The sequence below is a fragment of the Corallibacter sp. genome (assembly GCF_048381695.1).
Classification (GTDB): Bacteria; Bacteroidota; Bacteroidia; order Flavobacteriales; family Flavobacteriaceae; genus Corallibacter; species Corallibacter vietnamensis.
In genome coordinates, this window is record NZ_JBLXHI010000013.1 from 1 (window position 1) to 49,347 (window position 49,347).

General features: G+C 32.3%; 51 protein-coding genes and 1 other RNA gene. 27 read left to right on the forward strand and 25 right to left on the reverse strand.

What is annotated here, in order from left to right:
- Positions 1-229: 229 nt before the first annotated feature.
- From ACN5J3_RS13080 to ACN5J3_RS13095, 4 genes are read right to left on the reverse strand one after another with little or no spacing between them, the layout of a single operon-like run.
- Positions 230-781 carry a DUF4833 domain-containing protein gene (locus ACN5J3_RS13080; RefSeq protein WP_418512033.1) on the reverse strand — a complete coding sequence of 184 codons (552 nt, stop codon included), beginning with the start codon at positions 779-781 and terminating at the stop codon, positions 230-232.
- A 39-nt stretch (positions 782-820) separates the two neighbouring features.
- Positions 821-1,249 carry a DUF4268 domain-containing protein gene (locus ACN5J3_RS13085; RefSeq protein ID WP_418512034.1) on the reverse strand — a complete coding sequence of 143 codons (429 nt, stop codon included), beginning with the start codon at positions 1,247-1,249 and terminating at the stop codon, positions 821-823.
- A 5-nt stretch (positions 1,250-1,254) separates the two neighbouring features.
- Entirely contained in the window at positions 1,255-1,926 is a 672-nt protein-coding gene (locus ACN5J3_RS13090) for a ZIP family metal transporter (RefSeq protein ID WP_344731013.1), read from the reverse strand.
- Positions 1,927-2,658, reverse strand: coding sequence for a class I SAM-dependent methyltransferase (locus ACN5J3_RS13095; protein WP_418512035.1), 732 nt, complete (start codon positions 2,656-2,658; stop codon positions 1,927-1,929).
- 206 nt (positions 2,659-2,864) lie between these two features.
- Between ACN5J3_RS13095 and ACN5J3_RS13100 the strand changes: the two genes are divergently transcribed.
- Positions 2,865-4,022, forward strand: coding sequence for a THUMP domain-containing class I SAM-dependent RNA methyltransferase (locus ACN5J3_RS13100; protein WP_418512036.1), 1,158 nt, complete (start codon positions 2,865-2,867; stop codon positions 4,020-4,022).
- Positions 4,023-4,031: 9 nt separating this feature from the next.
- Here ACN5J3_RS13100 and ACN5J3_RS13105 read toward each other — a convergent pair whose 3' ends face one another.
- The 3 genes from ACN5J3_RS13105 to rlmD are packed head-to-tail and all read right to left on the reverse strand — an operon-like array spanning position 4,032 to position 6,745.
- The gene (locus ACN5J3_RS13105; RefSeq protein WP_418512037.1) at positions 4,032-4,760 is read right to left on the reverse strand and encodes a DUF6048 family protein; all 729 of its coding nucleotides are present in this window, start codon (positions 4,758-4,760) and stop codon (positions 4,032-4,034) included.
- On the reverse strand, positions 4,726-5,286 hold the full coding sequence (locus tag ACN5J3_RS13110; RefSeq protein ID WP_418512038.1) for a DUF6452 family protein: 561 nt from the start codon (positions 5,284-5,286) through the stop codon (positions 4,726-4,728). The genes ACN5J3_RS13105 and ACN5J3_RS13110 overlap by 35 nt, the downstream gene beginning before the upstream one ends.
- Before the next feature lie 4 nt (positions 5,287-5,290).
- Positions 5,291-6,745, reverse strand: a complete 1,455-nt coding sequence (gene rlmD, locus ACN5J3_RS13115; protein WP_418512039.1) for a 23S rRNA (uracil(1939)-C(5))-methyltransferase RlmD — start codon at positions 6,743-6,745, stop codon at positions 5,291-5,293.
- 227 nt (positions 6,746-6,972) lie between these two features.
- Between rlmD and rocD the strand changes: the two genes are divergently transcribed.
- Positions 6,973-8,217 (forward strand): ornithine--oxo-acid transaminase, encoded by a 1,245-nt coding sequence (gene rocD, locus ACN5J3_RS13120; protein WP_418512040.1) that lies wholly within the window; start codon positions 6,973-6,975, stop codon positions 8,215-8,217.
- Between the two features lie 65 nt (positions 8,218-8,282).
- Here the strand turns inward: rocD and ACN5J3_RS13125 are convergent, their stop codons facing one another.
- The 3 genes from ACN5J3_RS13125 to ACN5J3_RS13135 form a co-directional block, all read right to left on the reverse strand.
- Entirely contained in the window at positions 8,283-8,621 is a 339-nt protein-coding gene (locus ACN5J3_RS13125; RefSeq protein ID WP_344731020.1) for a CCC motif membrane protein, read from the reverse strand.
- 16 nt (positions 8,622-8,637) lie between these two features.
- Entirely contained in the window at positions 8,638-8,913 is a 276-nt protein-coding gene (locus ACN5J3_RS13130) for a DUF2752 domain-containing protein (RefSeq protein WP_418510238.1), read from the reverse strand.
- 66 nt (positions 8,914-8,979) lie between these two features.
- Positions 8,980-10,866 (reverse strand): T9SS type A sorting domain-containing protein, encoded by a 1,887-nt coding sequence (locus tag ACN5J3_RS13135; protein WP_418512041.1) that lies wholly within the window; start codon positions 10,864-10,866, stop codon positions 8,980-8,982.
- A gap of 150 nt (positions 10,867-11,016) precedes the next feature.
- On the opposite strand from ACN5J3_RS13135, the gene ACN5J3_RS13140 reads away from it, so the two are divergent.
- A complete protein-coding gene (locus tag ACN5J3_RS13140; RefSeq protein ID WP_417291581.1) occupies positions 11,017-11,220 on the forward strand; it encodes a hypothetical protein in 204 nt (67 codons plus the stop codon).
- Positions 11,213-11,758: a Smr/MutS family protein gene (locus ACN5J3_RS13145; protein WP_418512042.1), complete on the forward strand. Its 546-nt coding sequence runs from the start codon at positions 11,213-11,215 to the stop codon at positions 11,756-11,758. Before ACN5J3_RS13140 ends, ACN5J3_RS13145 begins: the two co-directional genes overlap by 8 nt.
- Here ACN5J3_RS13145 and ACN5J3_RS13150 read toward each other — a convergent pair.
- The gene (locus tag ACN5J3_RS13150; protein ID WP_418512043.1) at positions 11,755-12,726 is read right to left on the reverse strand and encodes a hypothetical protein; all 972 of its coding nucleotides are present in this window, start codon (positions 12,724-12,726) and stop codon (positions 11,755-11,757) included. The two genes, ACN5J3_RS13145 and ACN5J3_RS13150, sit on opposite strands and share 4 nt — an antisense overlap.
- A gap of 121 nt (positions 12,727-12,847) precedes the next feature.
- On the opposite strand from ACN5J3_RS13150, the gene ACN5J3_RS13155 reads away from it, so the two are divergent.
- The 3 genes from ACN5J3_RS13155 to ACN5J3_RS13165 all read left to right on the forward strand — a co-directional run bounded on the left by ACN5J3_RS13155 (position 12,848) and on the right by ACN5J3_RS13165 (position 15,567).
- Positions 12,848-13,993: a cysteine desulfurase family protein gene (locus ACN5J3_RS13155; protein ID WP_418512044.1), complete on the forward strand. Its 1,146-nt coding sequence runs from the start codon at positions 12,848-12,850 to the stop codon at positions 13,991-13,993.
- Between the two features lie 134 nt (positions 13,994-14,127).
- Positions 14,128-14,673 (forward strand): hypothetical protein, encoded by a 546-nt coding sequence (locus tag ACN5J3_RS13160; RefSeq protein ID WP_418512046.1) that lies wholly within the window; start codon positions 14,128-14,130, stop codon positions 14,671-14,673.
- 78 nt (positions 14,674-14,751) lie between these two features.
- Positions 14,752-15,567: a hypothetical protein gene (locus ACN5J3_RS13165; RefSeq protein WP_418512047.1), complete on the forward strand. Its 816-nt coding sequence runs from the start codon at positions 14,752-14,754 to the stop codon at positions 15,565-15,567.
- Between the two features lie 6 nt (positions 15,568-15,573).
- Here ACN5J3_RS13165 and ACN5J3_RS13170 read toward each other — a convergent pair whose 3' ends face one another.
- Positions 15,574-18,036 carry a TonB-dependent receptor gene (locus ACN5J3_RS13170; RefSeq protein ID WP_418512048.1) on the reverse strand — a complete coding sequence of 821 codons (2,463 nt, stop codon included), beginning with the start codon at positions 18,034-18,036 and terminating at the stop codon, positions 15,574-15,576.
- A 12-nt stretch (positions 18,037-18,048) separates the two neighbouring features.
- Positions 18,049-19,740, reverse strand: coding sequence for a M23 family metallopeptidase (locus ACN5J3_RS13175; protein WP_418512049.1), 1,692 nt, complete (start codon positions 19,738-19,740; stop codon positions 18,049-18,051).
- Between the two features lie 170 nt (positions 19,741-19,910).
- Here ACN5J3_RS13175 and ACN5J3_RS13180 point away from each other — a divergent pair, with 170 nt between their 5' ends.
- From ACN5J3_RS13180 to rny, 4 genes are all read left to right on the forward strand, one after another.
- Entirely contained in the window at positions 19,911-20,201 is a 291-nt protein-coding gene (locus tag ACN5J3_RS13180; RefSeq protein ID WP_418512050.1) for a hypothetical protein, read from the forward strand.
- 14 nt (positions 20,202-20,215) lie between these two features.
- On the forward strand, positions 20,216-20,509 hold the full coding sequence (locus tag ACN5J3_RS13185) for a cell division protein ZapA (protein ID WP_344731031.1): 294 nt from the start codon (positions 20,216-20,218) through the stop codon (positions 20,507-20,509).
- Positions 20,510-20,563: 54 nt separating this feature from the next.
- A non-coding RNA gene (gene ssrS, locus ACN5J3_RS13190) (6S RNA) lies at positions 20,564-20,672 on the forward strand.
- Between the two features lie 53 nt (positions 20,673-20,725).
- A complete protein-coding gene (gene rny, locus ACN5J3_RS13195; protein WP_418510247.1) occupies positions 20,726-22,300 on the forward strand; it encodes a ribonuclease Y in 1,575 nt (524 codons plus the stop codon).
- 50 nt (positions 22,301-22,350) lie between these two features.
- On the opposite strand, the gene xerD is transcribed toward rny, so the two are convergent.
- A complete protein-coding gene (xerD, locus tag ACN5J3_RS13200; protein WP_417291589.1) occupies positions 22,351-23,247 on the reverse strand; it encodes a site-specific tyrosine recombinase XerD in 897 nt (298 codons plus the stop codon).
- Between the two features lie 171 nt (positions 23,248-23,418).
- Between xerD and ACN5J3_RS13205 the strand changes: the two genes are divergently transcribed.
- From ACN5J3_RS13205 to aroQ, 3 genes are all read left to right on the forward strand, one after another.
- Complete coding sequence (locus tag ACN5J3_RS13205; protein ID WP_418512051.1) at positions 23,419-24,057, forward strand: porin family protein; 639 nt, start codon at positions 23,419-23,421, stop codon at positions 24,055-24,057.
- A 178-nt stretch (positions 24,058-24,235) separates the two neighbouring features.
- A complete protein-coding gene (locus ACN5J3_RS13210; protein ID WP_418512052.1) occupies positions 24,236-24,787 on the forward strand; it encodes a hypothetical protein in 552 nt (183 codons plus the stop codon).
- A gap of 62 nt (positions 24,788-24,849) precedes the next feature.
- Positions 24,850-25,266, forward strand: a complete 417-nt coding sequence (gene aroQ, locus ACN5J3_RS13215; RefSeq protein ID WP_418512053.1) for a type II 3-dehydroquinate dehydratase — start codon at positions 24,850-24,852, stop codon at positions 25,264-25,266.
- Positions 25,267-25,328: 62 nt separating this feature from the next.
- Here aroQ and lpdA read toward each other — a convergent pair whose 3' ends face one another.
- From lpdA to msrB, 3 genes are all read right to left on the reverse strand, one after another.
- Positions 25,329-26,705: a dihydrolipoyl dehydrogenase gene (lpdA, locus tag ACN5J3_RS13220; RefSeq protein WP_344731038.1), complete on the reverse strand. Its 1,377-nt coding sequence runs from the start codon at positions 26,703-26,705 to the stop codon at positions 25,329-25,331.
- A gap of 79 nt (positions 26,706-26,784) precedes the next feature.
- Positions 26,785-27,339: a DUF1572 family protein gene (locus ACN5J3_RS13225; RefSeq protein WP_418512054.1), complete on the reverse strand. Its 555-nt coding sequence runs from the start codon at positions 27,337-27,339 to the stop codon at positions 26,785-26,787.
- Between the two features lie 47 nt (positions 27,340-27,386).
- Positions 27,387-27,863 carry a peptide-methionine (R)-S-oxide reductase MsrB gene (gene msrB, locus ACN5J3_RS13230; protein WP_418510252.1) on the reverse strand — a complete coding sequence of 159 codons (477 nt, stop codon included), beginning with the start codon at positions 27,861-27,863 and terminating at the stop codon, positions 27,387-27,389.
- Between the two features lie 149 nt (positions 27,864-28,012).
- On the opposite strand from msrB, the gene ACN5J3_RS13235 reads away from it, so the two are divergent.
- Together ACN5J3_RS13235 and ACN5J3_RS13240 are read left to right on the forward strand one after the other, a co-directional pair.
- Positions 28,013-28,846 (forward strand): M48 family metallopeptidase, encoded by an 834-nt coding sequence (locus ACN5J3_RS13235; RefSeq protein WP_417291595.1) that lies wholly within the window; start codon positions 28,013-28,015, stop codon positions 28,844-28,846.
- A gap of 76 nt (positions 28,847-28,922) precedes the next feature.
- Complete coding sequence (locus ACN5J3_RS13240; protein WP_418512055.1) at positions 28,923-30,224, forward strand: MFS transporter; 1,302 nt, start codon at positions 28,923-28,925, stop codon at positions 30,222-30,224.
- 114 nt (positions 30,225-30,338) lie between these two features.
- Here ACN5J3_RS13240 and ACN5J3_RS13245 read toward each other — a convergent pair whose 3' ends face one another.
- The 4 genes from ACN5J3_RS13245 to ACN5J3_RS13260 are packed head-to-tail and all read right to left on the reverse strand — an operon-like array spanning position 30,339 to position 33,304.
- Positions 30,339-31,064, reverse strand: coding sequence for a head GIN domain-containing protein (locus tag ACN5J3_RS13245; protein ID WP_418510254.1), 726 nt, complete (start codon positions 31,062-31,064; stop codon positions 30,339-30,341).
- 26 nt (positions 31,065-31,090) lie between these two features.
- Positions 31,091-32,188: a hypothetical protein gene (locus ACN5J3_RS13250; protein ID WP_418512056.1), complete on the reverse strand. Its 1,098-nt coding sequence runs from the start codon at positions 32,186-32,188 to the stop codon at positions 31,091-31,093.
- Positions 32,166-32,729 carry a hypothetical protein gene (locus ACN5J3_RS13255; RefSeq protein WP_418512057.1) on the reverse strand — a complete coding sequence of 188 codons (564 nt, stop codon included), beginning with the start codon at positions 32,727-32,729 and terminating at the stop codon, positions 32,166-32,168. Before ACN5J3_RS13255 ends, ACN5J3_RS13250 begins: the two co-directional genes overlap by 23 nt.
- Before the next feature lie 11 nt (positions 32,730-32,740).
- Entirely contained in the window at positions 32,741-33,304 is a 564-nt protein-coding gene (locus ACN5J3_RS13260) for an RNA polymerase sigma factor (protein WP_418512058.1), read from the reverse strand.
- 242 nt (positions 33,305-33,546) lie between these two features.
- Here ACN5J3_RS13260 and lon point away from each other — a divergent pair, with 242 nt between their 5' ends.
- The 8 genes from lon to ACN5J3_RS13300 all read left to right on the forward strand — a co-directional run bounded on the left by lon (position 33,547) and on the right by ACN5J3_RS13300 (position 42,972).
- Positions 33,547-35,997 (forward strand): endopeptidase La, encoded by a 2,451-nt coding sequence (lon, locus tag ACN5J3_RS13265; RefSeq protein WP_418512059.1) that lies wholly within the window; start codon positions 33,547-33,549, stop codon positions 35,995-35,997.
- 115 nt (positions 35,998-36,112) lie between these two features.
- The gene (gene porQ / locus ACN5J3_RS13270) at positions 36,113-37,132 is read left to right on the forward strand and encodes a type IX secretion system protein PorQ (RefSeq protein WP_417291603.1); all 1,020 of its coding nucleotides are present in this window, start codon (positions 36,113-36,115) and stop codon (positions 37,130-37,132) included.
- Positions 37,133-37,828, forward strand: a complete 696-nt coding sequence (gene cmk / locus ACN5J3_RS13275) for a (d)CMP kinase (protein ID WP_417291604.1) — start codon at positions 37,133-37,135, stop codon at positions 37,826-37,828. It abuts the gene before it with no gap.
- Between the two features lie 216 nt (positions 37,829-38,044).
- Positions 38,045-39,874: a 30S ribosomal protein S1 gene (gene rpsA, locus ACN5J3_RS13280; RefSeq protein WP_344731050.1), complete on the forward strand. Its 1,830-nt coding sequence runs from the start codon at positions 38,045-38,047 to the stop codon at positions 39,872-39,874.
- 361 nt (positions 39,875-40,235) lie between these two features.
- Positions 40,236-40,775 carry a bifunctional pyr operon transcriptional regulator/uracil phosphoribosyltransferase PyrR gene (pyrR, locus tag ACN5J3_RS13285; RefSeq protein WP_344731051.1) on the forward strand — a complete coding sequence of 180 codons (540 nt, stop codon included), beginning with the start codon at positions 40,236-40,238 and terminating at the stop codon, positions 40,773-40,775.
- 10 nt (positions 40,776-40,785) lie between these two features.
- Positions 40,786-41,715 (forward strand): aspartate carbamoyltransferase catalytic subunit, encoded by a 930-nt coding sequence (locus ACN5J3_RS13290; RefSeq protein ID WP_417291605.1) that lies wholly within the window; start codon positions 40,786-40,788, stop codon positions 41,713-41,715.
- Between the two features lie 12 nt (positions 41,716-41,727).
- A complete protein-coding gene (locus tag ACN5J3_RS13295) occupies positions 41,728-42,060 on the forward strand; it encodes a ribonuclease Z (protein WP_344731054.1) in 333 nt (110 codons plus the stop codon).
- 3 nt (positions 42,061-42,063) lie between these two features.
- Positions 42,064-42,972, forward strand: a complete 909-nt coding sequence (locus ACN5J3_RS13300) for a ribonuclease Z (RefSeq protein ID WP_418512060.1) — start codon at positions 42,064-42,066, stop codon at positions 42,970-42,972.
- Here ACN5J3_RS13300 and ACN5J3_RS13305 read toward each other — a convergent pair.
- Positions 42,965-43,378 (reverse strand): hypothetical protein, encoded by a 414-nt coding sequence (locus ACN5J3_RS13305; protein WP_418512061.1) that lies wholly within the window; start codon positions 43,376-43,378, stop codon positions 42,965-42,967. The two genes, ACN5J3_RS13300 and ACN5J3_RS13305, sit on opposite strands and share 8 nt — an antisense overlap.
- A gap of 94 nt (positions 43,379-43,472) precedes the next feature.
- On the opposite strand from ACN5J3_RS13305, the gene pdxH reads away from it, so the two are divergent.
- The 3 genes from pdxH to ACN5J3_RS13320 all read left to right on the forward strand — a co-directional run bounded on the left by pdxH (position 43,473) and on the right by ACN5J3_RS13320 (position 45,407).
- A complete protein-coding gene (pdxH, locus tag ACN5J3_RS13310; RefSeq protein WP_418512062.1) occupies positions 43,473-44,120 on the forward strand; it encodes a pyridoxamine 5'-phosphate oxidase in 648 nt (215 codons plus the stop codon).
- 165 nt (positions 44,121-44,285) lie between these two features.
- Positions 44,286-44,792, forward strand: a complete 507-nt coding sequence (locus ACN5J3_RS13315) for a CAP domain-containing protein (RefSeq protein WP_418510263.1) — start codon at positions 44,286-44,288, stop codon at positions 44,790-44,792.
- 93 nt (positions 44,793-44,885) lie between these two features.
- On the forward strand, positions 44,886-45,407 hold the full coding sequence (locus ACN5J3_RS13320) for a CAP domain-containing protein (RefSeq protein ID WP_418512063.1): 522 nt from the start codon (positions 44,886-44,888) through the stop codon (positions 45,405-45,407).
- Between the two features lie 125 nt (positions 45,408-45,532).
- Here ACN5J3_RS13320 and ACN5J3_RS13325 read toward each other — a convergent pair whose 3' ends face one another.
- The 3 genes from ACN5J3_RS13325 to ACN5J3_RS13335 form a co-directional block, all read right to left on the reverse strand.
- Positions 45,533-47,446 (reverse strand): OmpA family protein, encoded by a 1,914-nt coding sequence (locus ACN5J3_RS13325; protein ID WP_418512064.1) that lies wholly within the window; start codon positions 47,444-47,446, stop codon positions 45,533-45,535.
- 12 nt (positions 47,447-47,458) lie between these two features.
- Entirely contained in the window at positions 47,459-48,391 is a 933-nt protein-coding gene (locus ACN5J3_RS13330) for a type IX secretion system membrane protein PorP/SprF (RefSeq protein WP_418512065.1), read from the reverse strand.
- An 11-nt stretch (positions 48,392-48,402) separates the two neighbouring features.
- A partial coding sequence (locus ACN5J3_RS13335; protein WP_418512066.1) for a gliding motility-associated C-terminal domain-containing protein occupies positions 48,403-49,347 on the reverse strand: 945 nt, incomplete at its 5' end.

Genomic DNA, 49,347 nt, shown 5'->3' on the forward strand with positions numbered 1-49,347 from the left:
ATAAGATCAGAAGGTTTAGGATGCGTTGGTCAATTTAGGAAAGAACTAGTCAGTCTAGCGTTTTTTGTTTCTTTTTTGGGTAATGCAAAAAAGAATAAAAATCCCCACTTAACATGCAAAACGCACAACACAAAGCATTAATCAATCAAACTCTCACTACTAATATACAGTTATTGACCATGTTCTTTTAGTTATTGACCATGCATTATCAATAGCCCATCATCAATTTTCAATTCTCAATAAGCAAAACCTCTTTAGTAGTAGCACCAGTATAATAATCAGTACCTTCAAAACGAATATACCTTACTTCAAAACCAAGCAACGGATTTTTATTCTTAAGTTGTATAAACATATTGTTTATAAACATCTTGCGCTTGTTTATAGTTGTATAAACCTTTGGTGTGCCGCTATCATCCAGAACAAGAAAAAGCGGCGTTTGTTTTTGTGCAGCAAGCTCTAACTCATAAAAATTTGTGGTCAGTTTAGTATAGTGTATACCATAAGCAAGGCGCTTTTGTATTTCTGTAAGTGGTTTTTTTATGCCACCTTCGGTATACACAATACGGTAAGCCTCTACAGGGTTTTCAGGCAAGATAGCACCATCTTGCATGCGGGCATCATACATATAAGTGTTGTAGTTGTTACTATGCTGTATGTAAAATAGCGTAGTGGTAGTAATAGGAGGCGTAGGGTAATCCGTTTGGCAAAAACCATAACCAAATACAAATACTACAAAAAGAAAACATGCCTTAAACCGGAAGTTATAAAAATATATGTGCAAGGTGACCTGATGTTTGTTTGCCTATAAATATAAATAAAATTAGGGTTTTATAACATCCTCATACGTCATATAAAAATCCTCAAAAGCACTCATAGTCTCATTAAAAAACACCATAACCTCTTGCCAAGTATCCTTATTATGTATAGAAACCTTATGGTTATAAGGCACATATATACGCGATATCTCCTTACCGTTATCTAAAAAATAAGTGTCTTCAAATATAGCATTAGGTAAAAAATCATTCAGTAGCAACCTTTTTAGTGACTCCAAACGCTCCCAGTATGTAATGCGGTTTTCTAAATCATCCTCTAGGTCTAGAGCCACAAGTGCCTTTTTTGTATCAAAATAAAACTTAAAACTTACGCCCTTTATTTTTGTGTTATACAAAATCCATTTCCTCGGAAAAGATTTCCCAAAGCTTGTCCAAAACAATTGTTTAAGCTCTCGTGAAGCCTCTTTACTAAACATACGCTTTATATAAAATATGCAATAGCTACTCCCAGTATAATGGTAAGTAACTTGGTCAAATTAAACTTGTGTCCCTCGCTGCTTTCAAACAAAATAGTGGTAGATATATGTAAAAATATACCAATTACAATAGCATTAACAATATCAACATAATCAGCCATAACAGCTACATGATTTGATATAAAAGTCCCCAACGGTGTCATAGATGCAAACACAATAAGAAAAAGTGCTACATACCATTTATTACAATGCGCATTTAGCAAAAAACCAGTAACAACAGCCGCAATAGGTATCTTATGAACCAAAATACCATAAACCATATCATTATGATGATGTATAGGAAAACCTTCTAAAAAACTATGAATACATAAACTAATAAAAATAGCCCAAGGAAACTGCTGGTTGTTATGGTAATGTACATGGCCATGCTCTGCACCTTTAGAGAAAAACTCTAGCGTAACCTGAATAAGAATACCAAGCATGATAAACAAGCCAGTTTGTTTAGCATCAAGATGATGATACACCTCTGGCAACAATTCAAAAAGCGTAAGAGCCAATAAAAAAGCACCACTAAAAGCTAGTAGTAACCTAGTGTTTATTATATTTTTTCTTTTGGTAAGTATTACAATAATAACCCCAAAAACAACTGCGAGTATAGGTAATAGGTATTGCTTCATTTATTTAAATATCATCACTAATCGTTCCGAGCTTTGCTTGTCAAAACTATGTAATTTATAATCACCAAAAACATCCAATAGGTAAACACCAGCCTTATCAAAAAGCTCCATAAAGTCTGATAACGTCAAGGCCTTTACACGCTCCTGAAAACTATAATCCTTACCAGCATCAGTAAAAGAAATATCCTTTATAATATAGCCATCCTTTACATAACGTTCTTGGCAAAAATCAATACCTGCTACAGTTTTTACATCTTTAGCCACAAGATTATCAATGACATAATCTGTATTCATAAAATCTATCACGCCAAAACCATACGTATTCAAGTCGGCCTTTATAGCTTCTATAGTACGTAAGTTATCCGTTTCATGCTCAAAATATCCAAAACTAGTAAATAAGTTAAACACCGCATCAAAGGTTTTATTAAACGGTTTACACATATCATGTACCTCAAAGTGCAAACTATCATTTTCATACTGCTTGGCATAAGCAATACTATTTTCAGACAAATCTACACCAGTAACATGATACCCCAAAGTATTCAAGTATAACGAGTGCCTTCCTTTTCCACAAGCTAGGTCCAATACACTAGCCTGTTCAGGTAAGTTTAAATACTGCGTAAGCGTATCCATAAACTGTTGCGCCTCCTTATAGTCTCTATCCTTATATAAAATATGGTAATATGGCGTGTCAAACCAAGAAGCATACCACTGCGTTGTATCTTTTGTCATAGCAATATCCAGATTATAACCAGAATATTATTTTTTAGGGGTTACGCTTAGCTGCATACTGCGCTTAGCGTCAGGCTTTCGCAAGTCGCTTTTATATTTGTGCCATAGCACAATAAAAAGAGCTTCAACAATTGCTCAATCCTTAACCCATTTCATTTTAGTTGCCACAAAAATACTGTATTTTTGTATTCTATTTAATATCTACAATGGAGAATAATTTTAAAATGGTTGCCAAAACCTTATTTGGCTTTGAGGCATTATTAGAAAAAGAATTAATACAACTAGGTGCCCAAGATGTAAAAACAGGTGTTAGGAATGTAAGCTTTGTTGGTGATAAAGGGTTTATGTACAAAGCAAATTTAGGATTGCGTACAGCTATAAAAATCCTAAAACCCATTAAAACCTTCAAGGTTATTAGTGAGCAAGACCTTTATGACCAAGTTTACAAAATGCCATGGGAAAACTATATAAAACCCACAGGCTCTCTAGCCATAGATGCTACTGTACACTCAAAAGTATTTACGCACTCAAAGTACATTGCCTTAAAAACCAAAGATGCCATTGTAGATAAATTTAGAGACACCACAAAAGAGCGTCCTAATGTAGATTTGCGTTTCCCAGATTTAAAAATAAACGTACATATAGATAGAAATCAGTGTACCATTTCTTTAGACACTTCAGGAGAATCACTACACAGGCGCGGTTATAAAATGGCAACAAACATAGCTCCAATAAACGAGGTGCTTGCAGCAGGTATCATAATGCTATCAGGCTGGGACGGACAAAGTGATTTCATGGACCCTATGTGTGGTAGTGGTACCATACTTGCCGAAGCCGCAATGATTGCCTGTAACATTCCACCCAACCTAATGCGTAAAGAATTTGCCTTTGAGCGCTGGCAAGATTGGGATGTAGATTTATTTGAAAAAATAGAGGAGTCTCTATTAAAGAAAACAAGAGACTTTCATCATAAAATAATAGGGTATGACAAGTCTCCTAGTGCCGTAAGAAAAGCACAAGACAACATCAAAAACGCACATTTAGATGAATTTATAACCATACAACACGAAGACTTCTTTAAAACCCAAAAAGCCGGAGAAAATAAACTACACATGGTGTTCAATCCGCCTTACGGTGAGCGTTTAAATATTGATATGGAAAAGTTCTATGCAAGTATAGGAGATACGCTTAAGCAAAACTACCCAGGTACAGACGCTTGGTTTATTACATCAAACCTAGATGCATTAAAACACGTAGGCTTAAGACCGTCAAGAAAAATACAACTTTATAATGCCAAGTTAGAATCACGTTTAGTAAAATATGTGATGTATGAGGGCAGTAAAAAAGCAAAATACAATAAGTAGTCTTAAAGGCTACTTATTCTTTTTAAAAATAGGAATTAAGTAAGAGATATTATATCCATAACCAAAACCAAACTTACCACTATCGTAAGTTTTGTTATAACCAGGTATATAAAGGTTTTCAAAGTTATCAGGTTGATCTTGGCTTACTACATATTTAAATTGAATATTAGCGCCTAGATATAAATTTCTTAAAACTTCTACCTTCAAACCAGCAATAAATTCTAACCATATAGCCGATAAACCACTAAATTTTTCACTTATAGTAGAGCTATACTGTGGCGACCAATACTGGTCTTGAGAATAAGATGAAAAGCTATCTCTTGTTTGGCTAAAAGTACTTGCAGCAACACGAAAACCACCATATATCATATTGTGCATGCCATACCAATTATCATATGCATTGTAATCAGCTCCAGCTTTAAAATAGGTGCCACTTGCGGTAGCAGTAAGGTAATCGTTTTTGGTAGTTTTTTCTTCGGTGCCTATTTCTCCGGCTAAATACCATCGTTTGGTAATTCTAAAATCACCGTTTATCTCAAAGCCTTTATAGTCATCATCAATAAATGAGCGTATTAATTTACTTACGTCACCACCTAAACGTAAACCATATTTTTGTTTATGCTTTACAGAGTCCGCAACAGTTTCGGATGGTATACTATCATTTTGAGACAAAGCCGTTAGGCTAAATAATGCAATGGTAATATTAATGGTAAATTTTGTAATGTACTGATAATTCATTTTGAATTGTTAGGTTATCTGTTACAGCTTGAGTTAATCGTATCCAGTTATTACTATCGTTTTCAACACTTATTCTCACGTTGTTAAAAACAGTTCTGTAGCCACAAGCACGAGATACATATTGTTGTTCTGTTGTATAAGTAATGGTTATAATGTCTTCATTACCAGTTACAATATCGTCACTAGTATCATCCGGTGTGTCATTATCATTATAGTTGTAACCTTTTATAATACTATATTGTGTTGTAAAGGTTATACCGTCAGGGTTATCTGTTGTGGTTTTAAGAGGTAATAAGACAGTGTTTTTCGCAGAAGAACCTTCATAACCAGATAAAGGGGCGTCATTACCAACACCTTGTATACGGCATTTGCCCACATTTTTTGCTGTGTCTTCATCTTGTATGTTAATATCGTAAAAAGCAACTGATAGTCGCGGTGTTGTCATGGTTGTTTCAGGGCAAATATCATCACGCTCACAACTTATCGTGAAAAGTAAAAGAAAGCAAAAACCAAATAGTTTTTTCATGTATTTATTGTTTTTCAAAAAGTACAACAGTTTCTATATGTGATGTATGTGGAAACTGATCTACTAAACTTATTTTTTTCAATTTAAAACCTGCATTCATTAAAGTTTCGGTATCTCTTGCTTGTGTTGCAGGATTACAAGATACATAAACCATACGTTTTGCGTTTAAATTTATGATTTTATTTAGGGTTTTAGGAGCAATTCCAGAACGAGCCGGATCTAGAATTATTGTTTGTATTTTGTTCTTGTACTGTGGGTATTTGCTTAAAAACTTACCAACATCTTCTGCGTAAAATTCAAGCCCTTCAATATTATTTCGTTTGGCATTTAGTTTGGCATCTTCTATGGCCGATGCAATAATATCTACACCTACAATTTTGGTGTTGTTGCTTTTTGATGCAATAATTTGCCCAATAGTTCCTGTACCACAAAATAAATCTAAAACAACCGAGTTATCTACGGCATCCTTGTCTTCTAAAGCATAATCTACTACTTTAGAGTATAATTTCTCTGCCGATTTTGGATTGGTTTGAAAAAAGCTTTTCATGCTTATTTCAAAGTTTAGTCCGAGTAGTTCTTCTACAATCTTGTCTTCGCCATAAATAAGTGTTATACTTCCTGTAGTTGCAATAGTACGATCGCCTTGTTCGTCATTTATAGTATGAAGTAATCCTGCAACACGATCTCCAAACAATGATACTAAAAATTGCGCAAATGCATTTAAGTCAAATGTTGATAATTGATGTGATGTTGTAACGAGATTAAATAATAATTGATTTGTTTTAAACGATTTTCTTACAACAAGATATCTGAAAAAACCTTCACGTTTTGGTGCGTGCCAAGGCGCAAGACCAGTTGCTTCACAATAGTTTTTAATTTTAATCAAACTATCCTCTAATTGTTTATCAAAAATACCGCTGTCTTTATCAAGGTTGTCACCAATCCACCATGTACCACGACGTTTAAAACCAAGCGTAAACTCATCAACATCGGTTTTCTTGTCATGATCGTAACCAATTGCAGAAAAACTATATTCCATTTTATTTCGGTAGTGAAATAGGTTAGGAGAGGCTACAAACTCATCAAAATAATTTTCTATATCGGTTACTTTTCCAATCTTTTTAAACAAGTCCATCGTACTGGTGTACTTATATTGGTGTTGTTTTTCTATAGGTAAATTAATGTAAGGCGCACCAGAAATTTCATGATAGTTTAAGTCAACTTCATCAACCGATTTTTGTAAAACATCAATTAGTTTACATTCGGCATATTTCTTTTTAGCTTTTACCACACGTGCTGTAACTTTTTGACCTGGCAACGTGTTTGGTACAAAAAGTACAAAGTTTCCTAATTCGTTATTAATTCTGGCAATTCCTTTGCCACCAAATGCATAGTCAACAATATCTAATTCAATTAGCTGACCACGTCTTACAAACTTATTTCTATCTCTTCTTGGCATGCTGCAAAAGTAATCAAAGCTATGACTATTTAAACGATCATTTTGAAATTTTACTAAAAAAGTAGTCTTCGTTAAAAATGAACTAAATTGTTTTTAAACGGCTGTAATATTTAGTAATTTGCAGCCTCTAGGGATGATTTCTTTCCCACGCTGAATTTCCGAGACTTTTCGGAAGGATAAAGGTAGATAAGGAATGGTTATTTTTTTCACTTTAAAAATTTATAAAAATGGCTGTTTTAGACCAATTAACATCGCAACAGGCGATGGATTTAGAAAACAAGTATGGCGCGCATAATTATCACCCATTACCAGTAGTATTAAGTAAAGGTGAAGGCGTATATGTTTGGGATGTAGAAGGAAAACAATATTATGATTTCCTGTCGGCTTACTCTGCGGTAAACCAAGGACATTGCCACCCTAAAATTGTAGACGCTATGGTGTCTCAAGCAAAAACACTAACCTTAACATCTAGAGCATTTTATAACGATATGCTAGGTAAATATGAGAAGTTTGCTACAGAGATGTTTGGTTTTGATAAGTTATTACCTATGAATACAGGTGCTGAAGCTGTTGAAACTGCTTTAAAACTTTGTAGAAAATGGGCATATGAAGTAAAAGGAATAGATGAAAATGAAGCTGATATTATTGTTTGTGAAAACAATTTTCATGGACGTACTACAACAATTATCTCATTTTCTAATGATCCTGTAGCTCGTGAGCATTTTGGACCATATACTAAAGGGTTTATAAAAATAGCTTATGATAATTTAGAAGCTCTAGAAGCTGAATTAAAAAATAACCCGAATGTAGCAGGTTTTATGGCAGAACCTATACAAGGTGAAGCTGGTGTTTATGTACCAAGCGAAGGCTATTTATCAAAAGCAAAAGCACTTTGCGAAAAATACAACGTATTATTTATTGCAGATGAAGTGCAAACAGGTATTGCTAGAACAGGAAAATTACTAGCCGTAGATCATGAAAATGTAAAACCGGATGTATTAATTTTAGGAAAAGCCTTAAGTGGTGGCGCATACCCTGTAAGTGCCGTTTTAGCTAATGATAATGTTATGAATGTTATCAAGCCAGGAAACCACGGAAGTACTTTTGGCGGTAATCCTGTTGCTGCTGCGGTTGCAATTGCAGCTTTAGAAGTTGTTAGAGACGAGCAATTGGCTGAAAAAGCTGAAGATTTAGGGAACTTATTCAGAAGAGAATTAAACAAATATATAGAAACAAGTAATGCTGTTAACCTTGTAAGAGGAAAAGGCTTATTGAATGCCATTGTTATTAACGATGATGAAGACAGTGATACAGCTTGGAATATTTGTTTAGCACTACGTGATAACGGATTATTAGCAAAACCAACACACGGTAACATTATTAGATTTGCACCACCGTTAGTTATGACAAAGGAACAATTATTAGATTGTGTATCTATTATTACTAAAACATTAAAAGCTTTTGAAAAGTAAAAGGTTTCAATGATAGAAAATAAAAAGCGACCAATTAGGTCGCTTTTTTATTTAATGTATTAGGCTTAATTGCCTTGTTGTTCTTGTATTTGTTGCATTGTGTCTTGAACTTGCTCCATATAAGCATCCCAACCACCAATAGCAAAAATTTGATAGATAGACCAAGCTAAATATAGTATGTTTATAATAAAAATAACCATAGCTATAATTTTTGCCGTGTCCATAGCTTTAATACTTGCAGGCTCATAGTTTTCTGGGTTTGCTTTTGCTTCTTTTAGTTTAGAAGTTGCAATAAAAAAAGCAATTCCAGATAAAATAAATCCAAAACCAGCAAAGCAGCAACATAAAAGGCCTAAAATAGCAAGTACGTAAACAATTGTTGGGTTTAATTTTTGTTGTTCCATGTAATAAGTTGGTTGTTTAATTAATAATTTTAATAGTAAAACTTACAATGATAATTGCAACTGTAAGTATAGCTAGTGTATTTATAATTTTGCTAGCGTGTTTAAATTTAAAGAAAAAATTTAAGCCAATAACTAAAAACAAAGGGATTAGTGTATAAATAGCAGGATACATATAAAAAGCCTCAACAAATTCTCCGCGAATTAATAATACTGCAGCACGCTGTAAACCGCACCCTAAACAATCAAATCCGAAAATTTTTTTGTTTAGACAAGGTAGCATGTATTCTTCCATAAGTGAGATTGTATAACTTTAATATCTGTACAAACCAAAGTTATAAAAAAAGATGCTTTTTATGTGTTATTTTTTATTTGATATAATAACCTTTTTTGTAGTTTCTTGATTAGATTCAAAAAGAACTTTAGCAATGTAAACACCTTCGCTTAAGTTTTTTGTAGAAAAACTATAACGATCTTTAGTGTCTAAATCTAATTCATTTAAAACACGTTTTCCGCTAATATCAAAAAGCGTTACACTCTTAACAGCTAATTGCTTTGGGTTAATTAATACAAGTTGAGAATCGTTGTTATTTTGTAAAATTTTAAAATCATTTAATGCTGTAACATCATCATTTGTTGAAAGTGTTTGAGAATCAAATGTGATTTCAAAACGGTTATTATATGTTCCAGTAGGAAGAGAAACTTCAAAAGTTCCTGTTTTAATGTTTGTATAAACACCTGTAGTTTTATCAAAAACATATACATTGACATCTTCAGGAACATCTTTTAAACTATTTACAGTGACGCTGTATGTTGTGTTTTGTCCTTGAGATTCAAAACCAAAAGGTATACGAGCATCAGGACTATAATTAATTGATTTGATAGATAGTTCATTACTACCAGCCATTAAATAGTTGTCATTAGGAAGAACAGAAGCATTTTTAGCGTCAGAGAATTTATTATAGTTTAAATCAGAGTTTTGTCTAAAAGCTATAACACTTTCTTTATAATAAGTATTGTTTATTCTTGTGTGAATACGGATTTCAGGAATTATAGTTGTATTGTTTAATATATCCATGTAATCTAACCCATTATGAGACATTGCAACAGTTTGTTCATTAGAGTTCGTATTTTCTGATGATCTACCAAAAATAGCGCCACTACCATTGGTTGTAGAATCTTCTGGTAAATATAAACGCATTGAGTTACTAAATGTAATAACGCCACCAGCAGGAGCGCCACCATTATCAGCACTGCTTATTACAAATCCTTGACCTACGGCAGCATATCGTCTTTCATGGTTGTCTTTATAATCTGGGCTTGTACCAGCAGTAGGCGTAGGATTACCACCATGGTTATCATAACTTTCAAAAGTAGCAACAGTATAAGTGCCATCATCATATAAATCATTTAAATCACCTGGAGTATATACGGCGTAACCACCTTCATAATCAAGCAAAGTATGAGAGTTTACTTGTTTTTGCTCCCAGAAGTAAATATTTCCATCTAATCTATTTTGATTATCTACGTTATTCACAAAAAATAACTTAAGGTCAAGCGCAGATGGATAAGGATTTCCAGTTAACGTTTCAACTTGATTGCTAGATCCAGATTGTGGATCAGAATCTGTACCACTAAAGTAACAGTTTACAGTAATATCTCCGGTATTAGGGCGACCTCTAAAATCTAAAGTGTTATTTACATTAGGACTTCCTTTTAGAGAAAAACCATAACCAGTTCCAGCATTGCCAGTGTTTCGTATTTGTACCCAATCAGCATAGCCGCCACCGCTTTCCATAGTAAATAACCAGTAGCTTGCAAGCGCAGAAGGAGTTGCATTATATGAGTTGGTAAACGCATAAGGAGTTGCATTTACGTTTTCTATATCTGTTTCATCTTGTGGATCAAAAATATTTGAACCATTAAAAGGTACGTTTGCTTTTGCTGTTCCGTCAATACCTACACCAACCGGAGATGCCCAATAATTATATTCATAAACTCCAGTTGTTTGTTGTTGGTATATTGATAAACTTCCAATATCTGAATTTTTTACGTCATTATTCTGAATTAATTGAGCAGATCCTCTTAAATATAAATTAGATGTTGTAGTTTCCATTCTAATGTCATTATTGACAAATAATGGTACATCTTTAGCATATAAATAGCTGTTATTATTTATATATAAATCTTGAGAAAATGCAGTGTTAAGTAAAAATACAGCTGCAATAAATATGTAGGCTTTTTTCATAATTTAAATTACTGATAAACAAACAAATATAAATACCTGGGGAACATAAATATACGAATTGCAAATTTAATTAAAAAAAAGTTGATATAAATTCATTGAATAGACAATTAATAGTATTTTCGATTTATGGTATAAAATGTCGATATAACTATGAAAAACAAGCATATTTTAGATTATATATTAATTTTAATAGGAGCTTTTGTGGCTATATACTCTAAAGCAGGTGATGAGCAGAATACATATGTTTTAATAACAGGAATTGTAATTTTAATGTTGGGTATTTATAGGATTTCTAGAGATATTCCAAGTAAATCTGATAAGAATAACGATACAAATCAAGACAATCATGTTTAAAAAAGGGCAACAAGTAGCAGTTCTTGATGATGATATGATTGGTCATGTTGTAAAAGTTAATGGGACTACAATAACTATAGAAACTGCTGATGGATTTGAACTTGATTTTGATAGTCATGAACTTGTTGTGCTAAAAGAGGCCTTGCCTGTAAACCATATTCCTATTTCTGATATTATAAAAGAAAAAGAAACACCAAAAAAGAGAAAACAACCGACACGAAAGGCAAAAGAGAAGTACCTACCAACTATGGAGGTTGATTTGCACATACATCAATTAACAAATTCAACTAGAGGTATGAATAATCACGACATGTTAACGTTGCAGTTAGATACTGCAAGAAGACAGCTTGATTTAGCTATTAGTAAACGTATTCAAAAAGTTGTTTTTATTCACGGTGTTGGCCAAGGCGTTCTTAAAACAGAACTAGAATATTTATTTGGTCGTTATAACAATGTGAAATTTTATGAGGCTAACTATCAAAAATATGGATTAGGAGCCACAGAGGTTTATATTTATCAAAATGTTTCACCTAATTAAAAATCTGGTGTTATATTTCTTTCAGTTAATAAATTTGTGTTTTCTAATGTTCCAAAATTGAAAAATTCTTGAGTAATTGTAGGGAAACTAACATCGTTTATCTCAATACTAACTTCAAATTCTTGATAAATAGTATGTTCTCTATAGGCTGTTGCAGGAAGGGTTTCAGCTACATCAGTATTTAAGTAATCAGCTACATCAGGGTTGGTAAAGTCGTTAGCTGGATTTTCATCTTGAATTAGATTTTCTTCATCAATTGTTAAAACGCCATCACCATCATCGTCATTATCTAAATAATTAGGAATACCATCGCCATCGGTATCAACAATGTTAGTAAGCGGGTTTCCATCTACATCATCATCAAAATCACCATCACCATTAGCATCTACAAGATCATTATCACTCAATTCAGTTATAGTAAGTACATTATCGCCATCATCATCTTCATCTAGGTAGTTAGGAATACCATCACCATCCGTGTCATCATCTGTTAAATCACCGTTGCCGTTTATATCCTCTAGTTCAGCAGGAACACCATCATTATCGTCTTCTATTAATTCAACCATAATTAAAGCTGTTCCGCCTGCACTTGATAAATCTTGAGTAATTAAAATATTAGCAGGAGGTATATCGTTACAGAAAAAATTACTAGGGTCTGCGTTATATGTTCGGTAATTAAATAAATTTGTTACACCATTAATCGTAACGTCTGTTACTGGGTTTGAAACTTGCATAATTGTAGAACCATCTTCAATAGGTTCAACCTCAATTAAATCTTCAAAAGTAAGCGCCGGAGAAGTAACTTGAAGCGATAACGATTCAGGCGGATTAGATTTTGTTTTGTAAAAAACTATGTCACCACAAGATTCAAAAGTATCATCAAACTCTATTTCTACTGTTATAACATCGCCATCATCACAAGCAGTAAGTAATAACAAACAAGATAAAATATATATAAGGTTACGCATAGTCAATTTTTATATGTCACAAAAATAAAAGATTTACCAAATATATAACGAGGCTTCTTGTAAATAATTTTATTTGAAGTATTTTTGCACACCGTTTATAATAAAAGCTAACTTAAAACTTATGAAAACTGTATATTTTGATAGTGCTGCAACCACACAAGTAAGACAAGAAGTTGTAGATTCTATGCAAAAAGTTTTAACAGACTGTTATGGTAATCCATCATCAACACATGCCTTTGGTCGTTCAGCAAAAACTATAATTGAGACTACAAGAAAAACAATAGCAAAGCAATTAAACGCTTTGCCTCAAGAAATTATTTTTACTTCTGGAGGAACTGAAGCAGACAACATGATTTTACGTTGTGCTGTAAGAGATGCAAATGTTACTACTATTATTACGTCGCCTATAGAGCATCATGCTGTTTTACATACTGTTGAAGAATTACGTAATGAATATGATGTTACTGTAGAGTTTGTTAAGCTTCAAGATTGCGGAACACCAGATTATGAAGATTTAGAGCGTTTGCTTACTGCAAATGATGAGCGTAAGCTAGTAAGTTTAATGCATGTAAACAATGAAATAGGAAATATTTTAGACATAAAAAAAGTGGCAACATTATGTAAAAGTAACAATGCGTTATTTCATAGTGATACTGTACAATCAATAGGACATTTTGAATGGGATGTTCAAGATGTTCCTATAGATTTTATGACAGCTGCGGCACATAAATTTCACGGACCTAAAGGTGTGGGATTTGCATTTATAAGAAAGAATAGCAATTTAAAACCACTTATTTTTGGAGGTTCTCAAGAGCGTGGCTTTAGAGCAGGAACTGAACCTGTACATAATATTAAAGGTTTAGAAACTGCGTTTGTGTTAGCTTATCAAAATTTAGATGAAGAACGCGCTTATGTGCAAGAATTAAAAGATTACTTTAAAGAAGCTTTAAAATTTGCAATTCCTAATGTGAAATTCAATGGTAATTGCGATGATAAGGTAAAAAGCACTTATACGTTAATAAATGTATGCTTGCCTATGTCTCCTGAAAAGGCGTTAACTTTACAGTTTCAATTAGATTTAAAAGGAATAGCTTGTTCTAAAGGAAGTGCTTGTCAAAGTGGAAGCGGAAAAGGCTCTCATGTTTTAATGCACATATTAAATGAAGAAGATCAACAAAAACCATCTGTAAGATTTTCTTTTAGTAAATTTAATACTAAAGAAGAAATTGATTACGTCGTTAGCGTGTTACAAGAACTAGTTGGTTAACAGATTTTTAGCTGTTGCTTCTTAAAAAATAAATTGGAGTGAACAGCATTTTTTTGTAACTTTAAGCTAATTAATAGTAACCCAAAGTGAATAATCCCTAAACCAACCATATTCACTTAAAACTTAACCTTATTATGAAATTCAAGAAAAACTACTTTTTTTGGGTAGTTGTTCTCTTTATATCTACTTATGGGTATTCTCAAGTAGGTATTGGAACAACATCACCAGATGAATCTGCGTTATTAGATGTTTCATCAACAACACAAGGTCTTTTAGCGCCAAGAATGTCTACAGCACAACGTTTAGCAATTACAGATCCAGCTAAAGGATTACTCGTTTTTGATAACAATGAATCTGTATTTTACTTCTATGATGGTACTAGGTGGTTACCAGTAAAAGGAGCTGAAAAGCGTGACAATTATAAGTTAGTGAAATCTGTTGCAGATTTAGCTGACGAATTAGTTGTAGGAGGCGGTTCAAAGTATATTTTGAATAGCGATTATATGTACGAGATTAATGGTACTATTTTATTTGATTTTCCTATTGATTTAAACGGTGCTTATATTGAAGGACATGATACAGGTGAAGATATACTAGTTAATAATTCAGGAACAACCTTATTTAGTGGTACCAAAGGCGGACGATTAAAAGATATTTTAATAAATGGTAATAATCAGTAAGTATTTGATATAACCGGAGGTCCATCAGAAAGCATAATAGGTTATAGTGTTGTTATTACTGGAGCTTCTTCCTTGGGTGTGTTAAGTAATTTAAATGTTGTTTTCTTCTCTGTATTACAAGTTATAAATACATCTGATGGGCTTGATATTTCCGATATAAAATCATTTTTTGTTCAAAATGTTTTTTGGACAGAAACTAATGAAGGAACATTTCTAGATGTATCAGGAGATTTTGATAATTTTCAAATGGCTAATGGTAGAGTAGTGACAGATATTAATGAAATAGGAATTGATGTGAGCTTAAACCCAACAATAAATATTTCAGGATCATTGTCAGAGATTAGTTTTGCAGGAGATGGAGAACGTATAAAAGGTTACACTGCAAACACGTATTCTGGTTATAATTTTTCTACTGATTGGGATGTGAATTGTTCAGGTGTTCCTCTTGAAAAAGATAGTAATGCTACAGGTGATATTAATTTAAATTACCCAATAGGTTTTGGTGCTACAACAACTTTTACAGGAACAGGATCGACAAGTAGATTAAAGCTATTAGGCGATACAACATCAAATAATTTATTTAGATTTTCAAGATCTGGAAACAACCGAATTGTTTATGAAGGAAACAAAAGTAGATACTTTAATATATCAACAAGTTTATCTTTTAGAGGTAGTAACAACAATGCTATTTTTGTTTTCTATTTAGCTAAAAACGGTTCTGTAGTAGAAGAAACTCGTGTTTACAGAGAAATAGGATCTAATAATGATATAGGAGCTGTAGCAGTTATAGGAACCATAGAATTGGCTCCTACAGACTACATAGAAGTTTGGGCTGAACGATACAGCGGTAATGGAAATTTATTAACTGTTTCTCTTAACTTAATAGCTAAATAAAACTACTTAAAATTTCATAGTAGTTCTTACGTTAAAAACTCTTGGGGTTAAGTAGTTAGGTATACCATATTGGCGTTTGCTATATACATCTCTAACCCATGTATTTGTGATTGAGTTTTGAGTATCAAATAGGTTGAAAATTTCAATACCTAACGATAAATATTTAAAAGGTTTTCTCCAACCAGATGTGTAGTTATCTTTATCATCTACAATAACATACTGGAAACCAGCATCAGCACGTTTGTAATCTGGTAAGCGGTTTTGATATTCGTAAGGGTCTGCATAACTAGGAGAGCCTCCTGGTAAACCTGTATTATAAACTAAGTTTAAATACATTTTCATTTTAGGTAAGTTAGGCACATAATCTTGAAATAATGCGGCAAACTTTAATCGTTGATCTGTAGGTCTTGCAATATAACCACGATTATCTATGTTTTCTTCTGTTTTTAAGTAGCCAAAACTAAACCAAGATTCAGTGCCAGGAACAAATTCGCCATTTAATCGCATGTCTAAACCATACGCATAAGCTTCAGCATTATTTTTTGCTCTATACCTGATACGAACATTCTCTACAGTATATGGATTTACGTCATTTATTTTCTTGTAATATGCTTCTGTTGTTAACTTAAAAGGGCGATCCCACATTTTAAAGCTATAATCATTTCCTAAAACTACATGTACTGATTGTTGAGCTTTTACATTAGGGTTTACAACACCTAAAGAATCTCGTAATTCTCTATAAAAAGGTGGTTGGTAGTATAAACCAGCACCAATTCTAAAAAGCATGTCTTTATCCCAATTAGGTTTTATTGCAAACTGACCTCTTGGGCTAATAACCGTTTGAGAGTTGCTTTTTATGCCATCGCCACTTACATTCCAGTTATGTATACGACCACCTAAATTAAACCAGATATCATTTTCTCCTATTGAAGCTCGTTTGCTCCATTGTAAGTAAGCTTGTAGTCTTTGAATTTGTGTTTTATTTGTTGCTCTAACGTTTTGAAAAGGAGTTAATGGGCCGTCGTAAGGCGAATAAGGTTGTTCGTTAAAAGCGTCTACAGTTGGTGGATTTATAGAAAAACCAGCAGAGTCAATAACTTCCCATTCTACCAACCGGTCTCTAATATCTTCATTTGTATATTTAACAGACCATTTAAATTCGTTTTCATCTAGGGTATAAGTTCCTTTTTGTTCAATGTTAGTAATTAATGCATCAATATCATTTCTACCATGATTTAATTGACCACCAATACCTTCACTAAATTCAACTTCTCCCAAATCTTCATCACCAATATTGGTGTTTACTTCACCAAGTCTATATTCAGCCAAAATATCAAAGTATTCTTCTTCTAAAGTGTGATAGGTAGAAGCCACAAGATCTAGAGTTAGGTTTTCGTTGGCAAAATATGTTCCTTTTAATGCTCCAAAATATGTTTGATATTGGTCTTTTTCTTGCCCTTCATAAAAAACTAATAAGGCTAAAGGATCTTGTAATGTTCCAAAATTGGTTTGTCTTGTTTGAGGCTCGTAATTATACTTGTTTATAGATGCGTTTCCTAAAAAACTTAAATGAAATTTATTAGAAAATTTATAAGTAACAAATGCTTGAACATCAGCAAATTTAGGATCGTAATTTGTCTCTGTTTCTTTAGCTTTAACAAGTAAGCTATTGTCACGATATCTTACGCCAACAATTCCACTTAATTTTGAATTTTTGCTTTTTCCTTCAACAGATAAACTTCCTCCTAATAAACTTAAATCTGTATTAATTGCAAAACTATCAGGGTTACGATAGGTGATATCTAATACAGAAGATAATTTGTCGCCATATTTAGCTTGAAAACCACCAGCTGAAAAATCAACATTCTGAACCAAATCAGTATTTACAAAGCTTAAACCTTCTTGTTGTCCAGATCTTACTAAAAAAGGTCTGTAAACTTCTATGCCATTTACATAAATAAGGTTTTCGTCAAAGTTTCCGCCTCTTACGGAGTATTGTGTACTTAATTCATTGTTACTACTTACACCTGGAAGCGTTTTTAATAAGTTTTCTACACCTGCATTTGCACCAGGTATTCGTCTTATAGCTTTTGGTTCTAGTGTTACAATACCTTCAACATCTTTACGCTGTTTACTTGATATTACTACTGTAGAAATTTGTTCTATGGCTTCTTTCATTACGGGATTAAACTCTATAGCTTCTCCGTTTTTAAGATTAAAAGTTGCTACAATGCGTTTGTGAGATAGGTGTGTAAACTCTACAGCTATATTTTCGTTGGCAGGTATTTGAAGCTCAAAAAAACCATTTTCATTTGTAGTTGTTCCATTATTGCCTGTAGAAATATTAACGTTTGAAACCGGTAGGTTAGATTCGTTAAGTATAATACCTTTTATGGTTCCGGTTTGTGAAAATCCAAAGAAGGGAATAACAAACAGCAGTATTAAGACGAAATTTAGTTTTTTATTCAATTTGTATATTTTTTATTTTCTATAAAACGTAGCTTCAAATGTAGAACTATTTCCAACATTATCAGTTACTATTAGCTTTAAATTATTTTTTGTTTCGTTCAGAATCTTATCGTTAAAATTATAGGTAAGCGTTTTGGTTTTGTATTCATATTCCATTAAAATCCATTGTCCGTTTATGGTGGCTCTATAATTTGAAATACCAGATTCTTTATCGTCAATAACTATTTTTAAAAAATGGTAGTTACTTAACCATTTGCCATCAGTGAAATTTTTAGGCTTTATAATAGGGCCTGTTGTGTCTGATACTAAAGCATAAGTGCCTAAATACTTTGTAGAAGTGGATAAGCTGTTTTCACTTTTATATGTTTTTGAGTACACAGGATACTTATAGTAGCCGACTAACCTTGCGATGTACAATTTGTCCCGATCTGGGTTATTGTAGTGACTTATATCGTAATCTATTTTAAAATATTTATTTGCAGGAATAGTGTTGTCATGCAATGTAAGTGTGTCATTTTTTACTTTAAAATCTATATAAAAGTCATCATAAAAGGTGTTTCTAGGTATATTTACGCTCACATTTTTAGATGATAGTTTTGTGTCTTGGTTAGCATATAAGTAATGCTCTGTTTTAGGTACATGTTTAGGTTTTATTGTGTCTTGTTTTTTACCTGCTATATTTAGAGTAATCCATGCATCATTGTTTTTAAAATCTTTAACACGTATTTTGTAAACAGAATTTGTACTATCTAGAATTGATAAATAACCATTGTCATTTAAATTCTTATACATACTTAACGGATTATTTTCCTCAACAAACAATTTTTGAATACGTTCTTTGTTAGTAATGTAATGCTCGTAATCAATAAGTCTGTTTAAATGATTTGTCTCATCAAAAGAAAAACGCTTAAAATCAATTTCAAAACTAGAATTTCCATTAAAAAATGTTTGAATAGAGGCAACTCCATTTTTGTTTGATGTATAATCTTGTCTGTCATTGGTTTCAATACCAAAACCAATTTTACCAAAGGCCTCAATGTTTTCAGCAGTGTAATCACCGTTTTTTAAGGCAATAAGTCGTAGTTTTTGCTTTTCGTTTGATCTGTTAACGTGAGCACTATCGGTTACTGGGTAAGCATATATTTGAGAAATATAAGGCTTGGTTGTATCTTTAATATCAATACCAAAATACATAGGGTTTATAGGGCGTTCTTCATTATCTCTTATTTCAAAATGTAAATGTGGTCCGCCAGAACTCCCTGTATTACCGCTGTATGCAACAATATCTCCTTTTTTTATTTGTATAGCTATGGCTGTAGGAAATACTTCAATTTCATAGGTTTCTTTTTCATATTGAATATTCTTAACATAAGCTTCAATTTCAGGAGAAAAACGTTGTAAGTGAGCATAAACACTTGTGTATCCGTTAGGATGTGTTATATAAAGTGCTTTGCCATAGCCATAATGAGAAATTTTTATACGACTTACAAAACCATCAGCAATAGCATAAACCTTTAAACCTTCTCTTTGTTGCGTTTTTATATCAATACCAGAATGAAAATGATTAGAGCGAAGTTCTCCAAAAGTACCAGCTAACAGCAAAGGAATATCCAAAGGATCTCTAAAGTAATCTTGTGGATAAATATCTTGTTGTGCTTGGCAAAACACAATAGGGAATAAGAATAGTATTAGTAATTTATGCATAAAAACGTAATTATTGCTAAAATATTAATAAGTTAAACATTTACAAAGACTTTAATGTAAGTGAGATATTAATATGAGTTGATAACGTGTAATTTATAAATTTTATTAAAAAACAATTGCTATTTATCGTAAGGTATACTAACTTTGTGTGATAAGTATTGAAATTGTAAATGAGTAATATTGAAGAAATTGTAGATTCTCTTGAGAATAAAATTAGCAAAATTTTACACAAGCAAGAGGTTTTAAAGCAAACCAATTTAAAATTACATAATCAATTACAATTATCTGAAAAGAAGCTTCAGGAACAAAATGAGAAATTAATTTTTTGGGAAGAAAAATATGAAGCGCTCAAAATTGCAAATACAATACTTGGCAGTGACAACAATAAAAGAGAAACAAAGCTTAAAATAAATGCATTAATCAGAGATATTGACCATTGTATTGTGCAATTATCTGAATAAACTCATAGTTTTTAATGTCTGAAAAGCTAAAAATAAAGCTATCTATAGCAAATAGAGTATATCCTTTAACCATTTTTCCTAGTCAAGAAGAAGGGTTAAGGAAAGCAGCAAAGAATATTGATGCTATGATTACGCAGTTTGAAGAAAGCTATTCTGTGAGAGATAAGCAAGATGTATTGGCCATGTGTGCTTTACAGTTTGCATCTCAAGCTGAACAAAAAACAATAGATAAGAATAATGTAAATGAGCAAGTTGAGCAAAAGTTAAAAGCTTTAAACGATTTGTTACATTCACACTTAAACTCTTAACGTTCTTTAAAATAAACAAAGGTTACTGCCTACATTAGTTATTTTTTTTGATAAACTCAACACGAATTCTTTAAAAAGGGTGAGTTTAAATTGTAAAAGCGAGCTGTCTTTAGAACAGATACTTGATCAATTTGTTAGCCCTAAACTTGTTTTTAAGGAGTTTATACAAAACTTTATACTGGTGTAGGCTTTTTTTATATATATAAACTAACAAACATGGACAACCCAATTATATTAATTGTAGGAGGAATACTAGCAGGCGCAATCATCGGGTATATTGTGGCCAAAGCATTAGAAAAAAATAATGCATCAAAACTTATCGCAAACGCAAAAAAAACAGCAGCTTCAATAGTAAAAGAAGCTAAAACTGAAGGCGAATCTATAAAGAAAGATAAAATATTACAGGCAAAAGAAAAATTTATAGAGCTTAAAGCAGAACACGAAAAAGTAATATTATCTAGAGACAAAAAAATTGCAGAAAGTGAAAAAAGAACAAGAGATAAAGAATCTCAAGTATCTAGCGAGCTTTCTAAAAACAAAAAACTATCTCAAAGTCTAGAAGATAAAATAAAAGATTACAACCATAGAGTAGATATATTTGAGAAAAAACAAGAAGAACTAGATAGGTTACACAAAAACCAAGTCCAACAATTAGAAGTAATATCAAGTCTATCTGCAGATGATGCCAAAGCACAGCTTATTGAATCTTTAAAAGGTGAAGCAAAAAATGATGCAATGGCATTTGTACAAAGCACTATAGAAGAAGCAAAACTAACCGCTCAACAAGAAGCAAGAAAAGTTATAATAAATACCATACAGCGTATAGGTACTGAAGAAGCTGTAGATAATTGTGTATCTGTATTCAATATAGAATCTGATGACGTAAAAGGACGTATCATTGGTCGTGAAGGAAGAAATATACGAGCTATAGAAGCAGCAACAGGTGTTGAAATTATTGTAGATGATACACCAGAAGCAATTATTTTATCTTGTTTTGACTCTGTACGTAGAGAAATTGCTAGGCTATCTTTACATAAATTAGTAACTGATGGAAGAATACACCCAGCAAGAATTGAAGAAGTTGTAAAAAAGACAACAAAACAAATAGAACAAGAAATTATAGAAGTAGGAAAACGTACTATTATAGATTTAGGAATACATAATTTACATCCTGAATTAGTGAAAATGGTAGGTAGAATGAAGTACCGTTCTTCTTACGGACAAAACTTATTACAGCACTCTAGAGAAGTAGCAAAACTTTGTGGCGTAATGGCTGCCGAATTAGGATTAAATCCAAAATTAGCAAAACGCGCAGGTCTATTACATGATATAGGAAAAGTGCCAGATGCAGAAGTAGACATGGAAACTCCTCACGCTATATTAGGAATGCAATGGGCTGAAAAATATGGTGAAAAAGATGATGTTTGTAATGCAATAGGTGCTCACCATGATGAAATTGAGATGAAATCATTACTGGCGCCAATCATTCAGGTTTGTGATGCTATTTCTGGAGCACGTCCAGGAGCTAGACGTCAAGTATTAGATAGCTACATTCAGCGTTTAAAAGATCTTGAAGACATTGCCTTTGGTTTTGGAGGTGTTAAAAAAGCATATGCAATTCAAGCTGGTAGAGAATTAAGAGTTATTGTTGAAAGCGAAAAGGTTGATGATCAAAAAGCAGCTGATTTATCATTCAATATTTCTCAAAAAATACAAACTGACATGACGTATCCAGGACAAGTGAAAGTCACGGTGATTAGAGAAACACGTGCAGTTAATATTGCTAAATAATTATATAAACAGTATAAAATAGTAAAAGCACCTTTTTAAAGGTGCTTTTTTTATTGTCTAGGATGAAAACTATTTATAACGTGTTTTAAGTGAGTTTTATCAACGTGCATATATATTTCTGTGGTTGTTATGCTTTCATGACCTAACATGAGCTGTATAGCTCTTAAATCAGCGCCATTCTCTAGTAAGTGTGTCGCAAAGGAGTGTCTAAAAGTATGAGGCGATACTCGTTTGTTTAAACCTGTTTTTTCAGCAAGCTGTTTTATAATAGTAAATATCATAGCTCTTGTGAGCTGTTTTCCGCGTCTATTTAAAAAAAGCGTGTCTTCGTAATCTTTTTGAATGTTTAAAAAACACCGAATTTCATTTCTGTAAATATTAATGTATTTCTGTGTAGAAGGCACAATCGGAACAAAACGTTGCTTATCTCCTTTACCAGTAACTTTTATAAAACCTTCATCAAAAAATAAATCAGATATTTTTAGAGTAATTAATTCGCTTACTCGTAATCCGCAGCTGTATAGCGTTTCAAGTATTGCTCTATTGCGTTCGCCTTCTGGTTTACCTAAATCTATAGCGGCAATAAGCTTGTTAATATCCTCTTCATTAAGCGTGTCTGGTAGTTTTCTTCCAGTTTTTGGAGACTCAATAAGCTCTAGTGGATTTGATTTTATATAGTCTTCAAAAATTAAATAATTAAAAAAACTTCTCAATCCAGAAATAATTCGTGCTTGAGAATTAGCATTCAAAATCTTGGCAACCTCATATATAAACTGCTGTACTATTTCAGTAGTAATGGTAATGGGAGACACATTAATATCATGGCTTTCTAGGTAAGATAGTAGTTTCTCTACGTCTCTGGTGTAGCTATCAATAGAATTTTGAGATAATCCGCGTTCAATCTTTAAGTATAGCTGATAGTCTTTTAAGGCGTTTGTCCATTTCATTTATGTAAAATTAACATAATTAAAAATAATTTTACAGCATATTGTATTAAAGTTAAAAAAGGATTGTTAAAGTAGGAGCTTTACTGTTAAACTATGTTAACACCGTAAACTATTAGCGTTTCTGCAGCCGTAAATACAGTGAATTAATAATTAACTAAAAAGAATATAATTATGAAAAAACTAGTATTAACTACGGTAATCTCATTAGTATTTGTATTGGGATTAAGTGCTCAAGATGATAAAACAAGACCTCAATTAGGTGTAAAAGGTGGTGTTAATTTTGCTACAGTTGCAGGAGATAATATTGATGAACGTGATGCAAGAACAAGTTTTAACGTAGGGTTATTAGCTGAAATTCCTTTAACTAATAGATTGTCTTTACAACCAGAGGTACTTTATTCTGGACAAGGTTTTGATATAAGAGAAATAGATCAAGACAATGTTTTTGATACCAATGATAATGTGGAGTATCAATTAGACTATTTACAATTTCCTGTTTTGGCTAAATTTTACATTATAAAAGGATTTTATGTTGAAGGTGGGCCACAATTGGGTGTAAAAATAAATGAAGAGATTGATACCAACCCTAATAATAATGATGGAGATATTCCTATAAACGCCGATGATTCTTACATTAGAGATTTTGATGCAAGTGCAGTTATAGGTACAGGATATAAATTTGATAACGGTTTTTTCTTATCAGGTAGATTTACACATGGTTTAACAGATATGTTTAAAGATGATACACCATTTCAAAATGTTGAAGCAAGAAACCTTGTTTGGCAATTTGGCGTAGGGTTTATGTTTTAAACAACAGTATATAACATGATTTAAGACTGAAGTTAATAGCTTCAGTCTTTTTTTTTAATAAATGTTAACCTTTTCAGTTTTTCAATCATTAAATGGTAAATACTAAATATGATATAGTGTAAGTGATTTATTTTTAGTATTTTAATTAAATTAATCAATTATAAAAACTTAACAAATTATGAAAAAAACGATTATCGCAATGGCTGTTTTATTTATAACAACCATACATGTTCAAGCTCAAGGAGGATTTAATTTAGGAGCTTATGTAGGAATTCCTGTTGCAGATGGAGGTGATGTAGCCAATCTAGCATTAGGTTTTGATGCTAATTACTTATTTGAGATAAGTGAAAAATTTAGTGTAGGACCCACTACAGGTTTCTCCCATTCTTTTGGAGAAAACAACTTTGATGCATTTCAATTTATACCAATTGCAGCAGCTGGAAGATTTAATATAAATGATATGTTTACAGCTGGTATAGATTTAGGTTATGCCATAGGTATTAATGATGGCAATAATGGTGGCGTATATTTTAGACCAACATTTGCATATAATGTCACAGATAGAATTCAAGTAAATGCCTCTTATATTGGTGTTGCACTTGGTAGTGGCAGAGGTCTAGGTTATTATGGTTACTACGACTACTATTATGATGACTATTATTACAACAATTATGCGTATAACGGAACTTTTTCGATAATAAGTGTAGGAGCAACGTTTAATTTAAATTAAAAAACCAAAAGCATAGAGTTAAAAGAGCGAAGAAATTCGCTCTTTTTTTTATCTTTACTTTTATGAAAAAACTTCTTATAATAAATGGTCCTAATCTTAATTTATTAGGAAAACGAGAACCTAATATATATGGCAGTTTGTCTTTTACTGAATTTTTAGACGAACTTAAAATTAAGTATCCTGGAGTAGAAATTAACCACTATCAGTCAAATATAGAAGGAGAAATAATTGATAAGTTGCATGAAGCTGGGTTTGGTGCTTGTGACGGTATTATTTTAAATGCGGCTGCTTATACTCATACATCAGTTGGAATTGGCGATGCTGTAGCAGCTATTGAAACACCAGTTGTAGAAGTACATATATCTAATACATTTGATAGAGAAGAGTATAGGCACATCTCATATGTTTCGCCCAATGCTAAAGGCGTTATTGTTGGTTTTGGGTTACAAAGCTATGAATTAGCTATTCAGAGTTTTTAAAAAGAGAATTATGTTTATAAAAAAAGCGACTCAAATTGAATCGCTTTTTTTAATATATATTTTTATAAGTGGATCACTTCGTCGTAAGCATCAGCAACAGCCTCCATAACCGCTTCACTCATAGTAGGGTGAGGATGTACTGCTTTTAGTACTTCGTGACCAGTAGTTTCTAATTTTCTACCTAAAACAGCTTCAGCAATCATATCGGTAACACCAGCACCAATCATGTGGCAACCTAACCATTCGCCATATTTAGCATCAAAAATTACTTTTACAAATCCATCTTTATTTCCACCTGCGCTAGCTTTTCCTGAAGCCGAGAATGGGAATTTACCAACTTTAATATCGTAACCTTGTTCTTTAGCTTGCTTTTCAGTTAGACCAACTGAAGCGATTTCTGGTGTACAATAAGTACAACCAGGAATGTTTCCGTAATCTAAAGCTTCTACATGCATACCTGCAATTTTTTCAACACATAGTATCCCTTCAGCAGACGCAACGTGAGCTAATGCTTGTCCTGGAGTAACATCGCCTATAGCATAATATCCAGGAATGTTTGTTTGGTAGTAATCGTTTACTAAAATTTTATCACGGTCTACAACAATACCTACATCTTCTAATCCGATGTTTTCAATATTTGTTTTAATACCTACGGCAGATAAAATTATATCAGCTTCTAATACTTCTTCTCCTTTTTTAGTTTTTACAGTAGCTTTTACGCCATCACCAGATGTGTCTACTTTTGTAACTTCAGATGATGTCATTACTTTTATACCGCTTTTCTTGAACGAGCGCTCTAATTGTTTAGAAACGTCTTCATCTTCAACAGGTACTACATTTGGTAAATATTCAACAACGGTAACTTCAGTTCCCATTGAGTTATAGAAGTAAGCAAACTCAACACCAATTGCTCCAGAACCTACAACAATCATTTTTTTAGGTTGTTCTTTTAGGCTCATTGCTTCACGATAACCAATAACTTTTTTACCATCTTGTGGTAAGCTAGGTAATTCACGAGAGCGTGCTCCAGTTGCAACAATTATATGATCTGCACTGTATTCTTTACCGTCAACGTCAACTTTTTTACCAGGTTTTAATTTTCCAAACCCTTCAATAACGTCAATTTTGTTCTTTTTCATTAAAAACTTAACACCATTGCTCATGCCTTCAGCAACACCACGGCTACGTTTTACAACAGCAGTAAAGTCTTTATCAGCATCTTTTACAGAAAGACCGTAATCTTCAGCATGTTTCAGGTATTCAAATACTTGTGCTGATTTTAATAAGGCTTTAGTAGGAATACATCCCCAGTTTAAACAAACACCACCAAGGTTTTCTTTTTCAATAACAGCGGTTTTAAATCCTAATTGAGACGCTCTAATAGCAGTTACGTAGCCTCCAGGACCACTTCCAAGAACAATAATATCGTATTTACTCATCGTGAAATTTTTAATCGTTTTTTGAAGCTACGAATTTACGAAATCGGATTTGAATATTAAATGCTCGCTTAATATTTTATTATAAATCGTCAGTAAAGTGTCGTTTTCCTTTAGGTTTGTTAAACTTTTCTTGATTATATGTTTTTGATTCTCCTTTAGGGATAGATAATGATTTCCAATTGTTTCCTTTTAATGTTTTACCAATTTGAACCATTTGCCCTATATGATATGGGTAATGGCCTAATTGTCTAAATATAGCTTCGGAGACATAATGTCCTTCGTTGCGTATGTACACAATTTTATCTAAATCAGTGTTGGTTAAAGGTGATAAGGCATCAAATAAACATGCCCAACCTGTTTTCCAAGCGGTAATTAATTCGTCTTTGTTTGTGTAGCTAGCTTCAAACTCTAAATCGCGCTCTCTCCATGTTTTTTCGCCATCTTCAGTTAAAAAGTTCGTCCACCTACTTAACATGTTGCCAACCATATGTTTTACAATAATAGAAACACTATTTGTATCTTGGTTGGGTTGCCAAGTTAATTCTTCAAAAGAGAGTTGATTAATAGTTTTGTCGCCTACAGCTTTGTAATAATTAAACTGTTTTATAGCACTTGTTACAAGTAAATTATCCATACTATAAAAGTAGTTTATTTAAAGACAATTTTATTTTTTAAGCTATTTTATTTTTCAGGAATAAATTTTAGTGCAGCGCCATTAATGCAGTGTCTTTTTCCAGTTGGTTTAGGACCATCATTAAATACATGGCCTAAATGGCCACCACAAGTAGCACAGTGTTCTTCATTTCTAGAATATCCTAAATCTCTATCAGTACCAAAAGCAACATTGCCTGTTATCTCTTGATAAAAACTTGGCCAACCAGTTCCTGAATCAAATTTATGATCACTTTTAAAAAGCGGCGTGTCACATCCAGCGCAAACATAAACACCTTTTTCTTCTATATTATTTAAAGGGCTGCTAAAAGCACGTTCTGTTCCAGCTTTTCTTAAAACATGATATTGCATATCGGTTAATTGAGATTTCCACTCACTATCTGTTTTTGAAACAGAAAAATTTTGAGATTTATTGGTGGTTTTTTGGGCGTTGCTATTACAACTACATACCATAGTTGCTATAAATACTAATAAAATGTGTTTCATAATTATAGGGTTTATGTCACTTTTGTCGTATTTTAATCTATCAACTAACATGTTGCTTAAATTTATTGTGACGTATTGTGAATAACTTGTGTCTCAAATAAATGAATGATTTTTGTACTTTTACACCAACATTAAAACCATCAATTATAATGAAATTAAAAAGTAAAATAATAACATTAGGTGTTATTGGTTTGTTTTTGTCTTGTGCAACAAACCCGTTTACAGGAAAACAAACAATGGCGTTTGTAAGTAATGACCAATTATTTCCTACATCTTTTCAGCAGTATAACCAAGTACTTTCTGAAAGTAATGTTGAAAAAGGAACTGCTAGAGCTGAAATGATAAAGCGTGTTGGTGAAAGGATAGCAATTGCAGCAGAACGATGGCTAAATGCAAATGGACATCAAGGCTACTTAACAGATTATCAATGGGAATATAACTTGATAGATGATGCTACTGTTAATGCTTGGTGTATGCCAGGAGGAAAAATTGTTTTTTATACAGGGATTTTACCAATAGCGCAAAGTGAAACAGGTGTTGCTGCGATTATGGGGCATGAAGTAGCTCACGCATTAGCAAATCATGGGCAACAACGTATGAGTGCTGCTTATATTCAACAAGGATTAGCTGTTGCAGGTAATATTGCTTTAGCTAAAGATGAACAAACTTTAGGAATTTTTAATCAATCTTATGGCGTTGTATCAAACGTTGCTGGGATGTTGCCTTTTAGTAGAAGTCACGAATCTGAAGCAGATAGAATAGGGTTGTATTTAATGGCAATTGCAGGTTATAATCCTGATGAAGCTGCAGAATTATGGAAGCGAATGAGCGCACATAGCGGAGGGCAATCTACACCAGAGATTTTAAGTACACACCCATCAAATGAGTCTCGTATTGCAGAATTAAACACATTAGCGCCAACAGCAAAGGCTGAAGCAAGTAAATTTGGAATAAAATCATTTAGACCAATTGGAAAGTTTTAAGAAATTAATTAAAAATTAATAGGTATTTTAAAAGCTGTTCTTATATTTTTGGAACAGCTTTTTTATTTTTAAAACTATGGCAACACTTCAAAAAGGAAGTAAAAAATTATTAAATGCATGGGCATTTTATGATTGGGCAAACTCGGTTTATACTTTAACCATTGCGTCTTCAATATTTCCAATATTTTATTCGGCACTTTTTATTTCTGAAATAAAACAGGTCACAGCATTTGGTTTCGAGTTTAAGAGTACTGCTTTAATTACTTTTGTAACAGCTTTTACTTTTTTGGTAGTATCTATTTTATCTCCAATACTTTCCGGAATAGCAGATTATGTAGGTAATAAAAAAGCGTTTATGAAGTTTTTTTGTTACACCGGTGGTTTAGGCTGTATTGGTTTATATTGGTTTAGTTTAGAGAATATTCACTTAAGTTTACTGTTTTACTTTATGGGACTTATAGGTTATTGGGGAAGTTTGGTTTTTTACAACTCTTACTTACCTGATATTGCTTTTCCTGAACAGCAAGATCGTATTAGTGCCAAAGGATTTTCTTTAGGTTACGTAGGGAGTGTTATCTTATTACTTATTAATCTTGGGATGGTAATGAGTCAAGAGAATGGAGCGGACAAAATGCTTATGATGCGTTGGTCATTTGTCATGGTTGGTGTTTGGTGGATTTTATTCAGTCAATACACGTTTTATGTGTTGCCCAAAGGAGCTTCATCTGGACAAAAGGTTACTAAAAACGTACTATTTAATGGGTTGAAGGAGCTTAAACAAGTATGGTTTGCCCTAAAGCAAGATTTAAGACTTAAGCGCTATTTAATTGCGTTTTTTGTGTTTAGTATGGCTGTACAAACTATCATGCTTGTTGCTGTATATTTTGGAGAAGAAGAAATTGCTTGGGGAGATGCAGATGCTAAAACACAAGGCTTAATAGTGAGTATTTTGGTGATACAGTTACTAGCTATAATAGGAGCAGTAATAACATCAAGAGCGTCTTCTAAATTTGGAAATATAAAAACATTGATTGTTGTTAATTTTATCTGGATGTTTTTATGCATTTACGCATATTTTATGGAAACCCCAGTGCAATTTTATATTGCAGCAAGTTGTGTAGGGTTAGTAATGGGAGGTATTCAGAGTTTGGCGAGATCTACATATTCAAAATTTTTGCCAGAAACCGAAGACACAACATCATATTTTAGTTTTTATGATGTTGCTGAAAAAATAGGAATCGTAATAGGAATGGGCATATTTGCTACAATTGACCAAATTACAGGAAGCATGCGAAACTCTATATTGTTCCTGGTAACGTTCTTTTTAGTTGGTGTTGTTTTGCTTTTTAGAGTGTTAAAACAACAAAAACTAGAATAATTCTTTATGTTATAAGCACATCAGTTTGGCAAAAAGCAGATTAAAAATTAAATCTATAGATATAAAAAAGCCACTCAGTTTTTGAGTGGCTTTTTTTTATTAAGTATTATGAGATTATCGTTTACTAATGCTTCCTGAACCTGCAACTTTGGTTTCTTCTTTTTTAGGGTTTCCAGAATACTCTATATCTCCAGAACCAGAAACATGAGCTTTTAGAGATTCATTACTGACAACACTAACATCTCCTGAACCAGAAATAGCTACTACAGTATTATCTGAAATTAGCTTTGAAGCATTGACATCACCAGAGCCAGATATCATAACTTTTAAATTTTTAGTACTTCCTTTAAAAATAATATCTCCAGAGCCTGTTAAGTGGCTTTCAAGTGTTTTGTTTTTTGAGGTTAAGTTAATATCACCAGAACCTGTTAAGGACACTTTTAAGTCGCTAACGTCTAAAACATCTTTAGTCCATAAATCTCCAGATCCTGTTAGTGAAACTAAATTAATCTCTTCAAAAGGAATTGTGATTTTAATACTTTTATTTATTGAAGTTTTTAAATTCACATTCTTTTTAGTTTTAACTATAAGCTTGTTGTCTTTTACTTCAGTAATTATGTAATCTATTAAGTTTTCTTCACCTTCTATTATTATAGATCCTTCTTTGCCTTTTACCAATTCAAAATCCATAAATCCGCCACAGTAAACACCGTCGTAACTGGCCGTTGTTCTTGTTACGGTTGTCATTTTTCCGTTACCTTTTACGCGTTGCGAGAATATACTAGTAATGCATAATAAAAAGGTAAATAATAAGATTGTTTGTTTTTGAGATGGTTTCATAATATTCGTTTTTTCTTGATTAATGATTAGTTTTTATGAAAAGTTACACTTCCGTAGTCAGAATCTATGGTTACTTTGCCATTGGTGTTTGTGTTACCGTGATATCCTGCGTAATATTTGCTTCTAGATTCAATATGTTTTTTAGAGAAATTAAAATCATTATCGCCGCTTAAAGAAGCATACTCTAAAGTTATATCAAATTGAAAATTGAAGCTAGGTTCGTAACCTATTTTAATACCTGTGTAGTCAGATTTTATAGTTACATTTTCAGTGTTTTCTTTTAGTCTATCTATTTTAATAGAGCCATAATCAGCATCTATTGAAACGTTTTTATAAACATCGCCTACAATGAGTGTAAGATAATCGCCTTGGCCATCTATATTGTTGGCTCTGTCAATTTTCATTGAGCCGTAATCACAATTGTAGATTATGTCTTCAGCGGTTTCAATGTGCGAACTTGTGTAATCAGCTTTTATAGAAATGTCGTTTGTTTTTGCAACTGTAAAGCTACTGTAATCAGCATCAATAGTTCCTGTTTTTATGTATTCAAAATAGCAATCTTTTGTGTAATCAAAGCGTAACTCATTTTTGTTTCCCATTAGCTCTTTAGTAGTGATTTTTCCGTAGTCACATTTTATTAGCGCATTACCTTCAAGTTTATCAAGAGTAATATTTCCATAGTCATTAAACAGCTGCACGTTGTTTGTAATAGGTATTTTTACAACATAGTTAATTTCCATTTTTATATTGCTACTTACTCTTTTATTCCACCAAGAGGTATCATAACTATTTCCGTCAAAAGACGTAATGGCTGAAACTTTATTTGGTGCTGCCTGAAACGCAACATCTAGCTGGTTTAGTTTACTGATTAGTCTATCTTCGTTGTTTCCTTCAACTTTTATTGAAACTTCAATGTCAATACGGTTTTCATTCCAAGTAATAACATTTATGTTTCCATAGCGATTCGTTACATTGAATGTAGCATTAGGATTAACATTAAAAGATTTTTTTATTGTTTTTTCTTTTGTGTGTTTCTCTTTGATAGGAGATAAGCTTGATGCTTGAACCATTGTAGGCATCCATATTAGGAGAAAAAGAATTTTATATAGTATTGGTGTTTTCATTTGAAACGTTTTTTAATTGTTTAACTAATTCTATTTGTTTAAGAGCGTTTTGAAGAAGATCAATTCTATTTTGAAAATTGGTAATCATCGCATAGATTACTCGTTGATCGTTACCACTTTGTCCTAAATCTGATTTAAGGTTTTCATAATCATTTTCAAGTTTGCGCATTTGTATCATAACATCTTTGATTAGTATTTGCGTGTCTGCATCTGCGGCTTGGTTTAGTTTTTTTAGTTCAACAGTAATGGTTGATGTAAAAAAGCTTTCAGTTTCAGCCATTTCAGGTGATACACTTGCTAAATCGTTTGTGATCGTTTCTTGATTGTTTGTAATAAAAAATGTTACTATGAGTGCTACAGTAGCGGCAATACCAACTAAAGGTTTCCATATTTTTTTTACAGAGAAAGAACGGTTAACTGTACGAGTGTCATGTTGCGCATTAAGTTTTTGAGCAAAACGTTTTGCATGATTTTCGCTAGGTAACTCTGTATCAAAATCGGGTTTTAAGCGATCAAATAAGTTTTCTAAATTATTATCCATAATCAAACTTTTTATTGTTCAGCCAAAGGTTGTAATTTGTCTCTCAAGCTAGCTTTTGCTCTTGATATTGTTGTGCGGCAATTTGCATAAGAAACATTCAAAATATCACTAATTTCTTCATAATCGTATCCATCTATTAGATGTAAGGTTAAAGCAATTCTATAACTATCTTTTAAAGAATTCATGGTCTCTAAAACTGCTTTAGCTTTTAAGTTGGTATAATTAAAATCACTAGAAATACCTTGATTATCATCTTCCATTTTAAAAGCAACATCATCAAAAGGAACGTTTTGGTATTTATTATTTTTATTGAAATGATAAATACTTTTATTAACAACAATGCGTTTTAACCAAGCACCAAAAGTCACTGTATCATTTAAGCTATCAAGCTTTGTAAAAGCTGATAAAAAAGCATCCTGCATAATATCTTCAGCCTCATAAGAATCTTTTACTATTCTGAATGCGACATTATACATGGCTTTGTAATACCTATTATAAATCTCCAATTGCGCAAACTGGTTATTCGTTTTACAAAGCGCTACAAGCTGCTCGATATTTTGGTTGGTTAGTGTCAATTAAAACATATTGTTATTATAAAGATGAAGGTATAAAACGTTTGTTACAGTTTTTTGAAAAAAAAGTTTTATTTCTTTTTCAAATCATGGCATATTAATTGACCCTTTATAAATGTAACACATGATTTGGTTTTTGTTAAATACTTGTAAATCAAATCGTTGTTAAATTTAATTAAACTTAAGAAAGTATGTTATATTCAGATTTTAAGCTGAATTAATGACAGAATGACCTAAATATATTTATGAAGAAAACTAGTTTTTTAAGTCTTGACAGTTTGTCACTACAGGAATTTGATGAAAATTCAGAGTTAATTCCGTTAATGACTCCTGAAGACGAAGAAGAAATAAACAATGAAGAATTGCCTGCTACCTTGCCAATTCTTTCATTAAGAAATACCGTATTGTTTCCAGGTGTTGTAATTCCTATTACAGCAGGTCGTGATAAGTCAATAAAATTGATAAACGACGCAAACAAAGGAAGCAAAGTAATAGGTGTTGTTGCTCAAAAAGATGAAGCAATAGAAAACCCTACAGCAAAAGATATTCATGAAGCAGGTACTGTAGCTAGAATATTGCGAGTTTTAAAAATGCCAGATGGTAATACAACCGTTATTATTCAAGGTAAAAAGCGCTTTAATGTAGCCGAGGTAATTACTGAAGAGCCTTACATGAATGCGACTATTCGTGAAGTTCCTGAGGCAAAACCAGCAAGTCAAAGTAAAGAGTTTAATGCTATTATAGAATCTATAAAAGATTTAGCATTACAAATTATACAGGATAGCCCAAACATTCCTAGTGAAGCTTCTTTTGCTATAAAAAATATCCAAAGTGATTCTTTCTTGATAAACTTTGTATCATCAAATATGAACTTGTCTGTTCAAGAAAAGCAAAGATTACTTGAAACAAATGACCTTAAGGAACGTGCTTTAGAGACTTTAAAGTATATGAATATAGAGTTTCAAAAATTGGAACTTAAAAATGATATTCAGTCCAAAGTTCAAAGTGATATGAATCAGCAGCAGCGAGAGTATTTTCTACATCAACAAATGAAAACCATTCAAGAAGAACTTGGTGGAGTAAGCTATGATGAAGAGTTGGAAGAAATGAAAGAACGTGCCAAGAGCAAGAAGTGGGATGACAAAGTAAAGAAGCATTTTGATAAAGAAATAGCCAAAATGCAACGTATGAATCCGCAAGTTGCAGAATATTCTATACAGCGTAATTATCTAGACTTATTCCTTGATTTACCTTGGAATGAATTCAGCAAAGATAAATTCGATTTAAAACGCGCTAAACGTATTTTAGATAAAGACCATTACGGTTTAGATGATGTAAAGCGTCGTATTATTGAGTACTTGGCAGTATTGAAATTACGTAATGATATGAAATCACCAATTCTTTGTTTATATGGACCTCCAGGCGTTGGTAAAACATCATTAGGAAAATCTATAGCAGAAGCATTAGGGCGAGAGTATGTGCGTATTTCTTTAGGAGGTTTACGTGACGAAGCTGAAATACGCGGGCATAGAAAAACATACATAGGAGCTATGCCAGGACGTATTATTCAGAGTCTTAAAAAAGCAGGAACATCAAACCCTGTATTTGTTTTAGATGAAATAGATAAATTATCAAACTCTCACCAAGGAGATCCTTCATCTGCAATGTTAGAGGTTTTAGATCCGGAGCAAAACAGTGAATTTTATGATAATTTCCTTGAAATGGGGTTTGATTTATCAAAAGTCATGTTCATTGCAACATCAAACAGTTTAAATACCATTCAGCCTGCCTTAAGAGATAGAATGGAAATTATAAATGTTACTGGCTATACAATTGAAGAAAAAGTAGAAATAGCAAAGCGTCATTTATTACCAAAACAATTAGAAGAACATGGTTTGGATGATAAGGCTTTAAAAATAGCAAAACCTCAATTAGAAAAAATAGTTGAAGGTTATACAAGAGAATCTGGTGTTCGTGGTCTAGAAAAACAAATAGCAAAAATGGTGCGTTATGCAGCAAAAAATATTGCTATGGAAGAAACTTATAATATTAAAGTAACAAACGATGATATTGTTGAGGTTCTTGGTAGTCCAAAAATGGAGCGTGACAAATATGAAAACAATGATGTTGCTGGAGTTGTTACAGGTTTGGCTTGGACACGTGTTGGAGGTGATATATTGTTTATCGAATCAATCTTATCTAAAGGAAAAGGTAGCTTAAGTATTACAGGAAACCTAGGTAAGGTAATGAAAGAGTCCGCTACTATTGCGATGGAATATATTAAAGCAAATGCAGATGAGTTTGGCATAAACCCAGAAGTTTTTGATAAGTATAATGTACACATTCATGTGCCTGAAGGTGCAACTCCAAAAGATGGGCCTAGTGCGGGAGTTACTATGCTTACATCGTTAGTATCATTATTTACGCAGCGTAAAGTCAAGAAAAACATTGCAATGACTGGTGAAATAACATTACGAGGTAAAGTATTACCAGTTGGAGGAATTAAGGAAAAAATTCTTGCAGCAAAACGAGCACGCATAAAAGAAATTTTACTTTGTGAAGATAATAAACGAGATATTGATGAAATTAAACCAGAATATTTAAAAGGGTTAACCTTTCATTATGTGTCAGATATGAGAGATGTTATTAAGTTAGCACTCACAAATCAAAAGGTAAAAGATGCCAAAAAACTATAAAAAGTAGCATTACATAGATTAAAACCTCGAAATTATTTTCGAGGTTTTTTTATAACTTAAAAATAAATTATAATTGCAACCGTTTTAAGATAGATTTAGTTACTTTGTGTACTCTATGATAAAGAACATTACCAAGCTATTTTGTATTCTAATTTCTGCTACAGCATTTGCACAAGTAGGAGGAGAATCAACATACCAGTTTCTTAATTTGGTAAGTTCACCGCGTCAAGCTGCGCTAGGAGGTAAAGTATTTACCAACGTAGATTATGATGTTACTCAAGCATTAACCAATCCGTCAACAATAAATGTTGAAATGGATAACCAGTTAGCAATAAACTATTCAAGTTATTTAGGAGGTATCAATTATGGTACAGCAGCTTATGCTTATACTTGGGATAGACGTGTGCAAACATACCATATGGGAGTAACTTATATAAACTACGGTAGTTTTGAAGGTTATGATGAGCAAGGTAACGCCACAAACTCTTTTTCAGGAAACGAAGCATCATTATCATTTGGTTATGCAAAACAAATAGGATATTCAGATTTTTACATAGGAGGTAATGTTAAGTTAATAACTTCCAAACTAGAGCAGTATACATCGTTTGGAGCAGCTGTAGATGCAGGACTTATATATATTGATGAAGATATTGAATTTCAAGCAACACTTGTAGTTAGAAATGCCGGAATACAGATAACCACTTATGCAGGCCAAAATGAGCCATTGCCTTTTGAAGTTGCTTTTGGAATGTCGCAAACATTAGAGCATATTCCTTTACGTTGGCACTTAACGTTTGAAAACTTACAAGAATGGCCAATTGGTGTATCAAATCCTGCTAGAGCAGAAACAGATTTAGAAGGTAATCAAACACAAGAAAAAGTAGGCTTTTTTAATAATGTATTAAGGCATACAATACTAGGAGCAGAGCTTTTTCCTGATAAAGGCTTTAATATTAGATTAGGCTATAACTTTAGAAGATCAGAAGAGCTTCGTATTGTTGAGCAACGTAATTTTTCAGGAATTTCAGTAGGTGTTGGATTAAAAATTAACAAAATGCGCTTTAGTTTTACACACGCAAGATATACAAGCGCAAGTAACGCCAACTTCTTCGGATTACAATTAGACTTACGATAAATGCAAAAAATAACCATAGCCATAGATGGATTTTCTTCCACAGGAAAAAGTACTGTTGCCAAACAAATAGCCAAACAGTTAGGTTATATTTATGTTGACACAGGAGCTATGTATCGTGCTGTTACTTATTTTGCTATGCAAAACAAGTATATTGATAAATCTCATTTTGATATAGAAGCTTTAGTGACTTCGCTTCATAATATTCAAATAAGCTTTAAGTTTAATGAAAATTTAGGCTTTGCTGAAGTTTACTTAAACGGTATAAATATTGAAAAAGAAGTTCGCACACTAGAGGTTTCTTCATTTGTGAGCCAAGTTGCTACTGTTCCAGAAGTCCGTTATCAATTAGTAAAGCAACAGCAAAAAATGGGTAAAGATAAAGGCGTAGTTATGGATGGTCGCGATATTGGAACTGTAGTTTTTCCTGAAGCCGAGCTTAAAATATTTATGACAGCCTCTGCCGAAACTCGTGCAACACGTCGTTTTAAAGAGTTGTCAGAACGCGGTGATAATGTCTCGTATGATGAGGTACTTCATAATGTTAAAGAACGTGATTATATTGATTCTCACAGAGCAGACTCACCATTAGTTAAAGCTAGTGATGCCATAGAAATTGATAATTCTAACTTATCACTTCAAGAACAATTTGATAAAATTCTTCAACTTGTAAACACAGCGTTAAAAGCTAATAAGTAAAACTTTAATTTTTAGCATAATACATTAGGTATTTTTAATAAAAAGTAGTATTTTTGCACTCCTTTTAGCGAATAGTCGGAATTATAAAAGGAAAGAAATACAATTTTTTATAAACACTTCTGTGTGTGTCGCTTAAAACTTCCGTAACCATACAGAATACAAATCACAATGTTATTTGCTCATTTATAACGTAATAACATTGAATACTTAAATTAAATGGCTGAAAAAGCAAAGCAAGCTGAAGTTGAAGCAACAGAAGCAAAACAAGCAGAAGCTCCAGTAGTATCTGAAGCACAAGCAAACCCTGAAAAATTCTTAAAAGAGTTTAACTGGCACAACTACCAAGAAGGTATTGATGAAGTTGAAGATTCTCAATTAAAAGAATTTGAAAAATTAGTAGCAGATAATTTCGTAGACACTTTAGATGATGAAGTAGTAGAAGGAGAAGTAATTCACATTACAGATCGTGATGCTATCATTGATATCAATGCAAAATCTGAAGGTGTAATTTCATTAAACGAATTCCGTTACAACCCAAATTTAAAAGTTGGAGATAAAGTAGAAGTATTAATTGACGTTCGTGAAGATGCAACAGGACAATTAGTATTATCTCACAGAAAAGCACGTGTAATTAAAGCGTGGGATCGTGTAAATGCTGCTCATGATAGCGGTGAAATCGTTAATGGTTTCGTTAAGTGTAGAACAAAAGGTGGTATGATTGTAGATGTTTTCGGAATTGAAGCATTCTTACCAGGTTCTCAAATTGATGTTAAGCCAATTAGAGATTACGATCAATATGTAAATAAAACTATGGAATTTAAAGTTGTGAAAATCAACCACGAATTCAAAAACGTAGTAGTTTCTCATAAAGCACTTATTGAGGCTGATATTGAAGAACAAAAGAAAGAAATCATTGGTCAATTAGAAAAAGGTCAAGTATTAGAAGGTGTTGTTAAAAACATCACATCTTACGGTGTATTTATTGATCTTGGTGGTGTTGACGGATTAATTCACATTACAGATCTTTCTTGGTCTAGAATTAATCATCCAAACGAAATCGTAGAATTAGACCAAAAACTTAACGTTGTAATCCTTGATTTTGATGAAAACAAATCAAGAATCCAATTAGGATTAAAGCAATTAAGCAAACATCCTTGGGATGCTTTAGGAGAAGACGTAAAAGTTGGAGATAAAGTAAAAGGTAAAGTTGTTGTAATTGCAGATTACGGTGCATTTATTGAAGTAGCTGATGGAGTTGAAGGATTAATTCACGTATCAGAAATGTCATGGTCTACACACTTACGTTCAGCTCAAGATTTCGTTTCTGTAGGAGATGAAGTTGAAGCTCAAATCTTAACTCTAGATAGAGAAGAGCGTAAAATGTCTCTTGGTATTAAGCAATTAACGCCAGACCCATGGACAGATATCACTACAAAATATCCAGTTGGTTCTAACCATACAGGAACAGTAAGAAACTTTACAAACTTTGGTGTATTTGTAGAACTAGAAGAAGGTATTGACGGATTAATTTATATCTCTGATTTATCTTGGACTAAAAAGATTAAGCATCCAAGTGAATTCTGTAGCGTAGGTGATAAGCTAGACGTTGTAGTATTAGAGTTAGATGTTGAAGGACGTAAATTAAGTTTAGGTCACAAACAAACTACTGAAAACCCTTGGGATAAGTACGAAGCTGAATTTGCTATAGATACAGTTCATAAAGCTGAAATCTCTGAAATCGTAGATAAAGGTGCTACTATTGAATTTAACGAAGATATCGTTGCATTTGTACCAGCACGTCATTTAGAGAAAGAAGACGGCAAGAAACTTAAAAAAGGAGAAGAAGCTGAATTCAAAATCATTGAATTTAATAAAGAGTTTAAACGTGTAGTTGCATCTCATACAGCAATCTTCAGAGAAGAAGAAGCTGCTAATGTAAAAGCTGCTGCTAAAAAGGCACAAGCTGCTGCTGCAGAAGCCAAACCAACTTTAGGTGATGCTAATGATGCTTTACAAGCTCTTAAAGATAAAATGGACGGAAAATAATTTTTAACTGTTCTACATAACTTAAAAGCCTTCAAGAAATTGAAGGCTTTTTTTGTTAAAATGTTAATGTTTTTTGTTGTTTGTAGATTATTTATATTTATTTTTGATTATGTGAAATATAATTAGTAAATACTGCTAATTATTTATTAAAACTGTTAATTTTTTAGTTTTACTAAAATTTAAATTAGTTCTTGGGGGAAAATATTACAGTCAGTAATATCTGTTTTAGATACTATCTGTAGTATTGATTAAAAAAGAAGCTTTATAGCTTCTTTTTTTTGTTTTTGTTTCAATAACAGCACAACCAATGTAAAATTTTGCACTATCTTTGTTAATTAAATACGTTTGGATAGATTAAATTATGAGTCAAAAAGTATTACTTAATGCTAAAGAAGTCAATATTATTCTTAATAGATTAGCTTGTCAGCTCATAGAAAAACATAATAAATTCACAAATACCGTACTAGTAGGTATTCAGCCTAGAGGCAAATATTTAGCAAACAGACTAGCCAAAATTTTAAATGAAGATTACAAAATCAAGAATTTAAAATTAGGATATTTAGATATTACGTTTTACCGTGATGATTTTAGAAGAGGCGAGAAAACTCTAGAGGCAAACACAACACAGATTGATTTTATTGTAGAGGATAAAAATGTAGTTTTTATTGACGATGTATTATATACAGGTCGTAGTATTAGAGCTGCTTTAACAGCAATACAATCTTTTGGTAGACCTCAAGAAATAGAGCTTTTAACGTTAATAGACAGACGTTTTAGTAGGCATTTACCAATACAACCCGATTACAGAGGTAGGCAGGTAGATGCAATAAACAATGAAAAAGTTAAGGTAAACTGGGTTGAAAATGACGGAGAAGATTCAGTTTATTTAATAAATAATTAAGAACAGCATTATGAGCGAGTTAAGTGTTGATCACTTATTAGGCATAAAATATCTTAACGAAAAAGATATTCAACTTATTTTTGAAACAGCAGATCATTTTAAGGAAGTGATTAATAGACCTATAAAAAAAGTGCCTTCGCTTCGAGACATTACCATTGCAAATTTATTTTTTGAAAACTCAACGCGAACCAAACTTTCTTTTGAGTTAGCTGAAAAGCGATTATCTGCTGATGTTATAAATTTTTCAGCAGCACAGTCATCAGTAAAAAAAGGAGAAACTTTAATAGATACTGTAAATAATATCTTATCTATGAAAGTAGATATGGTTGTTATGAGACACCCTAATCCTGGAGCTGGTGTATTTCTGTCAAAACATATTAATGCTAGTATTATAAACGCTGGAGATGGTGCTCATGAGCATCCCACTCAAGCTTTACTAGATTCTTATTCTATACGTGAACGATTAGGAGATGTAGCTGGTAAAAATGTTGTTATTGTTGGTGATATACTCCATAGTCGCGTAGCCTTATCAAATATTTTTGCTCTAAAGTTACAAGGTGCAAATGTTATGGTTTGTGGACCAAAAACTTTAATACCTAAATATATTGATACTTTAGGAGTTACTGTAGAAACAGATTTAAGAAAAGCTCTCAATTGGTGTGATGTAGCAAATATGTTACGTGTACAAAATGAGCGTATGAGTGTAAGTTATTTTCCGTCATCTAGAGAATATACACAACAATTTGGAGTAAATAAAGCTTTGTTAGACTCCCTAGACAAAGAAATAACAATTATGCACCCAGGACCAATAAATCGTGGTGTTGAAATTACTAGTGATGTTGCAGATTCAAGCCAGTCTATTATACTAGACCAAGTTCAAAATGGTGTAGCTATAAGAATGGCAGTAATATATTTATTAGCGTCAAAAATTAAACAGTAATAAAACTAGATTATGATTGTAGATCAAAATGGCTCAACAACTGTTATTACTCAAGAAAAAGCATCTATTGTAGAGCTTGTAAAAAAGTTAGATGTTCTTTATGAACGCTACAAAAACAATAATGTTATTGTTAATTTAAGTAGTTTAAAACCAATTTCTCTAGAAGAAATAATAGAGTTTCTTAAAATATCAAATACTCATAGAAAAGCAAAACATTCTTTTGTCATAGTATCTGACAAAGTAAATCTTAATGAAATGCCAGATGAGTTGGTTGTAGTACCAACTATGCAAGAAGCCTATGATATTATAGAAATGGAAGAAATGGAGCGTGATTTAGGGTTTTAAACTATGAAACTAACTATTTTAGGCTGCTATAGTGCAACACCGCGAACAAATACTAATCCCACATCACAAGTTTTAGAAATAAACAACCATGTGTTTTTGATAGATTGCGGAGAAGGTACGCAAGTAGAGTTACGCAGAAATAAAGTTAAGTTTTCTAGGATAAAGCACATATTTATCTCACACTTACATGGTGATCATTACTTTGGTTTAGTAGGATTAATATCTACATTTAGGTTGCTTACAAGAGAAACCGATCTTCATATTTACGGCCCTAAAGGATTAAAAGAAGTCATAACATTACAAATGAAACTGGCCGATTCTTGGACAAATTATAAGCTTATTTTTCATGAGCTTACCTCAAAAGAATCAGAGCTTATTTATGAAGATGATAAAGTAGAAGTGCACACTATTCCTTTAGATCACAGAATTTATACAAACGGATTTTTGTTTAAAGAAAAAGTAGGAGAGAGAAAACTAGATATGAATGCAGTATTAAATGCTGACATAGATGTCTCTTATTACAGAAAATTGAAACAAGGATTTGATGTTGTTAATGAAAAAGGGGAACTTATAAAAAATGAAACAGTAACCAAGTCACCAATAAATCCTAAAAGTTATGCTTTTTGTAGTGATACCATGTATAACGAACGTATTATTCCTATAATAGAGAATGTGAGTTTATTATATCATGAATCAACATTTTTAGAAAAACACATAAGTTTGGCAGCACCAACCAAGCATAGTACAGCAAAACAAGCAGCTACTATTGCAAAACTTGCCAATGTAGGTAAATTAGTATTAGGGCATTATTCAACGCGTTATGATGACTTAAAAGCCTTCAAAACCGAAGCCGAATCTGTATTTAATGATGTAGAATTAGCAAAAGACGGAAAAACCATCGAGATTAATTAAATTCTTTAAGGTTCAAAACCCAATTTATTGCCTCATCAAGATTGAGACATCTTTTTATACTGTTTTCAGAAAACCTTTTTTCAATAGTTGCATTTACATAGTTAATTTCGCTGTATGATACAATAGCACTGGCTACAACAAAGCCAAAATCTTTATTAAACTTAATCCATAATTGTGGTTCAATAGAATAAGAGTTAATCCTATTAGAGATATGAGCAATTTTTATTGTGTTCCCATAATGTTCTATTAAAACAGCAATAACCTGTTGTATTTTTTCCCAATCAAAATGAACTCCTTCTTTCATTTCTGATATAATAAACTTATCTAAAAGGTAAAATGAACCAAAAGAAAAACTTACCTTAGTGTAGTCTAAAATGGTACTATATTTACTGTCTTCAAATCTCATTATATATATTTTATTGCCTAAATTTATGTTAAATTGTTGTTGATAGAAAGGAAATTTTAGAAAAAAGAAATTAATTTTTACCTATTTGTTTATAATGAATACAGACTTAAGCAATTACAGAAAATCTTATAGTAAAGATGAATTAACATTAAAAGATTCTCCAGATAACCCAATGGAACTATTCAGAAATTGGTTTCATGATGTAGATAAAAATTTTCCTGAAGATGAAACAAATGCTATGACCGTTTCAACAATAGGTGTAGATGGTTTCCCAAAAAGTAGGATAGTTTTATTGAAAAGGTTTACCTACGAAGGCTTTATATTTTTTACGAATTATGACAGTGAAAAAGGAATTGCTATAAAAAATAACCCAAATGTTTGTTTATCTTTTTTTTGGGCTGGTGCCGAGCGTCAAATTATTATTAAAGGTAAAGCAGAAAAAATCGCTGAAAATTTAAGTGATGGTTATTTTGAGTCAAGACCGAGAGGTAGTCAGCTTGGAGCTTTAGTGTCAAAACAGAGTTCTGTGATACCTAATAGAGCTTTTTTAGAAGAAGAATTAAATAAACTAGAAAAGAAATACGAGGGAAAAGAGATAGAACGCCCAAAATTTTGGGGAGGTTATATTGTAAAGCCTTTTGAGATTGAATTTTGGCAAGGAAGGCCTAATAGACTGCATGATAGAGTTAGGTATGTTGCTGATAGTGAGGGTTTTTGGGGTAAGAATCGATTATCTCCTTAAATAATCGGTCAAATACACTATTTAACAGTTTTACTTTAGTTTTTACCGTTTAAAAACACTTAAAATCGATGAAATACATGTTTTTTGTCGATTTTAACATTTTGTTAACATTGTTTTTTGGTTTAGGTTTTAAATTTACAATCCCAAATCTAATACAACCTAACAATGAAAAAGCCTACAATTTTATTTTTAGTGGTAATTCTTACTTTACTATCAGTATCTTGTTCATCAGATAGTTCTGATGATAATATGAATCAAGCAGCCCAAACAGCTGTAAACGATAATGTTGTTGCTCCTGAAGCAAAAGCAATTGAAAATGATATTCTAGATTTAATTAATGATTATAGAATAGGAAAAGGGTTGAATCCTTTGAATAAGAGAAATATTATTAAATCTCAAGCTTTTAGTCATACAGAGTATATGGTAAACACTAATAATGTTTCTCATGACAATTTTAACCAACGTAGGGCTTATTTAATTAATAATGCAGGAGCAAGTTACGTTTCTGAAAATGTTGCTTATGGTTTTACTTCGGCTGAAACGGTAGTTAACGCTTGGATAAATAGTGATGCTCACAGAGAAAATATTGAAGGTAATTATGCATATTTTGATATTTCTGCAGAGCAAAACTCTCATGGAGATTGGTACTACACGAATATTTTTGTTAGATAATTGATTAAAAGATTAATAAAGTAATTATTAACGTCATTTTTAAGGAATTATTAGGTGTTCAATCGTATCTTTGCGGTCCCTAATAGAACTAAAATGAAATTAACTTATAAGTGGCACTCACTTTTGTGGGTGCCAATTTTTGTATGCATAACTATGTCTTGTTCTCAAGATTCAGAAGAGTTAAATACAGAAATAAACCAAGCTTTTATTGAGAATCAAGTGACCATTCTAGAGTCTAAACCAATAGAAGCAGAGATTCTCTCACTAATTAATAATCACAGAATAGAAATTGGTTTGAAAACATTAGATACTAGTTTGGACATTATCAAGTCACAAACAAGTTCTCATACCAACTATATGATAGATCATAAAAAGGTTTCTCATGATAACTTTATCAATAGAGAGGTTTTTTTAGAGTCTTTTACAGGAGCCGTTTCTGTTGCTGAAAATGTTGCTTACGGCTATTCAGATGCTGAAACACTTGTAAATGCTTGGCTAAACAGTCCAGGACATAGAAGAAACATTGAAGGCAATTTTACTCATTTTCAAATAACAGGAAAAAAGGATGAAAATGGGATTTGGTATTACACAAACATCTTTGTAAGGATACAATAACACAAAAGCCACTTGTAAAAGTGGCTTTTTAAGTAAATAAGATTATTGTTAGGAAGGTTTTAAATATGTGTAAGCATAATTAAATCAAAATAAATCTTACCACTCATTTATTGTTAATAATAAAACTATTGCTTTAAGATTATAAATTTAGATCGTCTATTTAACTGGTGTTCTTCTTTAGTACATTTAACACCATTAGAGCACTTGTTAAGTAATTGTGTTTCCCCATATCCTATAGCACTTTCTATTCTTTCTTTGGCAATATTTCTAGTGTATAAATAGTCTCTTGTAGATTTTGCACGTCTGTCAGATAATTTCATATTATATTTATCACTACCACGACTATCAGTATGTGATTCTATTTTAATTACCATATCAGGGTGTGCTCTCATTACAGAAACTATATTTTCTAGTTCATAAGCTGCGTCTGGTCTAATATTCCATTTATCAAAATCAAAGAAAATAGGGTTAATAACAATTTCGTTATCGTTAATAAGCGGTACAAGATTTAAATCAGCAGTGTTATCTTTTTCATTTTCATTATCAGTTTTTAATTCTTTCCAATCATCTTTATAGTCTGGTTTAAAGGCAAGCACTTTATAGTTTTTATCACAGTCAACTTCAAAAGAGTATGCACCATCCTTATCACTTGTTATTTCTTCTATAATTTTACCCGATTCATCTATAAGTTGAACAGTTGCTTCTGGTAAAACTTCTAATGTTTTATTGTTTTTTACAACGCCTGAAATGGTTTGTTTACATGTAGTTATGTTAAAACCATAAATGTCATCACTACCTTTTCCGTCTGGACGATTAGATGAAAAATATCCAGAATTATCTTTTGGGTCTATAAAGTATGCAAAGTCATCATAGCCACTGTTGTAAGGAGCTCCAAGGTTTTCAGGATCTGCATTTTCATCTTTTATAATGTTAGATTTGAATATGTCTAGTAATCCTAAATTTAAAAATCCATCAGAAGAGAAGTATAATGTACTGTCTTGAGATACAAACGGGAATACTTCACGTCCTTCAGTATTTATTTTATCACCTAAATTTACAGGATCTCCATATGAACCGTTGTCATTTATAGCAACTTTATAAATATCTGTCTGTCCATAACCTCCATCTCTATCAGAAACAAAATATAGAGTTTTGTTGTCTGGGCTTAATGCAGGATGACCAGTTGAAAATACATTATCATTAAAAGGAAGTTCTACAATGTTAGACCAAATAGTATCTACAAGTGTAGCTTTATAAATTTTTAAGTGTGTTGTTCCTTTTTTGTCGTATTGTGGTTTATTTCTTTTGCCAACGTTATCTCTTGTGAAATACATGGTTTTTCCATCTTTTGTAAGAATGGCATTAGCATCATGAATATCTTTTCTCTCAACGCCATCAAAAGCCAAAGGCGTAACATTTGTTATTTGCTTAACGTTATCTTCAGTAGTCTTTATTTCTCCTTTAAAGATATCTAAATACGGTTCATTATTCCATTTATAAATATCATTTTCAGTATTTCTAGATGAAGCAAAGTATAATGTGTTTTCGTAAACAAAAGAACCAAAGTCAGAATATTTTGAGTTAATAGAAAGGTTTTCAATTACGGTATTCATACCACTTGTAGATGCCAATTTTTCATAAAGCGCTATATTGCTTTCTTCAAACTCTTTTGCTCTACTATCATCATTTTGTATTGATTTAAATTTTTCAAACCATTTATCAGCTTCTGTAAAGTTTTGTAAACTACGCTGTGTTTGTATGTACTTATAAATATATTCAGGGTTTATATCATTTCCATATTTATCTAAAGCTTTGTTGTACCATACAGCAGCTTGTTTAGGGTTAGAGTTGTTGTAATAGCAGTCTCCAAGTCGCGTAAGCACATGCTCACTATCATTTCCTTTTTTTACAGCCTCTTGATATAATTCAGCAGCTTTTAGGTAAGCATAATTTTCAAAGAATTTATCAGCAACTTTTTCTTGAGAAAAAATCAAGGAGCTATATAATGCAATTAATGTAAAAATTACTCTTGTTTTCATAAGATCGTATTTTTAGAAGTATCTAGGAGATTTTATACGTTTAGCTTTAAATATTTCAAACATCAATAGAATTTCATGAGTACCGCCTGTGTAATCATTAATTTCAGAAAGCGGATATTCATATGCGTATCCAATTCGGAGTTGTTTTGAAACTTGAAAATCGGCAATACCAGCTAGGGCAGAAGTAGACTCATTAATTCTATAACCACCACCTAACCAAAATTTCTCATAGAATAGAAAATTAGCGGTAATATCATATGATAAAGGTGCTCCATTTGTAGCTTTGACCAAAAACGCTGGTTTAAGTTTTGTGTTTTCACTTAAAGTAAATACATAACCTCCAGTAAAGTAATAGCTAACGCGCTCTAACGCTTGATAATCTTGTCCAGTAGGACTTCTCTCGTTATAGTCATTTGTTAAAATTCTTGGAACAGATAATCCTAAATACCACTTGTTTGAATGCCAGAATAGTCCAGCTCCAATATTGGGAGACCACCTATCTTCAATACCGTAAATACTTGGGTCAGCACTTTGAGAATTTCTAAAGTCAGCATCTAGGCTGTAACTCGTAAAACCTGCTTTTATACCAAATGCAAGCTTTGTTTTTTCTCCTGTTTGAATCGTATAAGAAGCATCTGCATAGAGATAAGAAAAGCGTTCATCACCTAGTTTATCATTTATAAAAGACATTCCTAAACCTATCTTTTCATTACGAAGAGGTGAATGAATTGATAATGTTTGTGTTCTTGGTCCACCATCAAAGCCAACCCATTGACTTCTGTGCAGTCCAACAATGCTTAATGTTTCTCTACTTCCCGCATAAGCTGGGTTTATAGAGATGGTATTATACATATATTGCGTAAATTGAGGTAATTGTTGTGCCATACCAAAAGTAAAGCTCAAGCATGTAATTACTACAACTATGTAATGTTTCATAGGTTTCATAGGTTAAAGATTTATTTGGTTCCTACGTAGAAATAACCAGTTATAGGTTCAAATCCACTATTTTTTAGATTTATGATATAATAATATGTACCATTTGGTACTTTATCAGAATTACCAACAGACGACTTATGAGCAGTACCATTCCAATTGTTTGTATAGTTTTTAGACTCATAAATCATAGCGCCCCAACGGTTAAATATTTTTATTTCTTTTACAAAACCACAAGTTTCACCACCTTTTATTTCAAAGAATTCATTCCATTGATCTCCATTTGGAGTAACAGCATTAGAAATGATAATACTTTCTCTACTACAAGGTTGTGGCGCAGGTAATACAATACAGTCATCGTTAACATTTATGTTTACTTCAACCGTGTTAAGGCAATTACCTTCAGCAGAAGTATAGCTAAATGTGTAGTCTCCTAAATCAACTAAAGAAGGATCAAAAATTCCATCATCAAGTGTTGCATCCCCAGAAATCACTTCCCAAGATCCATTTAAATCTGTACCATCATAATAGTCAAATAAATCAACCAATCCATCATTTGAACATTTTTCAGTGTTTACTTCAGAAGTAGAATTTAAAATTGAAACAAAAACATGTTGTTCTACAGTTGTGCTATTTCCACAGCTATCTGTTATATCCCAACTCCAAATAATTTCATAATCATTATTACTGCCATCAAAAGAACTTGTTTCTGTAAAGTTAACTTCAGGTTCACCAATAGAGCACTCATCTAATACTAAAGTTGGTGCTTCAGGAACTTCACTACAAGTAACAAAAATATCAGATAAATCATTAGTAACAACCGGAGCCGTAGTATCTTGAATAGTAATCGTTTGAGAAACAGACGAAGCATTATTACACGCATCTGTAAAAGTCCAAGTACGAGTCATAGTCACATTACAAGGATCTGCATCATCAGTAACATCTGTAGCCGTAGCAACAATATCCCC

Bases quoted from the DNA above. Each gene is read 5' to 3' on its own strand.
- ACN5J3_RS13085 (WP_418512034.1), bottom strand. From the start codon at position 1,249: ATGTTTAGTAAAGAGGCTTCACGAGAGCTTAAACAATTGTTTTGGACA.
- ACN5J3_RS13090 (WP_344731013.1), bottom strand. From the start codon at position 1,926: ATGAAGCAATACCTATTACCTATACTCGCAGTTGTTTTTGGGGTTATT.
- ACN5J3_RS13095 (WP_418512035.1), bottom strand. From the start codon at position 2,658: ATGACAAAAGATACAACGCAGTGGTATGCTTCTTGGTTTGACACGCCA.
- ACN5J3_RS13100 (WP_418512036.1), top strand. From the start codon at position 2,865: ATGGAGAATAATTTTAAAATGGTTGCCAAAACCTTATTTGGCTTTGAG.
- ACN5J3_RS13105 (WP_418512037.1), bottom strand. From the start codon at position 4,760: ATGAATTATCAGTACATTACAAAATTTACCATTAATATTACCATTGCA.
- ACN5J3_RS13110 (WP_418512038.1), bottom strand. From the start codon at position 5,286: ATGAAAAAACTATTTGGTTTTTGCTTTCTTTTACTTTTCACGATAAGT.
- rlmD (WP_418512039.1), bottom strand. From the start codon at position 6,745: ATGCCAAGAAGAGATAGAAATAAGTTTGTAAGACGTGGTCAGCTAATT.
- rocD (WP_418512040.1), top strand. From the start codon at position 6,973: ATGGCTGTTTTAGACCAATTAACATCGCAACAGGCGATGGATTTAGAA.
- ACN5J3_RS13125 (WP_344731020.1), bottom strand. From the start codon at position 8,621: ATGGAACAACAAAAATTAAACCCAACAATTGTTTACGTACTTGCTATT.
- ACN5J3_RS13130 (WP_418510238.1), bottom strand. From the start codon at position 8,913: ATGGAAGAATACATGCTACCTTGTCTAAACAAAAAAATTTTCGGATTT.
- ACN5J3_RS13135 (WP_418512041.1), bottom strand. From the start codon at position 10,866: ATGAAAAAAGCCTACATATTTATTGCAGCTGTATTTTTACTTAACACT.
- ACN5J3_RS13140 (WP_417291581.1), top strand. From the start codon at position 11,017: ATGAAAAACAAGCATATTTTAGATTATATATTAATTTTAATAGGAGCT.
- ACN5J3_RS13145 (WP_418512042.1), top strand. From the start codon at position 11,213: ATGTTTAAAAAAGGGCAACAAGTAGCAGTTCTTGATGATGATATGATT.
- ACN5J3_RS13150 (WP_418512043.1), bottom strand. From the start codon at position 12,726: ATGCGTAACCTTATATATATTTTATCTTGTTTGTTATTACTTACTGCT.
- ACN5J3_RS13155 (WP_418512044.1), top strand. From the start codon at position 12,848: ATGAAAACTGTATATTTTGATAGTGCTGCAACCACACAAGTAAGACAA.
- ACN5J3_RS13160 (WP_418512046.1), top strand. From the start codon at position 14,128: ATGAAATTCAAGAAAAACTACTTTTTTTGGGTAGTTGTTCTCTTTATA.
- ACN5J3_RS13175 (WP_418512049.1), bottom strand. From the start codon at position 19,740: ATGCATAAATTACTAATACTATTCTTATTCCCTATTGTGTTTTGCCAA.
- ACN5J3_RS13180 (WP_418512050.1), top strand. From the start codon at position 19,911: ATGAGTAATATTGAAGAAATTGTAGATTCTCTTGAGAATAAAATTAGC.
- ACN5J3_RS13185 (WP_344731031.1), top strand. From the start codon at position 20,216: ATGTCTGAAAAGCTAAAAATAAAGCTATCTATAGCAAATAGAGTATAT.
- rny (WP_418510247.1), top strand. From the start codon at position 20,726: ATGGACAACCCAATTATATTAATTGTAGGAGGAATACTAGCAGGCGCA.
- xerD (WP_417291589.1), bottom strand. From the start codon at position 23,247: ATGAAATGGACAAACGCCTTAAAAGACTATCAGCTATACTTAAAGATT.
- ACN5J3_RS13205 (WP_418512051.1), top strand. From the start codon at position 23,419: ATGAAAAAACTAGTATTAACTACGGTAATCTCATTAGTATTTGTATTG.
- ACN5J3_RS13210 (WP_418512052.1), top strand. From the start codon at position 24,236: ATGAAAAAAACGATTATCGCAATGGCTGTTTTATTTATAACAACCATA.
- aroQ (WP_418512053.1), top strand. From the start codon at position 24,850: ATGAAAAAACTTCTTATAATAAATGGTCCTAATCTTAATTTATTAGGA.
- lpdA (WP_344731038.1), bottom strand. From the start codon at position 26,705: ATGAGTAAATACGATATTATTGTTCTTGGAAGTGGTCCTGGAGGCTAC.
- ACN5J3_RS13225 (WP_418512054.1), bottom strand. From the start codon at position 27,339: ATGGATAATTTACTTGTAACAAGTGCTATAAAACAGTTTAATTATTAC.
- msrB (WP_418510252.1), bottom strand. From the start codon at position 27,863: ATGAAACACATTTTATTAGTATTTATAGCAACTATGGTATGTAGTTGT.
- ACN5J3_RS13235 (WP_417291595.1), top strand. From the start codon at position 28,013: ATGAAATTAAAAAGTAAAATAATAACATTAGGTGTTATTGGTTTGTTT.
- ACN5J3_RS13240 (WP_418512055.1), top strand. From the start codon at position 28,923: ATGGCAACACTTCAAAAAGGAAGTAAAAAATTATTAAATGCATGGGCA.
- ACN5J3_RS13245 (WP_418510254.1), bottom strand. From the start codon at position 31,064: ATGAAACCATCTCAAAAACAAACAATCTTATTATTTACCTTTTTATTA.
- ACN5J3_RS13250 (WP_418512056.1), bottom strand. From the start codon at position 32,188: ATGAAAACACCAATACTATATAAAATTCTTTTTCTCCTAATATGGATG.
- ACN5J3_RS13255 (WP_418512057.1), bottom strand. From the start codon at position 32,729: ATGGATAATAATTTAGAAAACTTATTTGATCGCTTAAAACCCGATTTT.
- lon (WP_418512059.1), top strand. From the start codon at position 33,547: ATGAAGAAAACTAGTTTTTTAAGTCTTGACAGTTTGTCACTACAGGAA.
- porQ (WP_417291603.1), top strand. From the start codon at position 36,113: ATGATAAAGAACATTACCAAGCTATTTTGTATTCTAATTTCTGCTACA.
- cmk (WP_417291604.1), top strand. From the start codon at position 37,133: ATGCAAAAAATAACCATAGCCATAGATGGATTTTCTTCCACAGGAAAA.
- rpsA (WP_344731050.1), top strand. From the start codon at position 38,045: ATGGCTGAAAAAGCAAAGCAAGCTGAAGTTGAAGCAACAGAAGCAAAA.
- pyrR (WP_344731051.1), top strand. From the start codon at position 40,236: ATGAGTCAAAAAGTATTACTTAATGCTAAAGAAGTCAATATTATTCTT.
- ACN5J3_RS13290 (WP_417291605.1), top strand. From the start codon at position 40,786: ATGAGCGAGTTAAGTGTTGATCACTTATTAGGCATAAAATATCTTAAC.
- ACN5J3_RS13295 (WP_344731054.1), top strand. From the start codon at position 41,728: ATGATTGTAGATCAAAATGGCTCAACAACTGTTATTACTCAAGAAAAA.
- ACN5J3_RS13300 (WP_418512060.1), top strand. From the start codon at position 42,064: ATGAAACTAACTATTTTAGGCTGCTATAGTGCAACACCGCGAACAAAT.
- ACN5J3_RS13305 (WP_418512061.1), bottom strand. From the start codon at position 43,378: ATGAGATTTGAAGACAGTAAATATAGTACCATTTTAGACTACACTAAG.
- pdxH (WP_418512062.1), top strand. From the start codon at position 43,473: ATGAATACAGACTTAAGCAATTACAGAAAATCTTATAGTAAAGATGAA.
- ACN5J3_RS13315 (WP_418510263.1), top strand. From the start codon at position 44,286: ATGAAAAAGCCTACAATTTTATTTTTAGTGGTAATTCTTACTTTACTA.
- ACN5J3_RS13320 (WP_418512063.1), top strand. From the start codon at position 44,886: ATGAAATTAACTTATAAGTGGCACTCACTTTTGTGGGTGCCAATTTTT.
- ACN5J3_RS13325 (WP_418512064.1), bottom strand. From the start codon at position 47,446: ATGAAAACAAGAGTAATTTTTACATTAATTGCATTATATAGCTCCTTG.
- ACN5J3_RS13330 (WP_418512065.1), bottom strand. From the start codon at position 48,391: ATGAAACCTATGAAACATTACATAGTTGTAGTAATTACATGCTTGAGC.